Genomic DNA, 57,671 nt, shown 5'->3' with positions numbered 1-57,671 from the left:
GGCCGTCGGGGGCGAGCTCCGCCGCGTTCAGTTCACCAGCGATCTCCTGCCGAGCGACGTCCTCGGGGTGAGCGTGTTCGACCAGCGGATCGGGCAGTTCGTCTTCCGCCAGGGGCCGATCTTCGCGAACGTCCTGCTCGCCGACGAGATCAACCGGGCGAGCCCCCGGACGCAGTCGGCGCTGCTCGAGGCCATGAACGAGGGGCAGGTGTCCATCGAGGGGACCGCGACGCCGCTGCCGGAGCCGTTCTTCGTGCTCGCGACCCAGAACCCGCAGGACTTCGCCGGCACATTTCCGCTGCCGGAGTCGCAGCTCGACCGGTTCATGGTGCGGATCCGGATCGGATACCCGCCGCCCCAGGTGGAAATGCGCCTGTTCCTCCAGGGCGGCGAGCCGGATCGCGCGCGGAACGTGCCGCAGATCATCGATCCAGCCCAGCTCGTCGCGCTCCAGCGCGAGGTCGACCGGGTGGAGCTCGACTCGTCGCTCGCGACCTACCTCCAGGCGGTGCTCGCGGCGACGCGATCGAGCCCGACCCTCTCGCTCGGCGCGTCGCCGCGCGCCGGCATGAACCTGGCGCGCGCGGCCCGGGGGCGGGCGGTCCTCCACGGGCGCTCGTACTGTATCGCGGACGACATCCACGACCTCGCCGTCGCCGTGCTGGCGCACCGCGTCCGGCTCTCGGCCCACGCGGAGGGGTACATGCCGACCCGCGACGAATGCGAGGCGGCCGTGCGCGACCTCGTGGCGCGGGTGCCGGTCCCGCTCTGAACGGCAGGCGATGGGCGCAGACGACCGGGAGCGGGGATCTCTCAGCGGCAGCTCCCGCGGGGCCGAGCGCGAAGGCGCCGCCACGCGCAGCGCCGTCCGGCCGACGAGACCGCGGCGCGACAGGCCGCCGGTCGAGCAGCGGCCGCTCTTGCCCTCGCGCGGGGACAAGGCGCCGTCGTGGACGAGGTTCCTCCTCGCCCTGAGGCCTCCCCGGAAGCTCAAGTTCACCCGGGAGGGGAAGTACTACCTCGGCATCACGCTGGGCGTCGGCTTCGCGGCGATCAACACCGGCAACAACCTCCTCTACCTGCTGCTCGGGATGCTGCTGTCGCTGATCGTCGTCTCCGGCGTCATGAGCGACCTGTCGCTGCGGCACCTCACGGTGACCCGGCGGCTCCCGGCCCGCGCGCAGGTGGGCCGGGCGCACCTCGTCGAGATCGAGGTCTACAACCACAAGAAGCGCGTGCCGTCGTACGCGATCGAGGTCGAGGACCTGCGCGCCGGCCAGCCGGCCGACAAGCGCTGCTTCTTCTTGAAGATCAGCCCGTCGAGCGCGCAGGTCGCCGCCTACCGGCGGACGCCGGCCAAGCGCGGGCGCGACCGGCACACGGGCTTCCGCATCGCGACCCGGTTCCCGTTCGGGCTGTTCGAGAAGTCGCGCGAGGTCGAGGCCGAGGGCGATCTCATCATCTACCCCGCGGTCGACCCGGTCCGGCTCCCGGCCGAGGACGCGGGGCGGCGCGAGGGCGGCGCGAGCCTCAGCGGGCGCGGGGGCGGCGACGAGACCTTCGGGCTGAGGCCGATGCGCGAGGGGGACGATCCGCGCGACATCTACTGGAAGAAGAGCACGATGCGCGATCAGATGGTGCTGCGCGAGCGGACCCGCGAGACGCGGCCCGACGTGCAGATCGTCGTCGACACGGTGCGCCCCGCCGGCGAGGGCGACGGGTTCGCGCAGCTCTTCGAGCGCCGGATCCGCGAGGCGGCCTCGCGCGCCGTCGCCCACATCAAGCGCGGCGACGCGGTGGTCGTCGCGACGACGCTGGGCGAGCGGGTGCGCGGCGACCGCAATATCGGCTCCGACGCGATCCTCAGGTTCCTCGCGCTGCTCGAGGCGGTGGACGAGGGCCGCGTGGCGGAGATGAAGGCCGAGCGCGCCGCCCGGGCGTCCCTGCGCCAGGCGTCGAGCCCGGGCCCCACGAGCGGCGAGCGCCGCGCCAGCGCGCCGAGGACCGCATCATGAGATTCGGGGTGGTGCATCGGATCATGACCGACGCCCTCGCGGCGCTCGGCGTCATCGCGCTCGTCGCCAGCGGGCAGTTCAGCCGCTACGTGAGCTGGGCCATCCTCGTCGGCCTCGGGCTCGCCCTCGCGGTCGGCGCGCGCGAGTCCTGGCAGCGGCACCCGGCGCTCCGCTACCTCGACACGGGCGTCCTCCTGGCCGTCATCGCCGTCCAGGTGGTGCGCATCGTCTTCACCGACGCGAGCGTCCTCGACGTGCTCGTCGAGTTCGCCGCGGCGCTGCAGATCATCCGGCTCGCGACGCGCAAGGGGGCGGTGCACGACCAGCAGGTCATCGTGCTCGCGCTCTTGCACCTCATCGCCGGGACGGTCCTCGGCGGCGGCCTCGGCTACGGGCTGTGCTTTCTCGGCGTGCTCGTCGTCGCGCCGGGCGCGCTCGTGCTCAGCCACCTGCGGCGCGAGGTCGAGGGCAACTACCGGCAGGGGGCGCGCGACCGCACGGGGCTGCCCGTCGACGTGCCGCGCATCCTGCGCTCGAGGCGCGTCGTCGGGCGCTCGTTCCTCGCCGTCACCTGCCTTCTCTCGATCCCGATCTTCGTCTTCACCGCGGCGCTGTTCGTCGTCTTCCCGCGCGTCGGCCTGTCGCTGCTCCTGCTCAACCGCGGCCACACGGGGCGGATGATCGGCTTCTCGGGCAAGGTCGACCTGGGCGCCGTCGGCGTGCTGCGCAGCGACCCGAAGCTGGCGATGCGGGTCGAGATCCCCGAGCTGCCCGAGCCGCCGCCGCCGCGCCTGACCATGCACCTGCGCGGCACGGCGCTCGACGCGTACGACGGCCGCACCTGGACACAGAGCGAGAGCTTCAAACGCCCGACGGAGAGCGACGGGGGGCTCGTGCCGATCGAGCGGTACCCGGACCCGGCGGTCGATCCGGTGATGCGCATCGATCTGGAGCCGATCGATCCGCCGGTGATCTTCCTCCCGCCGAACGCGACGGGGCTCCGGTTCAAGAACCGCGGGCAGCTCGGGATCGACGCGAACACGCTGGCCCACCGCGGGCCGGAGGGGGAGTTCAGGTACCAGCCGCTGGATGACCGCGGGCTCGTCTACGACGTCTTCCTGTCGCGGAAGCGGTCGCCGACGTTCCAGCGCCTCTCGGCGACCGACAGGCGGCGCTACCTGGAGCTGCCGAAGGATCTGCCGTCGCGCGTCGTCGATCTCGCGCGGGCGTGGACGATCGGCGCCGAGCGCCCGGCCGACAAGGCGCGGGCCGTCCAGGATCGCCTGCGCGCGGAGTACCGGTACGACCTCGCGTCGCCCTCGGGGGCGGACCCGCACCCGCTCGACCACTTCCTGTTCGAGTCGAAGCGCGGGCACTGCGAGTTCTACTCGACGGCGATGGCGATCCTGCTGCGCGCGGTGGACGTGCCGACGCGCAACGTGACCGGCTTCGTCGGCGGCACCTACAACCGCTTCGGCCGGTTCTATGCGGTGCGCCAGGGCGACGCCCACTCGTGGGTCGAGGTGTACCTCGACGGCGAGGGGTGGGTGACGTTCGACCCGACGCCGCCGGCGGACGCGGCGCCGAAGAGCGAGCTCGTCGGCGTCTGGGCCTACCTGCGCGACTTCATCGAGGCGACGAGCCAGCGCTGGGACAGGCACATCGTCGGCTACGATCTGAACCAGCAGGTGAGCCTCCTCCAGACGCTCACGTCGCGCTACCGGCGGTCCGGGGCGAGCGGCGACGCCGCGCTGACGCGCCCGCGCGTGCTCGCGGTCGCCGCCGTCGCGCTCGTGCTGGGAGGCGGGCTGCTCTACTGGCGCTTCCGCCGCACGCGCCGCGGGCGCGACGAGAGCCGCGCGGACGGCGGGCGCACGCCGAGCGCGATCCTGGCGACCGCGCTGTACGAGAGCCTGGAGTCCGCCATGCTCGCGCAGGGCGTGCCGCGCCCACCGAGCATGCCGCCGCTGCGCCACGCCGAGGCGCTGGAGCACGCGTCGCACCCGCTGGGGCGCGAGATCCTGATGCTCACGCAGGTCTACCTGCGCGCGCGCTTCGGCGGGGCGAGGCTCACCGAGGACGACAGCCGCGACTTCGAGCGGCGGGTCAAGGCGCTGCGCTCGGCCGACCTCCGGGCGCTCGCGGCGGGCGAGATCGGGCTCCAGGCCTCGCCCTGAGCGCGCGCCGCGGCGTGCCCGGCGACGGCGCGCCACCTCGCCGGCGCACGGGGCGCCGCGCGGCTCAGCGCCGGCGCACGGGGCGCCGCGCGGCTCAGCGCCGGCGCACGGGGCGCCGCGCGATGAACGCCTGGCGAATGCCGGTGACGGCGCGGCGGCTCCCGTAGACGAACGGATCGTTGGCGGCGAGCTCGCCCAGCCGGTCCAGGTACGACTGCGCCACGACGCGCTCGCCGAGGAGGCTGACGATGTTGGACTGGCCCCGCATCGTCGACGCGAGGACGGCCGCCGTCGACGTGTCCGGGACCGCGGCGGCCGAGAGCGACTCCAAGACGCGCCGGATCGGCACGATCGACTGGGCGGTCGCCAGCTTTCGATCCGAGGCGCCGAGCGGCTGCGGCGCGTACTCGAGCCAGATCCCGGCGACGTTCAGGTGGCCCAGCAGCCGCTTGGACCAGCGCGGATCGAGCTCCACGTAGAGCGGCCGGACGTCGGCCAGCGTGGAGAGCGCGAACTCGCTGGGCTCGCCCGACAGCGCGAAATCGCGCAGGAGCGGCAGGAGCTTGCGCTCCTCATCGAGCAGGCTCGCCGCGACCTGGCCGCGATCGAGCAGCGGGATCGGGATCACGAGGACGTCGGGCCGCTCCCCGCGCGTGATCCGCGCCGCCCAGACCCGCCACGCGATCGCCGGGGAGCGCACGAGGATCGCGGATTGCGGGTCGAGGCTGCCGTAGGCCTCGTCCGTCCAGACCTCGGCGGCGGTCTGCTCGCTCCGGTCGGCGGCGAAGCCGGCCTCCTCGCTCGTCAGCGCGACCAGCGTGAGCTGAAAGACGACGAGCAGCGCCGCGCCGCTCCGCGAGAACGGCACGCGCGTGTCGAGCAGCGCCCGCACCGCCGCGTGCGCGCCGAGCGCCGAGCCGACGGCGATCGCCGCGACCGCGAGCGAGCGCAGCGGGGTGAGCGGATCGGCGGAGAGCACGCCGGCCGCCCGCGCCGGCAGGAGGGTATCGAGCGCGAGCAGCGCGAGGAACGGCGCGACGAGCCACCGCGCGCGCGGGCGCAGGAGCGCGAGCGCGAGCCCGGCGGCGGCGATGAGCAGCGAGACGAGGCCGATCTCGCGGCTCCACGCGGTGAGCGCGGTGGTGCGCGCGCTCGCGACGTCGAGGGCGGCGAGGCTCCCGGCCGTGAGCGCGCGGCCGATGTCGGCCCACGCGCGCGGCGCGAGCGGCCGCAGCGCGAGCGGCGCGAGCAGGAGCGCGGCCATGAGCGCGCCGGCGCCGGCGGCCGCGGCCAGCATGCGCCGGGGCGGGCCGGCGGCCGGGGCGTCGCCGGCGCGCGCGCCGAGGCCCCGGCGCGCGAGGAACACCGCGTACGACGCGGCCAGCGCGGCGAGGCCGGCCGGCGGGCTCTCGGCGAACGTGGCCCCGAGCAGCGCGCCGAGCGCGATCCACGCGCGGCCCGCGTGCCGCGCCTGCTCGGCGCACATCGACGCGAGCGCGATCGTGACGAGCGCGCAGCAGGTCGCGAGCATGGCGCCGCCGCCGACCGTCGCCTCCCGCTGCCAGGTCGGCGACAGCGCCGCCGTGAGGACGGCGATCGCCGCGAGCACCGAGGCGAGGCGCGGGCTCACGGCGCCCTGCGGCGCGCCCGGCGCGGCGCCCACCGCGGCCGGCGCGGCGCCCTGCGGCGCGCCCGGCGCTGCCGCTGCGTCGCCGCGGAGGCGCCGCAAGAGCGCGAGCCCGGGCAGGGGCGCCGGGCGCGCGGCCTCCAGCAGGAGCCGGCGGACCATCTCGTAGAGCAGGCGCGACGCGAGCGCGAGCGCGAGCGCCGATCCGAGCGCGGTGCGGAAGGTGCGCGGGCCGAGCGGGAGCAGGCTGAGCGCCTGCGAGAGCGCCGTCGAGAGGCCGCCGCCCACCCCGACCGCGACGAGGCCGAGGTCCCGGACGGCGGTGAGATCCTCGCGCCATTGCCCGGAAGAGGCCGCGCGGGCGAGCGAGAGCCCGAAGGGCAGCGCGGCCGACAGGAAGGCGAGCGACCGATCCAGCCAGCAGCGTTTCTCTCCGGAGCTCACCCCGCGGCCATGCCAGATCGGCCGTGGATGGGCCAAGTTCCGGCGCCCGACCGGCGCGGAGGCGCCGGGCGCGAGCGCGACGACGGGCGCGGAGGCGCCGGGCGCGAGCGCGATGACCGGCGCAGCGGCGCCGGGACGGAGCATACGGAGAGGCGGGCAACGGCGACCTGGGTTAGAGTCGCCGCCCCACGGAAATTTCGGAGGTCTGCTCGTGTCCCGTTTCATCGATGAGCTCAAGAGGACGCACCGCTGCGGCGATCTGCGCGAGGCGGACATTGGCAAGGAAGTCGTGCTGTTCGGCTGGGTCGCGCGGCGCCGCGATCACGGCGGCTGCATCTTCATCGACCTCCGCGACCGCACCGGCGTGACGCAGATCGTCTTCGATCGCAGCTACCTCGCGGCGATCACGAAGCTCGGCGTGAAGGCCGAGGAGAAGGAGCTCGTCGAGGCGCACGCCGCCGCGGAGAAGATCCGGTCCGAGTGGGTCATCGGCGTCCGCGGCGTCGTCGTCAGCCGCGAGGCCAACGTGAACGACAAGATCGACACGGGCGCCATCGAGGTCTGGGTCGCCGAGGCGACGGTCTTCAACCGGGCGGAGACGCCGCCGTTCGAGATCGCGGACGACATCGAGACGCGGGAGGAGATCCGCCTCCAGCACCGGTACCTCGACCTCCGCCGGAGCCCGCTCCAGCGGGCGCTGCGCATGCGCCACGAGATCAACCGGACGACCCGGAACTACCTGTCGGACCAGGGCTGCCTCGAGCTCGAGACGCCGTTCCTCGTGAAGTACACGCCCGGCGGCGCGCGCAACTTCCTCGTCCCGTCGCGGATCTCCGCCGGCAAGTTCTACGCGCTCGCCGAGAGCCCGCAGCTCTACAAGCAGCTCTTCATGGTCGCGGGCTTCGACCGCTACTTCCAGATCGTGAAGTGCTTCCGGGACGAGGACCTGCGCATCGACCGGCAGCCGGAGTTCACCCAGATCGACGTCGAGCTGTCGTTCGTGAACCAGGACGACGTCTTCGGGCTGATCGAGGGGCTCGTCTTCGCGGTCTTCAAGGCCGCCCTCGGCAAGGACCTCACGGAGCTCTACCCGACGGGCCGCTTCCCGCGCATGCCGTACGCCGAGTCGATGGCCCGCTTCGGCAACGACAAGCCCGATCTCCGCTTCGGCATCGAGCACACCGACCTGACGGACCTCATCATCGAGCACAACGGCGGCGGCGTGCCGTTCTGGGTGGAGCTCGCCGAGAAGTACCGGTCGGGCAAGCTGCGCCGCGATCTGCCGGCGGAGATCGTGAAGGGGCTCGTCATCCCGGCGAGCGCCAACCTGTCGCGCCAGCAGACCGAGGACCTCGAGCGCGGGCTCCGGGACGTGAAGGGCTTCCGGGGGCTCGCGCGGGCCAAGCTCGCCGAGGACGGCTCCTGGACGCAGTCGCCCCTCACGAAGTCGATCACGCCCGAGCTCCGGCAGAAGCTGAACGAGGCGCTCGGGGCCAAGCCGGGCGACATCCTCTGCTTCCAGTTCGGCAAGGAAGCGGTCGTGCACACCGTGATGGCGAAGCTCCGCGTCGACATCGCCAAGAAGATGGGGCTCATCCCGGAGTACGGGCATGGCGACCAGTGGCGGTTCCTCTGGGTGACGAACCCACCCCTGTTCGAGTACGACGAGGACACGGGGCGCTGGGCCGCCGCGCACCACGCGTTCACGCGGCCGATCGACGAGCACGTGCCGCTCCTCGAGAGCGATCCGGGGCGCGTCGAGTGTTACCGGTACGACCTCGTGCTCAACGGGTTCGAGATCGGCGGCGGATCGATCCGGCTGCACGACCCCGAGGTGCAGGCGCGCGTCTTCAAGACGCTGGGCATCGACGAGGGCGACGCGCGCGACAAGTTCGGGTTCCTCCTCGACGCGCTCCGGAGCGGCGCCCCGCCGCACGGCGGCATCGCGCTCGGCATGGACCGGCTCGCGATGCTGCTCAGCGGCGCGCCGACGCTGAGGGACGTCATCCCCTTCCCGAAGACGAACCAGGGCACCGACCAGATGACCGGCGCGCCCGTGGTCGTCGACGCCGCGCAGCTCGCCGAGCTGCACGTGAAATCGGTCGCCGCAGACGCCCGACCGGGCGCAACCGGCGCGACCAGCGCGACGGGCACCGGCAGCGCCGGCGCCTGATGCGCGCGCGAGGGGCCCGAGCGCGCGCGAGCTCGGGCCCCTTGGCCTTTATGTTTGCAGGCCGCGCACTTCTGATAGGGTAGGACCTGCAATCATCGCCATGGCCTCCCCGGCGCGCGTCCTCGTTGTCGACGACAGCCCGACCATCCTGAAGGTCGTCAGCGCCATCCTGGCCCGCCACGGCTTCGAGCCGGTCGTGGCGCGGGACGGGCTCGCGGGGATCGAGCTGATCAAGAAGGGGCCGAAGTACGACGTCGTGCTCCTCGACTTCGTGATGCCGAGGATGAACGGCTACGCCTTCTGCCGGGAGCTCCGGTCGAACCCGGCGCACCGCACCGTCCCCGTGGTCCTGATGAGCGCCAAGGGTGACAAGATCCGGGGCCAGTTCGTCCAGCAGACCGGCGCGGTCGACGCGATCACGAAGCCGTTCGACGCGCGCGCGCTGGTCGCCGTGATCGAGGGCGCGCTCTCGAAGGCGGCGGAGGGGCGCGCGCGGCCCGTGCCCGAGGGCGCGAAGATGCCGGACGAGGACACGATCGCCGAGAGCGTGCGGCCGAGCCTCCTCTCCCGGAACATGCTCCAGCGCGCCGGGGCCGACGTCGCGCAGCAGCTCGCGACGGTGATGGCGCCGGCGATCATGAGCCTCCCGCCCGAGGCGCGCGCGAGCGAGGCGGCCGTGATGCAGGCGGTCGCCCGCGTGATGACGAGCGAGGTGGTCTCGAAGCTGACCCTCCAGCTCCGCGACCTCGACACGCCCCCGGAGGCGAAGGAGGTGATGAGCGGCGACGTCTCCGCGATCCCGCTCGCCGAGATCCTCCAGCTCCTCCAGATGCAGCGGCAGACGGGCGTGCTCCGGGTGACGACGAACCGGGCGTCGGTCGCGATCTCGATCCGCCAGGGGCTCATCGATCTCGTGCAGGCGCGCAACTCGTCGGACGAGTTCAAGCTCGGGCGCTACTTCATCGAGCGCGGGGTGGTGACGCGCGAGCGGCTCGAGGCGCTGCTCCGCGAGAAGATGCCGGGCACGCTGCTCGGCCAGGTGCTCGTGGACGCGGGCGTCGCCACGAACGACGACCTCATCGCGGTGCTGGAGCGCCAGTCGAGCGAGCTGATCTACGAGGTGCTGCGCTGGCCTTACGGGCGCTTCTCGTTCACGCGCGAGCCGTTCCGGCCCGAGGTCGAGCAGGCGCGCCTCGGCCTCGCCGTGTCCGCGCTGGTGCTCGAGGGATTCCGGCGCGTGGACGAGTGGCGGCTCATGGAGGGGACGATCAACTTCGACCAGGTGGTCGTCGTCGACCAGGTCGCGCTCGACGGCGTGGGCTCGGGCAAGCTGACGCGCATCGAGGAGCTCGTGCTCGGGGCGGTCAACGGCTCGCGCACCGTGAACGAGGTGATCAAGGAGAGCGCGGTCGGCTCGTTCGACGCGATCAAGACGATCTACCAGTTCTTGCAGTCGCGCGTGCTGAGGACCAGGGCGGCCTGAGCGCCGCCGCGTCGGCGGAACGCGCCGCAGGCACGGGAGCGGCACGGCGCGCCGCAGGCACAGGAGCCACGCGTCGCGCCGCAGGCACAGGAGCCGCGCGTCGCGCCGCAGGCACAGGAGCCACGCGTCGCGCCGCCGCAGCGGAAACGGCGCGTCGCGCATCGCCCGAGCGCGCGTGAGGCACCGCCGCTGGCGAGCTTCGCGCTCGCGGCGTGGCGCGCGGGGTCGGCGCCGCGCGCGCGGCACGACCACGCGCCACCTGCGTGCTCGTGTGCGTTCGTCTGTGCGCCGCGTTCAGGCCGCCGCGCGGTGCGGCGTCGCGCTGAGCGCGGTCTTTGCGGAGAGGGCGGGATTCGAACCCGCGGATCAGTTTCCCGATCGCACGCTTAGCAAGCGTGTGCCTTCAGCCACTCGGCCACCTCTCCTGGTCTCCAGGAGGGTCCGCCCGACCCATGCCCAGGGCTGGGCCAGCGCGGACCTCGAAGCTTGACGATAGAAAGAGCGTCGACCCGACGACACGCGCCGCGGCCGTCGAGGGAGCGGCAACATACCAAAGAGCCTGCCGCCGTGCACAAAAGAATCGTGCGGGGATGCGCCGGCGGCGACGGAATTGTCCGACGGCGGAGCGGCGGGCGCCGGGGAGCAGCCAGACAGGCTCGACCGTGCGCCCTTCGGGTCGACCGCGGCGGCGCAGGTCATGGGGGTACTTCGTCCGAAGGTGGGGTCTTCTTGAACCGCCTAAGCGCCAAGGACGCCAAGAAAACACAAAGATCTTGGCGTCTTATGGCGTCTTGGCGGTTCCATCCTCCCGGCAGGGCTGGGGAATTCCCCCACCACCGCGCCGCACCGGACGGCGGTCACTGCGGGACCGCGTAGGCCAAGACGAACAGCACGGCGCTGAGCGCCGCGCAGACCCCCCACGCGCGGGCCGCGCTGCGGGCCAGGAACGCGACGCACATCGCCGCGATCCACAGCGGAACCACGAGCGAGAAGCCGAGGGTGCCCCGCGCGCCCTCGGAGAGCGGGGCGAACCGCGCCAGGCACACGCCCGACAGGACGGCGACCGGCAGCGTCCCGACCAGCGCCGCGACGACGCGCAGCGGGGCCTCGAGGCGCGCGAGCCGGTGGCCAGCACCTCGGGTCAGAGACCCTGCCAGGGCTCTGCCTCGCGAGCAGAGAGAGATTTCAACGCAAAGACGCCAAGAACGCAAAGGCGCAAAAATACACGGATTTGTTCTCTTCTTGCGCCTTTGCGCCTTTGCGCCTTTGCGTTGAAATCTCTCTCCGGATTCCTGGTGCGTGGAGCTAGCCATGGCGCGCCCCGAGGAGCGAGAGCGCGGCGATCGCCGGCGGGCACAGGAGGGCGAGGCCAAAGACGGCGCGCGGCCAGATCGGCGCGAGCAGGACGAGGAGGGTGGCCGCGACGAGGAGCGCCGCGAGCGCGACGAGGAACGCCGCCGGGCCGGCCTCGGCGAGGCTCCACAGCGCGACCGACAGCGAGAAGGAGGCGACCGCCAGGACCCGGGCCGCGACGCGCCACGCGCGCCTGCCGCGCAGCCGCGACGCGACGCCGAACGGGATGCGCTCGGGCCGCGCCGCGTGCAGCAACGCGAAGGCGAAGTACGCGGCAAGGACCGATGCGGCCTCAACCATGGGACGCCGTCTGCTTCCTCGCCATGAGCCCCGCCCCGCCGTGCGCCAGCGGCGCCGGCGCCGCGCCCGAGAGCGGCGCCGGCGCCTCGTCCTGCGTCGCGTGCGACGGCGCCGCGTGTCGCAGGGCTGCCCGGCGGAGCGCCCAGGCCGAGGCGCAGAGCGCCGCGGCGGCCACGAGGAGCGCGACGTCGACGGCCACCACGGCGCCGAGCTTCTGCCCCGCGCCGAGGAGCCCCGCGCCGGACCAGCGCGCCGCGAGCGCGGGGACCGGCAGCAGCAAGAGCCCCGCGAGCCCGAGCTGCTGCCACCAGAGCCGCCCGCCGTCGCGCGCGGCGAGCGCCCACGCGACGCAGAGCCCGAGCGCCACGACGAACGTGAGCTCCTCGGCCGCCGCGCGGGCGCCCCAGTCGAGCGGCAGCGCCCGGCTCGCCAGGAAGAGCGCCGCGATCGCGACGACGGTCCCCGCGCCGAAGCCCACGGTGAGCCGCGCGAGGAGGCGGTTGCCGAGGCTCTCTCGCCGCGCCTCCCGTCGAGCGAGCCAGATCAGGTTGCCGGTGAGGATCGTGGCGCACGTCGCCGCGGCGAGCACGAAGAACAGGATCCGGAGCGTGATGCCGCCGAAATCTGCGTAGTGGAGGCCGTAGATCCACCGGAACGCGCCGCTGCGCGCGCCCTCGGCGCCCGGCGCGTCGAGCGAGAGGACCGCGCCGTCGGTCGCCCGCAGGCGCACGACGCCGCGGGCGAACGGGACGCCCTCGATCGATCCGCGGATGTCGACGGTCCCGCTGTCGAGGCCGTGGTGCCGGACGCGGAGCCTCTCGGGCAGGAGCCGGGGCTCCGCCGCGCGCGCGCGCGCCATGAGCTCGTCCAGCGTCAGGCCGCGCGCGGGCGCCCCGCGCGCCGGCTCGTCCGCGAACGACGCCCCCCAGGCCGAGAGGTCCGCCCGCGCGGCGTCTCCACCGAACACGGGACCCGTGAACACCTGGACGAGCAGCCCCAGGAACACGAAGAACGCGCCGGTGTACGCGTACAGGACCTGGAACGGCAAGCCCATCACGCCGAGCACCTTGTGCATGTCCGACCACAGGACACGGCGCTTCTTGTCCGGCCGGAACTGATGAAACTGCCGGACGATGTCCTTCAGGTGGATGAGCACGCCTGTCGCCAGCGCGAGCAGCAGCGCGACGCACAGGAGGCCGCCGAGATAGAACAGCCAGTCGCCGGTCGCCCTGTGCCAGAGATAGTGCAGATCGTAGAGGAAGTCGGACAGCCGCTCGCGCTCGGGCACGACCTCCCCGTGGATCCACGACGAGACCGCCTCGCCCTGCACATGGTACTGGATCCGCGCGGCGCCCAGCCCGCCCTCCGGCAGATCGAGCCAGAGCTGCTCAGGCGTCGTCCCCGCGGCGGCGAGCCCCCGATCGAGCGTGGCCTCCAGCCCCGTCAGCTCGATCGAGGAGCGCTGCTGGGTGATGGGCTCCTCCCACACCGCGAGCTGCCTCCGGAAGAGCGTGATCCCCCCCGACAGGAACATCACGTGGAGCAAGAGCCCGCCGATCACGCCGGTCCAGGCGTGCACGTCCCAGAACGTCGTGAAGGCATGGCGGGAGAGCTTCCTGGACATCGCGGGTCACCCTGTCCCCTCGCGGAGCGCTGCGCGCCGCGCGGGCTATCGCACCTTCGCCAGGCCGTGCAGGTAGCCCGGCGTCGTCAGGCCGAGCTTCGGGCCGCCCTCGGCCGTGAGCTCGATCAGCGTGCTCTCCGTGGAGCCGCTCTCCTCGTCGATCGTGAAGACCCGGCCGTCGACCTCGAAGAAGGAGACGTTCGCGGGCGAGGGCGGAAGCTCCGGGATCGCCGCGGCCTCGTTCGTCGCGGTGTCCCACCGCCACCAGTGCCACGCCGGCTGGCCCGTGACTTCAGACATCTTTGTCTCCTCGGCGATCGTGGCGAGGCCCTCGTCGAACACCCGGAGAAAGAGGCTGTCCCCGCCCGCAGGGATGGGATCGCCCGCGATGGCCCCGTCCGTCAGCTCGCCGAGGAGCAGGGCGTAGTCCGGATCGAACGCGTCCGCGTCCTTCAGGATGCGCAGCGCGCAGGGCTCGGTGTCCAGGCGCTTCATGTGATAGGTCGCCCCCGCGAGCGCCGAGCTCACGAAGTAGGCGTCGCCCGAGGCCGTCTCGACGGGCTGCGTGATCCCGCCGCACCGGTCGTCGACCTCGAACCGCGCGACGGTGTCCGTCTCGGTGTCGATCGCGACGAGCCCTGTCTCCGGGAGGATGGTGTCCGTCGTGTTCCAGTCGACCCACCCCACCGAGACGAGCAGCGTCTTGCCGCGCAGGACAGCCCCGTATCCGTACAGCGCCAGATAGCCCTCGCGGTGCGTGTCCGGCAGCGGAATCGTCCCTTCTACCTCCATCGTCGTGGGGTTCCACACGACGATCTGCTCGCCCGCGCGATCCGGATGATAGACCTTCGTCGGCGAGATGACGTAATTCGTGGGCCAGAGGCTCTTCACGCCGAAGGGCTGGAGGCTGATCGCGTCTCCCTTGACGAGCGCGCCGCCTTCGAGCGTGTAACGCGCGATCGTCGGCGCCTGCGCCTCGCCGAGGCCGAACCAGCCAAGCCCCTCGAACGCGAACAGCCGTGCCGATCCGGGGATCTCGAGCGCCTGGGATGGGTCGACCGCCGTGCCTCGCTCGATCGACGGCAGCACGTGAAAGTAAGAGTTTGTCGCGGTGTCGTCCCAGACGCGCGTGGCGACGACGAACGCGTCGCCGCCGTCGCTGCCGCCACCGCCGCTTCCGCCGCTTCCGCTCGGGTCCGCGGGGTTCGACGGGTCGTCGTCCGCGCAGCCGCCGCCGAGCGCGCCGGTCAGGAGCGCGAGCGCGAAGGCCGTCGCGCTCGCTCGGTTCGATGATCGCTGCTTCCGCTGAACCACACCCATCGATGTCTCCATTCTGTCGTGCGAGCGAAAGGGCTCACATCGTCGTCATCACATCTCGAGCGTCGCCTTCGAGAACAACGTCCGCCCGGGCCGCCGGACACCGTAGAAATCGGAGGCCCGCTCGTCGGTGAGGTTGTGCGCCTCGATGGTGAAGCTCACCGTGCGCGGCTCGTCGCGCGCGACGTAGGTGAGCGCGATCGAGTGCAGGAGCTGCGAGGGCACCTTGGCCTTGGACTCGACACGCCCCCAGTTCTCGAAGCCGAGGTAGAACCCGTGCACGTAGCGCGTGTCCCAGGTGAGCGACAGCGTGTCGCGCGGCGCGACGACCTCCTTCAGCTGCGCGCGCGCCGAGCCGTTGGCGAAGAGCCACGGCCGGTTCGGCATCCGCTCGCCCTCGGAGCGGGAGAACAGCCCTTCGTCGGACGTCTTGCGAAAATCGTCGTAGGTGATGTTGCCGTCGAGGGCGACGTGCTCTCCCGGCGACGTCCAGCCGGCGGCGGCCTCGATGCCCAGCGACCGCGCCCCCGAGACGTGGATGTACTGGATCGATTCCGTGCGGTTGTTCAGCACGATGAGCCGCTCGACCGCGCGGACAAAGCCGTTCGCGTCGAGCCGCCACGCGCCCGACGCGGTGTCGCGCGCGTCGATCGTGAAGCCGAGGTTTCCGTTGTGGCTCGTCTCGGGCTTCAGATCGAGGTTGGCGACGATCATCGCCCCGTCGCCGAACACCTCGACGGGCCGCGGGAGCCGCGTCGCCCACTCGTACGACGCCTTGGCGTAGAGCCACTCGGAGAAGCGATAGCGGAGGCCGTCGCCGACGCCGAGGCGGTGGGTGTCGCGCTCCCGCTGGTCGAAGCGCCCGTGGAGCCCGGGCAGGCGCCCCTTCATGCGGAGCATCTGCACGTAGTCCTTCACGAAGAAGCGGTTCTCCAGGCGATCGTCGAGCAGGTTGAGCTGGTGCTCGACGCCGTACACCCAGGTGAACAGGCTGTGCGCGCCCCTGAGCTGCTCGTTGGCCCGAGAGTTCTCCGGGCTTCGCTCCTCCGCCGTGCGCCGGATGAACGTCGGGGACGCGGAGAGCTGCAGCGCGTGCTCCGGGTGGGGCCTGTAGCGGAGGCTCAGGCGGCCGAGCCCGCTGTGCTCCCGGAACACCCGATCCCGGGGGGGCGACTCGTCCTCACCTGGCGTGCGGCGCTTGCGGAAGCAGCGGCCGAACCAGTCGTAGATGCAGTCGCTGACATCGAGGAAGGTGGCGCGCCCGTACGTGTACCCGAGCAGCGCTTCGAGGGCGACGCCTCGGCCGAGCCCCTGCTCGTACTGGAGCGTCGCGCCCGGCACGGTCTCGCCGTTCGTGACCTCGCCATAGGGCTCCTTCATGACGCCGAACTTGTGCTGATGCTCCTTGTCGTAGTCGGTGACGAAGGCGCGCAGCAGCAGCCGCCGCGCCCAGGATCGGTTCACGAAGCCGAGCTCGGCGCTCCCGCCCGCCGCCCGGTAGGCGTCATGGAAGCGGTAGGCGCGGGCGTGTCCCTCGCGCCCGGTCGTGGGATCCGCCGTCACGACGTCCACGGGGTAGTCGTTCTTCGCGGAGTCGAAGAAGCCGCCCACGCGGGCGAAGAAGCCGCTCGGCTCGTGCAGGTGCCGCGCGGAGAGCGTGAGCCGGTGCGAGTCGTAGGAGCCGACCTCGTAGGACGCCGCGCCGTGGGTGCCGCGGACGTCCCTGTCCGTGACCAGGTTGACGGCCCCGCCCAGCGCGTCGGCGCCGAAGTCCACCGGGACGACGCCGCGGTAGATCTCGACGCGCTCGACGAGGTTCACCGGCACGTTCGTGACGCCGAACGGGTACCCCGCGAGATCGAGCGGCACGCCGTCGATGAAGAAGCGGATCTGCTCGTCCGTGAGGCCGTTCAGCGAGAACCGCGCCCACGACCCGAGCCCCGCGCTCCTGCGCACGCCGACGCCCTGGGTGCGGGCGAGCACCTCGCCCATGTCGGCGGTCCTGCGCTGCGCCTCCACGGTCTCGATGACGGTGATCGCCTGCGCGGACTGCCGGAGGCGCTCGGCCTCGGCGCCGCGCACGGTCACCGCGATGGGCGCGGGGACGGGCGCCTGGGCGGGCTGCGGCGCGGTCTCGGCCGCGCGCGCGGGCGCTGCCACCTGCGCGGGCGCTGCGACGGCGACGGGGGCGATCGCGGGCGATGACGCACGCGCGGCGGAGATCCCGGCCTGCTCGCGATCGCGCGCCGTCGAGGCGGGCGACGGCGGCTCCTCGGGCAGCCGGAAATCGTAACCGTAGAGGATGCGCGAGGCGACCGGCGTGCCGCCCCGGCGCGCCGGCGTGAAGCGGAACCGGAGCGCCGCCGCGCGCGCCGCCTCGTCGAAGCCGTGGCCCGCGCGGGCCGCGATCTCCGCCTCGGTCACGCGCCCCGACGCGTCGATCAGGAGCTTCAGCACGACCCTGCCCTCCTGTCGTGCCGCGCGAGCCTCCGGCGGATACTCGGCCTCCACGCCCTCGACGAGCTGCGGCGGCTCGACGCGCGCGCCCCCCACCCCGGGCGGAGCGCGCTCGCCGCCCGGGGCGCCGGCATCAGGCGCCCTCGCGGCCGCGGAAGGGCCGCGCGCGCTCGCGTCACGATCGCGCTCCCCGGGACCGCCGCGCTCGACGCCGCCCGGCGCGCTGCCGTCCTGAGCGTGCGCTGGCGCAGGCACGCCGGGCAGCAGAAAAGCCAGCGCCCCCGCAAGCAGGCCCCGGCGCGCGAGAGGACGTCGCGTCACGGCATCACCCCTCGGCGTGGAGCGCGCTTCGGCGCGTGAAGAGGCGGGTGAAGCGGGCGGGCGTCCATGTCCGGAAGCCTCCGGTACCCGACCTGAAAACCCAAATCAATTTCATCTTCGTTTCCTGAAAACGGTGTTCGGGACGCCTTTCTCCTGACTCGTCCTCCTGACCCGTCTCCTATGTGTGTTCCACATAACAAACACTGATCTCTTGCTCAGCCATCCACTTCTTCCGCTGTGAAAATCCTGGCGAGATCTTGACGCGTTCTCATGAAAATGAAAGTGATAGTCATTCTCAAAATTTGGACGCCAAACAGCCACGTCAGGATCTGCCTTATGCGGAACACATTTCTTTTCCGGACCACCGCTCTCCTCGCCTTTTCAGGCTTCGCCGCCCTATCGAGCGCCTGCTCCTCGGACGACCCGTCGGGCGCCAACGGCGGAGATGTGCCCGACTCGGCAACCAACCCTGCGGTCCTCGTCGCGGGCCAGGTGTACAACCCCGGTGACGAGTTCCTGACCTACATCGGCATCTTCCCGGAAGTGCCGCAAGGCGACGTGGGCTTCGGCGATTTCCGCGAGTTCGGCAATGCCACCGTCACCGTGTACGGCGGCCGCGTCTTCGTCGAGCAGGACGGCGTGATGCAACGCTTCTCCGTGAACGAGAAGCTCGAGCTCGTGGACGGGCCGCGCTTCACCTGGGCGGACCTCGGGATCTCCGGCGCCAACGCCACCTCCACGGTGTTCATCTCCGCCACGAGGGCGTACACGTTTGCGCCGCAGCTCGGGGTGATCGTCGTGTGGGATCCGGAGGCCATGGTGAGGACCGCCATCGTCGATCTCGACTTCCCGGAGCGCCCCGAGGGCATGGAGACCTGGGCGTACGATGGGCACGTCGTCGGTGACAACGTCATCTGGAACGTGTTCTCCGGCAATTTCGAGGCATCCGTGCCCCATCCTGCGTTGACGCTCGCCATTGCGCCGGCGCACAGCGAGGCGCCGCCGACGTTCGTCGAGGATGCGCGCTGCTTGCCAGGGGGGCCGTCTTTCCTCGACGAGAACGGCGACTACTACGTCCACGGGGGGGGCTATTACGGCTACTTCCACGCCTACGGCGGCATCCAGGACAGCCGCACGTGCGCCTTGCGGGTCAAGGCCGGTACGACCGAGTTCGACCCCGACTACCTGCTCGACTACGAGGCGGTCACCGGCAGTTATGTCAACACGCCCTGGATCGGCGTGACCGAGGGCCAGTACGTGACGCGCGCCTGGGATCCGAGCGTGCCCATTCCCGAGCTCGCCGACGATTTCTGGGCGGCAGAGACGAACCGCGCGATGCTCGTCGATCAGGCCTCCGGCACGGCTGCGCCCTACCCTGACCTGGATGGATTCTTCAGCATCGACGGAGAGACCCGTATCGTCGACGGGGTGAGCTACTTCCAGCTCAGCAAGACGGGCTACGACGTCGGTGGCAACGCCGAGGTCGTCGAGCTCCATCCCGACGGCATCCGCCAGAAGTTCCGCCTGAGCGGCGGCTTCTTGCTCGCGCTGGCGCGCGTGCGCTGAAGGCCCGATGGCTCCCCGCGGGGCACCGTCGTATCGGTGCCTCGCAGGAGGAGCAGCTTGTAGAGCCGTACGGCGGGAAGGTTCTTCGCGAGCTCATCGCGCCGTGCAGGTCTCGGCACCTGCGCGGGCGCCGGCGACGCACGTCACGGGGGCAGGACCTGGGACAGCACGCGCTGGACGTTCAGGCCCATGATCGCCCGGATCTGATCCTCGGAAAAGCCGGCGCCGAGCAACGCCTCGGTCAGCGACGCCATCTGCGAGGCGTCGATGGGGGTCTCGACGAAGCCGTCGAAATCGGAGCCCAGCGCGACGTGGTCGACGCCAATGCGATCGACGGTGTAGCGGATGGCCCGCACGATGGAGGCGAGATCGGCACCGCACGTCGCGCTCTCGAAGAAGCCGATGCCGACGACGCCGCCGGCGGCCGCGGTGCGGTCGAGCGCCGCGTCGCTGATGTTGCGCGGGCTGTCGCACGTGCCGAGCACTCCGGTGTGGGAAAAGACGACCGGCTTCGTGGCCACCGCGAGCACGTCGTCGATGGTCTGCGGGGAGGCGTGCGCCAGATCGACCAGCATGCCCAGCCGCTCCATCTCGGCGATGACCTGTCGCCCAAACGGCAGGAGGCCGTGCTTTTGCTCGCCGTGCGCCGAGCCCCCGACCTCCGTGTCGAAGAAATGGGACGGCGCCATCATGCGAAATCCGGCGTCGAACAGGCGCTGGACGTTCTCCAGCTTGCCTTCGAGCACCTGCGCCCCCTCGAGGCCGAGGAAGCCGGCCGTTTGCCTGGGGTCGCGGGCGCGAGCCTCGATGTAGCGCGTCAGCTCCCCGCGGGTGCGGATGACACGCAGCTTGCCCCCCGAGTCGAGCGCCGCTGCGTGCAGGCGCTCGGCCTGGTACAGCGCGCGCTCCAGCAGCGACGTCCAGGTGCGGAGGGGCCAGCGCTCGGCCACGAACAGGAGCGCCGTCAGGTCGCTCGTGCCCGAGTTGCTCTCCAGATTCATGTCCCAGGGCACCTGGCTGACGATCGTGAACGCCTGCAGCGCCACACCGCCCTCGATGAGCCGCGGCACGTCCACGTGCCCGCGCTCGTTGCGCTCGTTGAGGGAGCGATTCCACATCAGCGAGTCGGCGTGCAGATCCGCGACCCACAGGCCCTGGTGCAGCGCCAGAGCGCGCTGGTCCGGGGCCGCGGGAGGCGGCGCGTTCGTCGCGTTCGCGAGGTCGTCCACCACGGGCGGCAGGACGAAGTGGAACACCCCGAGCCCGGCGACCAGCGCGCCGAGCGCGTACAGCCACGCTTTCTTCTTCATGGGGCGTCCATCGATCCCCTCGTCTCCACGGCGGGCCGCGCCGGCAGCTCGTACGTGGCGAGGGGCTCGATCTGCTTGTTCTCCCAGGCCTTGCGGCAGGCCGATCGCATCAGCTTGCCGCTGGAGGTGAGCGGCACGGTCCCGGGCGCGAGCAACAGCACGAGCCGGGCGGGCTCGCCGTGGAGCATCGCCACGGTCTCGCTGATGCGCTGGCACAGCGCGTTCAAGTCGACGAGCTTCTGCATGCGCGGGCTCACCTCGGCCGCAACGGCGATCTGCTCTTCTCCGTCGATCTCCAGGCCGAACGCCACGGTGCGGCCGCGGCGCAACACCTCGGCGCGCTCCTCGACGCTGCGCTCGATGTCCTGCGGATACAGGTTGTACCCACGGACGATGATCAGGTCCTTCAGGCGTCCGGTGACGACCAGCTCGCCCTGCTGGAGAAAGCCCAGGTCCCCGGTGCGCAGCCAGGTGCGCGAGCCCCTGGTAACGAAGCTCGCGTTCGTCGCTTCCGGGTTGTTCCAGTAGCCACGCGCCACGCTCGGCCCCGCCACCCAGATCTCCCCGACCGCGCCCTCCGCGAGCGCCGCGCCGGTCTCCGGGTGCGCGATGATCACGTCGTGCTCGGGTTGCGCGCCGCCACAGCACACGAGCGCGCGACCAGCGTCAGACGGTTCCACGCGGTCCTCCGACAGCGCCGCGGCGTCCACCCGCACGCTCCGCACGCCGCTCCCACGCCGCCCGCCGGTCACCAGCAGCGTCGACTCTGCCAGCCCGTAGCACGGGTACAGGGCCTTCGCGTCGAAGCCGACCGCCGAAAACTTCTGCGCGAAATCGCTCAGGGTCTGCTCGTGGACGGGCTCGGCGCCGCAGAACGCGAGACGCCAGCTCGACAGGTCGAGCGAGAGCGCCGCCGGGTCGCCCACGCGCTGCGCGCACAGGCGGTAGGCGAAATCAGGACCGCCGCTGACCGTGCCGCCGTGCTTCGACACGGCGGCGAGCCAGCGCTCCGGGCGTTCCATGAAGTGCTGCGGCCCGAGCAGCACGCTCGGGATGCCATGGTAGAGCGGCTGAAGCAGCGTGCCGATCAGCCCCATGTCGTGAAACAGCGGCAGCCAGGTCACGACCACGTCGTCGGCGCTCATCGAGAACGCAGCGCTGATGGCGCGCTCGCCCGCCATCAAGCTGGCGTGGCTCAGCATCACGCCCTTGGGCGACGTCGTCGAGCCCGAGGTGTACTGCAACATGGCCAGGGCGTCGGGGCTCGGACGTGTCCAGCGCCACGCCTCGCCGTCCGTCGGGTTGGCGGCGTCTGTTGCGACGAGCTGTGCGGCGCCGAGCTCCGGCACCACCGCCCTGGCGGCGCCCAGCGGGACAGCGAGCGCGCTGTTCGTGAGCACGAGGCGCGGCGTCGCGTCCTTCAGGATGGAGACCAGACGCCCCGAGTGCCGCGGATCGGGCGACGCGGGCGGATACGCTGGCACGGCGATCAAGCCGGCATACAAGCAACCCAGGAACGCGACCACGTAGTCGGGGCCCGTCGGGTAGATCAACAGCGCGCGATCTCCGGGCGCCGCGCGCTCCGAGAGCAGGGCCGCGCAGGCGCGCGCGCGCGCGTGGAGCTCGCCATAGCCATAGACGTGAGTGGGCGTGTCGCCGTCCGTCAGAAACGTGAGCGCCGGCCGCTCCGGGTGGAGCGCTGCGCGCTCGATAAGCAGCTCCACGATGGTGGGGGATAACGCAGGATCAAGCGTCACGGCACTCCTCGCTGTGGGGGCCCGGGTGTCAACGCCGGAGCCCACCATTATTAGTTTTGATTTTCATTTGCAACAAAAATCGCCCTCGTTGCGAGCCAGGCGACATGACGTTCTATGTACAGAAGAAATTTTCAGTTACAGTGTGCGGCAGCGTATCATGAAAATCATTTTCATTTGCTCCTTGTGCGCTCTCCTCCGGCGTAGTAGAGGTTTCACGCATGGTCAGGGAAGTCCACTGTTACTCGGAAGCCCCTCACGTCCATGAGTCCTTGGCCCAACGTCACGCCGCGCTGGCAGGGCAATACTCGTTCTCCGAGAGCGCCATCCTGTCGCGGCAGGCGCGGCGAGAGTCGAATGCGCGCACCTATCCTCGCCGCATCCCGCTGGCCCTGAAGCGCGCCAAAGGCATCTACGTCGAGGACGTGGAAGGTCGGGTGTTCATCGATTGTCTCGCAGCGGCGGGCACGCTGCCGCTCGGCCACAATCACCCGGTGGTCGTGGAGGCGCTGGAGCAGGCGCTGCGCTCCGAGATCCCGATGCAGACGCTCGATTTGACGACGCCGGCCAAGGACGCCTTCGTCGAGGAGCTGTTCTCCCTCTTGCCGGGCGGGCTGTCGGCGCGCGCGCGCGTCCAGTTCTGCGGCCCTGCGGGCACCGACGCGATCGAGGCGGCGGTGAAGCTGGTGAAGAGCGCGACGCGGCGGCCCACGATGTTCGCGTTCCAGGGCGGCTACCACGGCATGTCGCAGGGCGCGCTCAGCATGATGGGGAACCTGGGCCCGAAGCGAGCGCTCGCGGGCAGCCTCGGAGGCGTGCAGTTCTTGCCGTACCCGTATGACTATCGCTGCCCCTTCGGTCTCGGCGGCGAGGCGGGCGAGGCGGCGGGAATCGCGTACATCCAGAGCCTGCTCGGCGACCCCGAGAGCGGCGTGATCACGCCCGCCGGCGTGCTCGTCGAGGCGGTGCAGGGGGAAGGCGGGGTGATCCCCTGCTCGCCGCGCTGGCTGTCTCGCTTGCGGGAGCTGTGCTCGCAATACGACGTGCCGCTGATCCTGGACGAAGTGCAGACAGGCTTCGGGCGCACGGGCAGAATGTTCGCGTTCGAGCACGCCGGCATCACGCCGGACGTGGTGGTGCTGTCCAAGGCCATCGGCGGCGGCTTGCCGCTGTCGGTCGTTGTGTACGATGAGTCGCTCGACACCTGGAAGCCTGGCGCACACGCCGGCACGTTCCGGGGCAATCAACTGGGCATCGTGGCCGGGCTGGCGACGCTGCGCTTCATCCGGCGCGAGCGCCTCGACGAGCACGCCGCTGCCATGGGGAAGCGGCTGGCGGCGCACCTGAGCGCGCTCTCGAGGCAGCATGCCTGCATCGGTGATGTGCGCGGGCGCGGCCTGATGCTCGGCGTCGAGATCGTGAAGCCCGGCGAGCGCGACGCGTTCGGGCGGCCGCTCGCTGGCGGCGAGCTGGCGTCGGCGCTGCAGCGGGCGTGCCTGCGGCGCGGCCTGATCCTCGAGCTCGGCGGGCGGCACAGCAGCACGGTGCGCCTGCTGCCGCCGTTGATCATCACCGAAACGGAGATCGATCGGGTCGCGGAGATCTTCGCGGGAGCGCTCGCCGACATCGAGAGCCCGGCGCGAGGCGCTGCCCAGGCCTGATTCGAGCGCTCGAGCTGGCTCCGCCGACGTCCGCCGTGGCGTGTCGGTACATCCCGGCACCGTCGCGCGCAGGCGCCCCACGAGCGAGCACGCGCGGGACGCGCGGGAGAACTGAGTTGGATCAGAAGCCGAAACCCAATACCTACGACGCCATCGTCGTCGGCACCGGCGTCAGCGGCGGCTGGGCCGCCAAGGAGCTGTGCGAGCGGGGCCTCGAGACGCTGGTGCTCGAGCGAGGGCGCGACGTGGCGCACCCGACGGACTACGTGACGGCGATGAAGGCGCCGTGGGAGCTGCCGCACGGCGATCGCCTGACCACGGCGGACCGCCGCCGCATGCCGGTCCAGAACCGGAGCGGCGTCGTGCGACAGTCGAACAAGCACTGGTTCGTGGACGACGAGCAGCACCCGTACGTCGAAGAGAAGCCGTTCGACTGGATCCGCGGCTACCACGTCGGGGGCCGCTCGCTCACCTGGGGACGCCAGAGCTACCGCTTCAGCGATCTCGATTTCGAGGCGAACGCCGCCGAGGGCGTCGGTGTGGATTGGCCGATCCGGTATCGCGATCTGGCGCCGTGGTACGACCATGTCGAGCGCTTCATCGGGGTCAGCGGCGCGCAGGATGGTCTGCCGCAGTTGCCCGACGGCAGCTTCTTGCCGCCCATGGAGATGAACTGCGTCGAGGGGCACATGGCGAGCGCGATCAACGCGCGCTTCCCCGAGCGGCGGGTGATCATCGGGCGCACCGCCAACTTGACGCGCGCCTTGAATGGCCGTGGCCCGTGCATGTACCGCGATCTGTGCGAGCGCGGCTGCCCGTTCGGGGCCTATTTCAGCAGCCCGTCCTCCACGCTGCCTGCCGCGGCGGCGACAGGGCGCATGACGCTCCGCCCGCACGCGATCGTCAGCGAGGTGATCTACGACGACGTCCAGGGCAGGGCCGTCGGCGTGCGGGTCATCGACGCGCTCAGCCTGCGGGTGGAGGAGTTCTTCGCGCGCGTGATCTTCCTGAACGCGTCGACGCTCGGCACCACGTTCATCCTGCTCAACTCGACGTCGCGCCGCTTCCCGAACGGCCTCGGCAACGACAGCGGGGAGCTCGGCTGCAACCTGATGGATCACCACTTCATGGCCGGCGCCTGGGGCGAGCATGACGGCTTCGCCGACCGCTACTACACAGGCCGGCGCCCGAACGGGATCTACATCCCGCGCTTCCGCAACCTCGACAGGAGCGGGAGGCGCGCGTACCTGCGCGGCTTCGGGTATCAAGGCGCCGCCACGCGCGGGGACTGGCGGCGGACGGTCGCCGAGATGACCGTCGGGCCGGCGCTCAAGCGCGCGCTCGCGGAGCCAGGCAAGTGGAATATCGGGATCACCGGCTTCGGCGAGTGCCTGCCGAACCACAAGAACCGGGTGAGGCTCGATCCGCAGCGGCGCGATTCCTTCGGGCTACCGCAGCTGTCGATCCGCTGCGAATTCGGACCGAACGAACAGGAGATGCGCAAGGACATGCAGACGGCGGCGGCGGAGATGCTCGAGGCCGCGGGCTTCCAGCGGGTCACGCCGTTCGATGACGGCAGCACACCGGGCTGCTCCATCCACGAGATGGGCACCGCGCGCATGGGACGCGATCCGAGGACCTCGGTGCTCAACGCGCACAACCAGGTGCACGGCGCAAAGAACGTCTTCGTGACCGACGGTGCATGCATGACCTCGTCGGCGTGTCAGAACCCGTCGCTCACGTACATGGCGTTGACGGCGCGCGCGGCGGCGTTCGCGGTCTCCGAGCTCGACAAGGGGCACCTGTGACGCGCGTCAAGAACGAGGGCGGCGCGCCGGAGGCCGCGGCGGGCAGCGCCGCGGGTGCAGCGCTCGATGCGGCAGCGGCGACGCGGGACGGCGAGCGCCCGGTGGTCAGCCGCCGTCGCTGGATCCTGGCGGCGTCCGCCGTGCTGGGCGGCTCCGTCGCTGCCGCGCTCGCCGGGCGCTCGGTGCTGTCCCAGCCGCCGCCAGCGGCGTCCGCGCCGTCGCCGCCGCCGGCCCCGGCGCGCGTCCCGCGCTTCCAGGCGAAGCTCTTCAGCCTGGAGCAGGCGTTGCTCGTCGAGGATCTGGCCGAGCATATCATCCCGGAGACCGACAGCCCTGGCGCCCTGAGCGCCGGCGTACCCGCCTATATCGAGGACATCGTCCTCGAGGTGTACGACGAGGCCGAGCGGCGGGCTTTCTTGCAAGCCCTCGACGCGACCGGCGCCGAGGCGCGGGCGGCCTACGGGCGCGCGTTTCACGAGTGCCGCGCCGAGGAGCGCGAGGCGCTCGTCGCGCGCGGGCTCGAGGGCTGCGCGCCGTCGTTCGATACAGGTGAGCCGTGGTGCTTCTTTCAAGCCTTCCGCGCGCTGTGCATCGAGGGCTTTTGCCAGTCACTGCCCGGCGCCACGCGCGCGCTGCAATACCAGAGCGTCCCCGGTGAATACCATGGCTGCGTCCCGCTCGCCGAGGTCGGGCGCGCGTGGGCCACATGACGTCGTCAGGGGGAGAGATGAAGACTCGATCAGCAACAGGAGGAACAGCATGAGCTTCGATGATGATGCCACCGTCTTCAACGTCGTCGTGAACCACGAGGAGCAGTACTCGATCTGGCCCGAATACAAGGAGATCCCGAACGGGTGGAGGGCGGTCGGCAAGAGCGGCAGCAAGAAAGAATGCCTCGCTTACATCGATGAGGTGTGGACCGACATGCGTCCGCTCAGCCTGCGCAGGCACATGGAAGCGATCGAGCGCGAGGCGTCCCGCTCGACGCGCTGATCTCCCGGCTCGGAGAGGCGCGCGCGCGTTCCATGGGCCCGTCGGTGGCGACGCCTGGCCGGGCCCATCCTTTCTTCGGCGCTGAAGACCGCCAACAGGACGACGATGAGCAATCTGGACAATCTGGTCAGCCTGGAGCCGGAGCTTCGGGCGCTCGAAGCACACATTGAAAGCGACCTCGACGTGCTCGGAGAAGGCAACGTCGCGGCGTTCAGGCTCGCTCCCGGACAGGTGGTCGTCGCCGTCGAGGTCGGTGACGCGCTCCGCGCCGTGCTGCAGCCGGACGCGCTCGCAGGAGCCGTGATCGAGGTGGCGGCGCGGCTCGGAGAGAGCGCGCGGCGGGTGGTGTTGCTCGCGGCGCGGGGGCTCCCGCGCACTTCCGCGGGCGCGCTCGATCGTGATGCCGTCCGCGCGCTCTGGCAGGCGGAGCGGCTGCACGGCTACGCCACGTACGACGCCGGCGGGCGTCAGGTGGCCGCCGCTGGGCCAGGCGTCGGTACCGAGCTCGACGAGCTCGAGCGGGCGCTCGCGCAGATCTGGTGCGAGGTGCTGGGCAGGACGTCGATCGACGCGTCGGCGAGCTTCTTCGCGCTCGGCGGGAGCTCGATCGACGTGGCTCGAGTGGCGGCGCGCGTGCAGGAGCGGCTCGGGCGCGCGCTGGATCTGAGCGCGTTCTTCGCGTCGCCGACCCTCGCCGGCGCCGCGCGCGCGCTGGCTCTCTCCACGGCGCCTTCGGGCGCGAAGCTCGCGCCGATCGCGGCCGTGTCGCGCGCCGGACGCTTGCCGCTCTCCGCCGCGCAGCAGCGGATGCGCTTCGCGTGGCAGCTCGACCCGGAGGGCGCGGCGTACAACATCTGCGGAGCGCTGGAGCTGCGCGGGGCGCTGGATCTCGGGGCGCTCCGGCGCGCGTTCGAGGCGCTCGAGGCGCGGCACGAGAGCTTGCGCACGCGCTTCCCGGAGGACGCGGCGGGGGCCTGGCAGCAGATCGATCCGGCGCGCGGCGTAGAAGAGCTCCTGGTCGATGATCTCGAGGGGCTGCCCGCCGAGCAGCGCGCCCAGGCCGCGCGCGCCAGGCTCGAGGCCGAGGCGCGCGCGCCGTTCGATCTGGAGCGCGGCCCGCTGTGGCGGGTGCGCGTGGTGCGGCTCGAGCCGGAGCTGCACGTGCTGTGCGTGTGCCTGCACCACGCCATCGCGGACGGCGCCTCGATGGACGTGCTCGTCGCGGAGCTGTGCGCGCTGTACGCCGCCGAGCGCGCGGCGCGCGCGCCCGAGCTCGCGGCGCGCGCTCCCGAGCTCGCGGCGCTGCCCGTCCAGTACGCGGACTACGCGCACTGGCAAGCCGAGCGCCTCGCGGCCGGGGAGGAGGCGCGACAGCTCGACTACTGGACGCGCGAGCTCGCGGACGACCCCGGGCCGCTCGCGCTGCCGAGCGATCGACCGCGGTCGCTCCGGCCCAGCCAGCGCGGGGGACGCGTGGAGCTCGAGCTCGGAGCGGCGCTCTGCGAGCGGGTGCGGGCCGCGGCGCGCGAGCGCGACGCCACCGTCTTCATGGTGTTGCTCGCGGCGTTCCAGGTGCTGCTCAGCCGCTACGCGCGGCGCACGGACGTGCGCGTCGGCGCGCCGGCGGCGAACCGGGTGTGCCGGGAGGCCGAGGCCGTGATCGGCCTTTGCGTGAACACGCTGGTCTTGCGCGGACAGGTCCGGGACGCCGACTGCTTCGCGGGGCTGCTCGCCCGGTGCCGGCGCACGGTGCTGGCCGCGCAGGCGCACCAGGAGCTGCCGTTCGACAGGCTGGTCGAGGTCCTGGACGGCGCGCGGGGCGCCGGCCAGACGCCGCTGTTCGACGTGATGTTCAATCATCAGCGCCGGCAGCTCGGCGCGCTCTCGATCTTGCCAGGACTCTCGGCCCGTGTCGTCCAGGCCGACTCGCCTGCGACCCGCTTCGAGCTGTCGCTGAACACCGAGGAGGACGAGCTGGGGCGCATCTCGGCGGCGCTGACCTACGCGGCGGATCTGTTCGACCGCGGGCGCATGGAGCGTTTCGGTCGCCATTTCGTCCAGCTGCTCGAGGCGCTGCTCGACGCGCCAACGACGCCGCTCGGGCAGCTCGCGTGGTTGTCGGCCGAGGAGCGGCGCGAGCTCGACGGGCTCGGGGTCGCTGCGCGCTTCACGCCGCGGCCCGGCTGCGTGGAGGACTGGATACGGCGCCAGGCGGAGGCCCGACCGGGCGCTGAAGCCGTGGTGTTCGGCGAGCAGCGCCTCGCCTACGGAGAGCTCGATCGCCGCGCGGACGCGCTCGCCCGGCGCCTCGCGTCGGTCGGCGCGGGGCCCGAGAGCATCGTCGGCGTGTTCCTCGAGCGCTGCCTGGAGCTGCCGGTGGCGCTGCTCGCGATCCTGAAGACGGGCGCGGCGTACTTGCCCCTCGATCCCGAGCACCCCGCGCCGCGGCTCGCGTTCCATCTGGAGGACGCAGCCGTGCGCCTGGTCGTGACGGACGGCGCGCTCGTCGGGCGCTTGCCGGGGCGTGACGGACTCGTCGTCGTGCGGCTCGACGAGGACGAGGCGGCGCCCGGGCGCGGCTCGCCGGAGAACGCGCGCGCCGCGGCGCCCCTCCTGCCGCCGAGCCACCCCGACAACCTCGCTTATGTGCTCTACACCTCCGGCAGCACCGGGCAGCCCAAGGCCGTGGCGAACACGCGGGGCGCGCTGGCCGAGCGCCTGGCCTGGATGCAGCACGAGTATGGCGTGTCGCCGGGCGAGACCCTGCTCCACAAGACGCCCCTCACGTTCGATGTGTCGGTCTGGGAAGTGTTCTTGCCGCTGCTCGCGGGGGCGCGCGTGGTCATCGCCGCGCCGGGCGATCACAAAGATCCGCGCGAGCTTGCGCGCCTGGTGCAGCGCCACGAGGTCAGCACCCTTCATTTCGTGCCATCGCTGCTCCGCGAGTTCCTCGCCGAGGAGACGGCGGCCGGCTGCGTCAGCCTGAAGCGCGTCTTCTCGGGCGGCGAGGCGCTGGGGCCCGAGCTGTCGCGCGCGCTGCTCGAGCGGCTGCCAGGGGTCCGACTCGACAACCGCTACGGGCCGACCGAGGCGCTGATCAACGCCAGTCGCTGGACGTGCCGACCCGATGACGAGGGCCTCGTCCCTATCGGAACGGCCATTCCGAACAGCGTGCTTCGCATCCTGGATCCCAGCCTGAGCGCGCTGCCCCGGGGCCTGCCAGGTGAGCTCTGCATCGCCGGCAGCGGCCTGGCCCGCGGCTACCTCGGCCGCGCCGCGCTGACGGCGGAGCGCTTCGTGCCGGATCCCTTCGGACCGCCGGGATCGCGCCTGTATCGCACGGGCGACCAGGCTCGCTTTCGCCCCGACGGCGCGATCGAGTTTCTCGGGCGTCAGGACGAGCAGGTGAAGATCCGCGGCGTTCGCGTCGAGCTCGGCGAGCTCGAAGGGGCGCTCGCCGCGATCCCGGGCGTCAGCGCGGCGGCTGCGCGCACGTGGCCGGGGCCATCGGGCGGCGCGCTGCTCGTGGGGTATGTCGCCGCGGCGCCGTCGCTGGAGACGTCGAGCTTGCAGGCCATGCTCGAGGCGCGCCTGCCAGGGCACTTGATCCCTTCGCAGATCGTGCGGCTAGAGGCCTTGCCCCGGCTGACGAGCGGCAAGCTGGACCGCAAGGCCTTGCCCGAGCCGGTCTGGGGCGCGAGCGGTCACGTGGCGCCGGAGGGGGAGGTCGCGCTGCGCGTGGCGGCGATCTGGCAGCAGGTGTTGAACGTACCTCGCGTCGGCCTGCGCGATGATTTCTTCGCGCTCGGCGGGCACTCGCTCCTGGCGACGCGCGTCGTCTCGCGCGTGCGGCGCGAGCTGGACGTCGAGCTTCCGCTGCGCGATCTGTTCGAGGCGCGCGATCTCGGCGCGTTCGTGGCCAGGGTCGAGGCGGCGCTCGCGGCCGGGCGGCGCGCGCGCCAGCCCGCGCCCGAGCCTGTCGACCGCACGCGGCCGCTGCCGCTGTCGCACGCGCAAGAGCGCATGTGGTTCCTCTGGAGCCTCGATCCGGAGAGCGCCGCGTACAACGTCGGCGGCGCGGTGCGCCTGCGTGGTCCGCTGAACGTCGGCGCCCTCGCCGCGGGCCTCGCGGCCCTCCAGGCGCGCCACGAGGCGCTGCGCACGACGTTTCCGCGCCGCGACGGCGTGCCGGTGCAGCGCATCGCCGAGCAAGGGATGGTGTCCATCGCGCACGAGGATCTGAGCGCGCTGCCGGCGTCCGAGCGTGAGGCCGAGCTCCGGCGGAGGGCGCAGCTCGACGCGGCGCGCCCCTTCGATCTGGAACGAGGGCCTCTGTTCCGCGTCACGCTGTTCCAGCTCTCGCAGAGCGATCATGCGCTGGTGGTGACGTTGCACCACATCATCGCCGAGGGCTGGGCCATGGACGTGTTCGCGCGCGAGTACGTCGCGCTGTATGAAGCGTTCTGCGCGGGGCAGCCCGACCCGCTGCCGCCGCTGCCGCTGCAATACGCCGAGTACGCCGTGTGGCAGCGTCGCTGGCTCGCGTCCGGCGAGGCGGAGCGGCAAATCGACCACTGGCGACGCACGCTGGGCGACGAGCATCCGGTGCTGGACCTGCCGGCGGATCGACCGCGTCCCGCGAGCCCGAGCTACCGGGGGGACTACCACCGCATCCGGCTGGGGCGGGCGCTCGGCGAGGCGGTCGAGCGCTGCGCGGTCCAGCGCGGCGTCACGGTGCCGATGCTGCTCAACGCCGCGATGCTCGCGCTCTTGCACCGCTACACGGGCGAGCGCCGGCTGCGCATCGGTTACCCGGTAGCCAACCGCGCACGGCCGGAGTTCGAAGGCCTGATCGGCGCGTTCCTGAACACGCAGGTGCTGGCCTGCGAGGTCGACGCGCGCCTGTCGCTCTCCGGGCTGGTCGAGCGCGTGAAAGTCGCGTCCATCGACGCTCAGTCCCATCAGGACGTGCCGTTTCATCAGATCGTCGACGCGCTGGCCCCCGAGCGCAGCGCCTCGCACACGCCGCTGTTCCAGGTGATGTGCAACGTGCAGAGCTGGGAATTTCAGCGCCAGCGCAGCGCGGCCGGGCTCTCGATCGAGTTCGTCGAGAACGACGCGCGCGCCGCCCAGTTCGACCTGGCGCTCGACGCCTCCCAGGTCGATGGCGACATCCATTGTGCGTTCAGCTACAGCTCGGATCGCTTCGAACCGGAGACGGTCGCGCGCCTCGCCCGACACTGGACGCGGATGCTCGAGGCGATCGTCTCCGGCGTGGACGCGAGCATCGGCGCAGTGCCATTGATGAGCGCTGACGAGCTCGCCCAGAGCATGCGTTGGGCGCGTGGCGCGGAGGCGCGCCTCGACGTCGCTGGCGCGCACGAGCTGTTCGAGGTCCAGGCCTCGCGCACGCCCGACGCGGTCGCCGTGATCTCGGAGCGCGGCGCCTGGACGTACGCAGAGCTCGAGGCGCGCGCGAACCAGCTCGCCCACGTCTTGCGCGCGCGCGGCGTCGGCCCCGGCGACATCGTCGGCGTCTCGGGCGAGCGCGCGCTCGAGTCGATCGTGGGGTTGCTCGGCGTGCTGAAGGCCGGCGCAGCGTACCTGCCGCTCGATCCCTGCTACCCCGCGGAGCGGCTGCGGCACATGATCGCGGACAGCGGCGCGCGGCTGATCCTCGCGCACGGCGCGAGCCGCAGCGCGGCGCTGGACACGGCCGGCGTCGTGACGTTGGCGTTCGACGCCGAGGCCGACGCGCTGCGCGCTGCGCCGAGCTCGCGCGTGGCCGTCGCCGCACACCCCGAGCAGCTCGCCTATTGCATCTACACGTCGGGCTCGACGGGCGTGCCCAAGGGGGTCGGGTGCACCCATCGGGGGCTCGTCAACCGCACGCGCTGGCTGCAAGCGGAGCTCGCGCTCGACGCGGACGACCGGGTGCTGGCGAGGACGTCGCTCAGCTTCGACGTGTCCGTGGGGGAGCTCTTGCTGCCGCTCGCGGCCGGGGCAGCGCTGGTCCTCGCGGCGCCGGCGGCCGAGCGCGATCCCGCCGCGCTGGGGCAGCTGATCCGCCGCCACGCGGTCACGGCCGTCGATTTCGTACCGGCCTTGCTGGCGGCGTTCGTGCAGGCCGGCGAGCTCGCCGCCTGTCCGTCCTTGCGCGCGGTGACCGTGGGGGGTGAGGTCTTGCCGCGCGAGCTCGCGCGCGCGTGCGCCGCCGCGCACCCGGCGCGGCTGTACAACATGTACGGCCCGACCGAGGCGGCCATCGACGTAGCGTACTGGCGTTGCCTGCCGGAGGCCGAGGGCAGCGGCGTGCCGATCGGCAGCCCCATGGCGAACGTGGAGCTGTTCGTGCTGGACCCGCAGCTCTGCCCCGTGCCGCCGCTCGTCACGGGTGAGCTCTTCATCGGCGGCGCCGCCCTGGCGCGCGGTTACCTGGGGCGACCCGCGGACACCGCGCAGCGGTTCGTGCCGCACCCCTGGGCGGCCGGCGAGCGATTGTATCGCACCGGCGATCTCGTGCGGCGAACCGCGGGCGGCGCGCTGGAGTTCGTGGGCCGCAGCGACGCGCAGGTCAAGGTGCGCGGCCACCGCATCGAGCTCGGCGAGATCGAGGCGCGGCTGCTCGACCTGCCCGCGGTGCGCGAGGCCGTGGTGTCGCTCGTGCCTGGCCCGAGCGGCGCGCGCCTCGTGGCCCACGTGGGCGTCGGCGGCGATGCAGCCCCGGCGTCCAGCGACGTGGGCCGGGCGCTGCGGTCCCAGCTCGGCGAGCGGCTGCCGGACTACATGGTCCCCGCCGCCATCGTCGTGCTCGAACGGCTGCCGCGCCTGTCGAACGGAAAGCTCGATCGCAAGCGCCTGCCAGCGCCCGACGCGCCCGACGCCGGTCGTCACGTCGCGCCGGAGACGGAGCTCGAGCAGCGGCTGGTCGCCATCTGGCGCGATGTGCTCGGCGTCGAGCGCGTGGGGGTGGAGGACAACTTCTTCGAGCTCGGCGGCGACTCGATCCTCTCGCTGTCCGTGGTGCACCGCGCTCGCGAGCACGGCTTGCCGCTCTCACCCAGGCACCTGTTCCAGCATCAGACGGTGCGCGCCCTGGCTGCGGCGCTGCCGCCGGCCGAGGCGGCGCGCGAGCCCGAGCCGCCCGTCGCGGGCCCCGCGCCGCTGACGCCGGTGCAGCGCCGCTTCTTCAGCGAGCCGATGCCGGAGCGCCACCACTACAACCAGGCGCTGCTGCTGCGCCCGAAGGGGCCGCTCGACGCCGGCCTGCTGCAGCGCGCCCTGGCGGAGATCTGCCGGCACCACGACGCGCTCCGCCTGCGCTACAGCGAAGATGCGGCCGGCTGGCGCCAGGTCCATGCCGAGCCGGGCGAGGTGCGCGGCGAGGACCTGGTCTGGGAGCTCACGGCGCGGGATGCGGAGGAGCTCGAGCGCGTGTGCGCGGACGTCCAGCGGCGCTTCGAGCTCGACCGCGGGCCGCTGCTGCGCGCGGCGCTCATCGACCTTGCCGGCGAGGCGCGGCTGCTCCTGGCGGCCCACCACCTCGTCGTCGACGGCGTCTCCTGGCGTGTGTTGCTCGAGGACCTGGGGGTCGCGCTCGCGAGGCTCGCGTCCGGCGAGGCGCCGTCTCTGGGCGTCAAGACCAGCAGCTTCAAGCGCTGGGGCGAGACGCTCGAGGCGCTCGCTCGAGAGCCGGAGCCGGCCGAGCTCGCGTACTGGCTCGCGCTCGCGGAGCAGCCCGCGCCGGCGGAGCTGCCGCGCGATCGCGCGGCCGGCGAGGCGCTCGTGAGACACCGCCGGACCGCGAGCTTTCGCCTCGACGCGGCGCGCACCGGGCAGCTGCTGCGCGCCGCGCCCGAAGCCTACCGGACGCAGGTCAACGACCTCTTGCTCGCGGCCCTCGGGCGCGCGCTGCGCCGCTTCACCGGCGAGCGCTCGGCGTGGATCGAGCTCGAGAGCCACGGACGACAGGACTGCTTCGACGGGGTCGACGCGAGCCGGACCGTCGGCTGGTTCACGAGCATGTTCCCGGTGCGCCTGGCGCCCGCGCTGGGCGACGACGACGCGAGCCTGAAGGAAGCGATCCTGTCCACCAAGCACACGCTGCGCAGCGTGCCGCGCGGTGGGCTGGGGTTCGGCGTGTACGCGGAGCTCGGCGCCGATGAGCTCCGCGAGCGGCTCGCGCGCATGCCGCGCGCGCGCGTCACCTTCAACTACCTCGGCCAGCTCGATCCGAGCTTCGGCCGTGGCGCCGCCTTCGAGCTCGCGCCCGAGAGCCCCGGCCCCATCCAGAGCGGCTCGGCGCCGCTCGGCAACTGGTTGAACGTGCACGGCCAGGTCTCAGGGGACGAGCTCGAGATCGGCGTGAGCTACAGCAGCGAGATGTATGACGCGGAGACGGTCGCGCGCCTGACCGCGTCCTACCAGCGCGAGCTGGATCTGTTGATCCGACACGCGATGAGCCCCGACGCGGGCTGCCTGACCCCGTCCGATTTCCCGCTCGCCGCGCTCGACGCCGCGGAGCTCGAGGCGCTGCCGCTCAGGCCCCGGGACGTCGCAGACGTCTACCCGCTCACGCCGATGCAACAGGGGCTCTTGTTCCACGCGGCATACAGCCCTGGAGAGGACCTGTACGTGTGCCAGCTCGCGGCTCACGTCCACGGCATCGATCCCGAGCGCTTCGCGCAGGCCTGGCAGCAGGTGATCGCGCGCCACGAGATCCTGCGCACCAGCTTCCACGCGCGCCGCGACGGCGGCTTCTTCCAGGTGGTCTCGCGGAGCGTCCGCGCCGAGCTGCGCGAGCTCGATCTGCGCGACGGCGACGCGAGCGACGCGGCGCTCGAGCGGCTTGCGCGCGAGGAGCGCGCCGCCGGCTTCGATCTCGAGCGACCGCCCCTGATGCGCCTGCTGCTGGCGCGGCTCGGTGAGCAGAGCTTTCGCTTCATCTGGACCCATCACCACGTGCTGATGGACGGCTGGAGCACCGCGCGCGTGCTGGAGGAGGTGGTCCGGATCTACACGGGCGAGTCGCTCGCCGCGAAGCCCGGGAGCTACCGCGAGTACGTCGAGTGGCTGGCGCGGCGCGATCTGGGGGCGGACGAGCGTTTCTGGAGGGGTCGGCTCGCGGCGTTCGCCGAGCCCACGTCGCTCGCTGGCAGCTCGCCGCGCGGGGGCGAGGCGCGTGGGCGCGGCGAGCACGTGGTGCACATGTCGGCAGAGGACACTGCCATGCTCGTGCGGTTCACGCGGCGCGAGCGCATCACGCTGAACACGCTGGTGCAGGGCGCATGGCTCTTGCTGCTGCAGCGAACCACCGGGCAAGACAGGCCGGTGTTCGGGGCCACGGTCGCCGGGCGCCCGGCTGGCCTGCGAGGAGCCGAGTCCCGCGTCGGCCTGTTCATCAACACCGTCCCGGTGATCGGCCGGCTCGATCCGGCGGCGCGCGTGGCCGACTTCCTGCGCGCGCTCGCGGCCGACGGCGTCGAGGCGCGCGAGCACGAGCACACGCCGCTGCACGAGATCCAGCGCTGGGCGGGCCAAGGTGGCCAGTCGCTGTTCGACACGATCGTGGTGTTCGAGAACTACCCGCTCGACGAGGCGCTCGGCGCCGGCAGGAAGGGCGATGTCGTCTTCGACCGCGTCGCGTCCGTCGATCTGACCAGCTACGCGCTCAGCGTGATGGTCAACGCGGGGAGCACGCTCCGCTTCAAGCTCGATTACGCGCGCGCGCTGTTCGACGCGCAGCGGGCGTCGGAGCTCGGCGCCGCGCTCGAGCGCATCGTGCTCGAGCTGGCGCGCGCGCCGGAGCAGCGGCTCGGCGCGCTGCCGTGGAGCACGGCCGCCGAGCGCTCGCGGCTGTCGCGCTGGAACGCGACGGCGCGCGAGCACGCCGTGCCCAGCACCGTTCACGCCTGGTTCGAGCAGCAGCGCCAGCGCACGCCGGACGCCGTGGCCGTTGTGTGCGGCGACGCGACGCTCTCGTACGCGGCCCTCGACGCGCGCGCCAACCGCCTGGCCCACCACCTGCGCGAGCTCGGGGTGGGCCCCGACGTGCTGGTCGGCCTGTGCCTCGATCGCTCGCTCGATCTGCCAGTGGCCCTGCTCGGTATCCTGAAAGCGGGCGGCGCCTACGTGCCGCTCGATCCCGAGTACCCGCTGGAGCGGCTGGCGTTCATGATGCAGGACAGCGGGCTCGCGCTCCTGGTGAGCGAGCGCCGCCTGCTCGAGGGGCGGCCGCCGACGCCGCTGCCCGTGCTCTGCATGGACGAGCACCTTGCGCGCGCCGAGCAGCACCCGGCGACGGCGCCCCGCGTGGCCTTGCGGCCCGAGCACCTGGCGTACTGCATCTACACGTCGGGCTCGACGGGTCAGCCCAAGGGCGTCGAGGTCTCTCACAGAAGCCTCGTCAACTTCCTGGCCAGCATGCGCGAGCAGCCCGGGGTGACGGCCGCGGACCGCGTGCTCGGCCTCACCTCGCTCTCGTTCGACATCTCGGCGCTCGAGATCTACCTGCCGTGGTGCGCCGGCGGCGCCGTGGTGCTCGCCCCGCGGGAGACCGCGCGCGACCCGGCGGCGCTGGCGAGCGCCATCGATCGACACGGCGTCACGATGATCCAGGCCACGCCGTCCACCTGGCGCATGCTCGACGAGAGCGGCGCGCTCGATCGGCTCAGCGGCCGGCGCGCGCTGTCCGGCGGTGAGGCGTTGCCGGGCGACCTGGCACGACGCCTGAGCGCCTGGAGCCCGGAGCTGTGGAACGTCTACGGCCCGACGGAGACCACGGTCTGGTCGAGCCTGCAGCGCATCGATCCCGCGTCGCCCGAGCCGCTCATCGGCCGCCCGCTCGCGAACACCTCGCTTCATGTGCTCGGGGCGACGCTCGATACGGTGCCAGGCGATGCGGCCGGCGAGCTCTACATCGGTGGTCAGGGCCTGGCCCGCGGCTACCACGGCCGCCCGTCGCTCACCGCCGAGCGCTTCGTGCCCGACCCGCTGTCGTCCGAGCCCGGCGCGCGCATGTACCGGACTGGCGATCTCGTGCGGCGCCACGCCGACGGCGCGCTCGAGCACCTGGGCCGCCTCGACCATCAGGTGAAGATCCGTGGTCACCGCATCGAGCTCGGCGAGATCGAGGCGCGCTTGCTGGAGGAGGAAGCGGTGCGCCAGGCCGTCGTCGTGGCGCAGCCCGGCGCGAGCGGACCCGAGCTCGTGGGCTACGTGGTGGCGAGCGCTGCAGGCGGCACACCTCATGATCCGCAGGCGCTCGCCGCGCGCTTGAGCCGGGCGCTGCGCGCCACGCTGCCAGCGCACATGGTGCCCGCGGAGCTGATGGTGCTCGACGCGCTGCCGCTGACGCAGAACGGCAAGATCGACCGGCGCGCGTTGCCCCGCCCCGGGCGCGCCGGCGGCGCCGAGTACGTCGCGCCGCGGACCGAGCTCGGCTCGAAGCTGGCCGAGATCTGGCGCGAGGTGCTGGACGTCGAGCGCGTCGGGCTGAGCGACAACTTCTTCGCGCTCGGCGGCCATTCCCTGCTCGCGACGCGCGTGATCTCCCGCATCCGCGCGGAGCTCTCGGCGGACGTGCCGCTGCGCCACCTCTTCGAGACCCAATCGCTCGAGCAATTCGAGCGTGTCGTGCAAGGAAGCTCGCGAGCGCTCGCCGCCGACGACTTGCTCTTCGTCGCAGAGCTGCTCGCGCAGGAGGAAACGCAGTGACCACCCAAGCAGATATGATGTTGGCCCTGTCGCGGCGCCTCTCGCGCGCGAGCGTGGAGGAGCGCCAGCGCCTCCTCGGACAGCTCAGGGCTCGCGGCATCGCCTTCGAGCTGTTGCCGATCCCCGCGCGCGCGGAGGGGACCCAGCGCCTGCCTGCTTCCTACGCCCAGAGCCGACTCTGGTTCCTGTGGCAGCTCGATCCGCTCAGCCCCGCATACAACATGTCGAGCGCGCTCGTGCTCGAGGGCCCGCTCGACGAGCGCGCGCTCGCGCGCACGTTCGACGCCCTGATCCAGCGCCACGAGGCGCTGCGCACGCTGTTCGTGCCCGGCGACGACGGGCAGCCGATGCAGTTCATCCACGCCCATCAGCCGCTCTCGCTGTCGGTCGAGGAGCTCTCGCACCTGCGCGGCCGCGAGCGGCAGGAGCGCGCCGCCGATCTGGTGCGCAAGACCGTCGAGCAACCGTTCGATCTGGCGCGCGGCCCGCTGCTTCGCGTGCGGCTGATCCGGCTCGAGGCCGAGCGGCACGTGCTCGCCGTGGCGATGCACCACGTCATCTCCGACGGCTGGTCGATGAACGTCATCATCGAGGACTTCGCCCGTCTTTATGCGCAGATCAGCGGCGGCGCGCCGCCGGACCTGCCCGCGCTGCCGGTGCAATACGCGGACTACGCCCTCTGGCAGCGGAGCTTCCTGGAGGCGGGCGAGGGCGAGCGTCAGCTCGCGTACTGGAAGCGCACGCTCGGCGAGACGCAGCCGTTGCTCGATCTGCCGAGCGATCGCGCGCGTCCGCTCGCGTCCAGCTACCGAGGCGGAGAGCACGAGGTGGCGCTCGACCCGGACCTTGTGCGTCAGCTGCAAGCGCTGGCGCAGCGCTGCCAGGCGACGCTGGCGACCGTGCTGCTGGCGAGCTACGAGGTGCTCTTGCATCGCCTCAGCGGGGCAAGCGATGTGCGGGTCGGCATCACGGTGGCGAACAGAAACCGCGCCGAGATCGAGGGCCTTGTCGGCTTCTTCGTCAACGCGCTGGTCATCCGCGGCGATCTGAGCGGGAATCCCTCGTTCGAGAGCTTCGTCGAGCAGCTGCGGCGCGCCACGCTGGAGGCGCAAGAGCACCAGGATCTTCCGTTCGAGCGCCTGGTCGAGGCGCTGGCGCCGCAGCGCAGCCTGAATCATCACCCGCTCTTCCAGGTCTCGTTCAACTATCAGTGGAGCCGGCGCGACGAGCTCGGCGAGGTCGGAGGCTTGCGCGTACGCCCGTTCGAGCGCGAGCTGTCGAGCACCCAGTTCGACCTCACGTTGAACGCCACCGAGAGCGCGCGCGGCCTGCGCGCGAGCTTCACGTACGCCAGGGACCTGTTCGAGCCGGAGACCATCGCGCGCTTCGCGAGCCACTGGGTCTGCCTGCTCTCGGCGATCGTGGCGGACCCGCGCGAGCGCGTCGATCGGCTGGCGATGTACGCGCCGGACGAGCCAGCGCGCTGGCACGCTGCGCTGAACCAGGGCTTCGCGCCGCACGCCGCCGGCGGGACGGTGCAAGAGCGCGTCGCCGCGCGCGCGCTGGAGCGGCCCGACGCCGTGGCCGTGCGCTCCGGGGACGCGACGCTGAGCTACGCGGAGCTCGTCGGCGCGGCGCGGCGCCTGGCGCGCGAGCTGCGCGCGGCCGGCGTCGGCCCCGACGTCGTCGTCGGCCTGTGCGCCGAGCGCTCGTTCGAGATGGTCGTTGGCTTGCTCGGCATCCTCGAGGCAGGCGGGGCGTACTTGCCGCTCGACCCGAGCTACCCGGACGCTCGCTTGCGCCACATGATCGAGGACGGCGCGGTCGGCCTCGTGTTGACCCAGGGCGCGCTCCGATCGCGGCTGGCCGGGTTCGGCGTCGCCTGCCGAGAGCTCCCGAGCCCGCTCGGAGCGTCGTGCGCGTCCGCCATGGCGGGCTTCGACGCCGCTCCCCTGCACCCGCAGAACCTGGCGTACTGCATCTACACGTCGGGCTCCACCGGCAAGCCGAAGGGCGCGCTGCTCACCCACGCTGCGCTGCTCGCGCACATGGACTGGATGATCGAGGAGTTCGGGTTCGACTCCAGCGCTCGCGTGCTGCAGAAGACGCCCGTCAGCTTCGACGCCTCGGTGTGGGAGTTCTGGCTGCCGCTCATGACCGGCGGCGAGCTGGTGCTCGGCGACCCGGGCGTGCTGCACGACCCCGCCGCGCTGCTCGCGCAGATCGAGCGCGACAGCGTGACGGTGCTGCAGGTGGTGCCCCAGCTGCTCCAGCTCTTGCTGGCCGAGTCGAACGCGCCGGACAGCCTGGGGCGGCTCGATCACCTGTTCTGCGGCGGCGAGGCCGTGCCGCTCGATCTGCTGCGTCAGGTCACGCGCGTGCGCCCGGCGGGTCTGTGCAACCTGTATGGGCCGACGGAGACGGCCATCGACGCCGTGTTCTGGCGGAGCCACGGTGAGCTGCCCGCGCGCGTCGTGCCGATCGGAACGCCGATCCGTCACGCCCGCGCCTCGTTGCTGGACGGCGCGCTCGGCTGGGTGCCGCCCGGCGTCACCGGCGAGCTCTACATCGGCGGCGCGACGCTGGCGCGCGGCTACGCCGGGCAGCCGGGCCTGACCGCCGAGCGCTTCTTGCCCGACCCGCTGTCGGCGGAGCCCGGCGCGCGCATGTACCGCACCGGCGATCGGGTGCGGCGCCGGGCCGACGGCGGCCTGGAGTTCGTCGGGCGCAGGGACCATCAGGTCAAGGTGCGCGGCCACCGCATCGAGCTCGGCGAGATCGAGGCGCGCCTCCTCGAGCACGAGGCCGTGGACAGCGCGATCGTGCTCGCTCAGCGCGGCAGCGAGTCGGACACGCGCCTCCTGGCGTACGTCGTCCCGGACGACGCGGCGCTGCGGGCGCTCGGGGCCGCCGAGGAGAGCCGCCTGACGAGCGAGGCCACCGAGGAGTGGCAAGCCGTCTTCGACGGCGCCTACGCCGTCGACACAACGACCACGGGCCCCACGTTCACGGGCTGGAACAGCAGCTACACCGGCGCCCCGATCGCGCAGGGCGAGATGCAACACTGGCTCGAGCACACCCTGTCGCGCCTGCGCGCGCTCGGCGCCGAGCGCGTGCTGGAGATCGGCTGCGGCATCGGGCTCTTGCTCGAGCACCTGGCGCCCGAGAGCCGGGAATACGTGGGCAGCGATTTCTCCGCCAAGGCGCTCCGCGACTTGCGCAGCTGGCTCGGCACGCGCTCGGGCTTCGATCACGTGGAGCTGCTCCAGCGCGAGGCCCTCGATTTCGGTGGCCTCGGCGCCCGTCGCTTCGACGCGGTCGTGCTCAACTCCGTCGTCCAGTACTTCGTGGACGTCGACTACTTGATCGGCGTGCTCGACGGCGCGCGCGCCGTGCTCGATCCGGGAGGGGCGCTGTTCGTCGGTGACGTGCGCTCCAGGCCGCTCCTCGGGTTCTTCCACGCCAGCGTCGAGCTGGCCAAGGCGGCAGACGGCTGCCACCTCGGCGAGCTCAGGCGGCGCGTCGAGCGAGCCATGGCGCACGACAAGGAGCTCGTGCTCGATCCCGGCCTGTTCGATGCCTGGGCGCGCGCGAACGGCGGGCGCGCCGAGGTGCTGCTCAAGCGCGGCCACGACGACAACGAGCTCTGCCGCTATCGCTACGACGTGGTGCTGCGCTTCGGGTCCGCGAGCACGGGCTGGGACGGCGCGCCCGCGTCGGGCGTGAACACCATCGCCGAGCTCGAGGCCCGGCTCGCGAGCCGCCCCGAGCGCGTGCTGCTAAGGGGGCTCCCGAATCGCCGGCTATCGCTCGATCGCGCCCTGTGGCGCGCGCTCGAGAGTGGCGATCCGCGCTCGAGCGTGACCGAGCTGCGCTCGACGCTGGCCACCGCGGCGCGCGACGGCGAGGAGCCGGAGGACTACTGGGCGCTCGGCGAGGCGCACGGCTATCGCGTCCAGGTGCGCTGGTCGCCGGACGGCGCGGAGGGCGCGTTCGACGTGCTGTTCGAGGACCCGCGCGCAGGAGCTGCCGTGGCGCATGGCGGTCCGGCGCGCGCTGAGGCGCCCGCTCGGCCCTGGGCGAGCTACGCCAACGATCCGCTGCTGGCGAAGCTGAAGCAGGGTCTGGGCCCTCGGCTCCGGCAGCACCTCGAGCGGCGCGTGCCCGACTACATGCTTCCCGCGCAGTTCACCGTGCTCAGTCAGCTCCCGCTGACGCCGAACGGCAAGGTCGACCGCGAGGCGCTCGCGGCCATGGACGCGCCCGAGTCGAGCGCGCCTTACGCCGCGCCGCGCACGCGACGCGAGGCCGAGCTGGCCGAGATCTGGCGTGACCTGCTCGGGGTGACGCGCGTGGGCGTGCGCGACAACTTCTTCGAGATCGGCGGCGACTCGATCATCGCAATCCAGGTGGTCAGCCGCGCCCGGCGGGCCGGCATCACGCTGCGCCCGAGCGACATCTTCCAGCACCAGACGCTGGAGGCCCTGGCGCTGCAGGCGGAGGCGGCCGAGGGCCAGGCCGCTCCGGGGGCCGCCGATGCGGCGGCGCCGGCGCTGCCGCCCGTCACGCTCAGCGACGCCGAGCTCGAGAGCCTCGGCGCGCGCCGCGAGCAGATCGCCGACGCGTACCCGCTGTCGCCCGTGCAGCAGGGCATGCTGTTCCACTCCCTCTACAGCCCCGATTCCGGCGTGTACGTGAACCAGGTTCGGGTGACCATCGACGGGCTCGACGTCGCTCGCTTCCGCGCCGCCTGGCAAGCGGTCTACGATCGCCACGACATCCTGCGCACCGGCTTCTTGCCCGAGCGCGCCCTGCAGGTGGTGTTCGCCAGGGTCGAGATCGCGTGTCGCGAGATCGACGTGCGCGGGCGCGAGCTCGGCCCGGACGCGCTCCGCGCGTTCGCCCGAGAGGAGCTCGCGGCGCCGTTCGATCTGCGCCGCCCGCCGCTGCAGAAGGTGCTCCTGCTCAGGCTGGGCGAGCGCCGTTACCACCTGATCTGGACGCACCATCACGTGCTGATCGACGGCTGGAGCTCGTCGCGGCAGATCGACGAGGTGCTGCGGCTCTACACCGGCCAGGCGCTGCCCCCGGTGCAGGCGCGCTACAAGGACTACATCGCCTGGCTCGCTCGCAAGGACTGGCGCGCCAGCGAGGCGTTCTGGAAGAAGCAGCTCGAGGGGCTGGGACAGCCGACGCTGCTCTGCCCCGATGGGCTTGGCGAGCCGCAACGCGAGAATGGCCATGGCGTGCTCGGCGGCGGGCTCGATCGCGAGCAGACGGCGCGGCTCGTGAAGTTCGCCAAGGAGCAGCGCGTGACGCTGAACACCGTCGTCCAGGCGGCGTGGGTGTTGCTGCTCCAGCGCTATACCCGCCAGCGCACGGTCGCCTTCGGCGCGGCGGTCTCGGGCCGGCCGGCGGCGCTGCCCGGCGTGGAGACGTTGCTCGGTCCGTTCATCCACACCCTGCCCGTGATCGCGGGGCCCGCGCCGAGCCAGACGCTGGGCGCGTTCTTGCGCCAGCTCCAGGAGAACAACTCCGAGTCGCGCGAGCACGATCACACGCCGCTGCACGAGATCCAGCGCTGGGGCGCAGGCAACGGCCAGGCCTTCTTCGATACGCTGCTGGCGTTCCAGAACTACCCGGTCGACCGCGCGCTGCGCGAGGCAGCTCGGGGCGAGGTGACGCTTTCCGACGTCGAGGGCGTGGGCCTGACGAACTACGCGCTGACGCTCCAGGTCACATTGGAAGGCCGCCTCGAGTACGCGCTCGGCTACTGGCGTCCCCATTTCGACCTGGCTCGAGTGGAGGCGCTCAGCCGGCGCTTCGAGCACCTGCTGCTGTCGCTGCCGGCGGCCGGCGAACGCCCGATAGGCGACTTGACGCTCGCGTCCGCCGCCGAGCTCGGCGAACAGGCTCTCTGGAACCAGACGCAGAGCGCGTTCCCGGAAGAGCTTTGCATCCATGAGCTCGTCGAGGCCACGAGCGCTCGGGCCCCGGACGCGAGCGCGGTGATCTTCGGAGACGAACGGCTCAGCTACGGCGAGCTAGAGGCGCGCGCCAACGCGCTCGCCCGCCGCTTGCGGCGGGCCGGCGTCGGCCCCGATCGCCTGGTCGGCGTGTGCATGGAGCGCTCCGTCGAGCTCGTCGTCGCGTTGCTCGCGGTGCTGAAGGCGGGCGGCGCCTACGTGCCCCTCGATCCGGACTACCCGAACGAGCGCCTGCATTTCATGGTGACCGACGGCGGGGTCGAGCTGTTGCTCACCCAGGGCCGCCTCGAGCAGCGGCTCGCGGGGCTCCCGGCGGAGCGCTGGTGCCTCGACGCGCCGGGTGCATCCGGGGTGTCGCCCGAGGACGCGCACGACCTGCCGAACCTCACGCACCCCGATCACCTCGCCTACTGCATCTACACCTCGGGCTCCACCGGGCAGCCCAAGGGCTGCGGCAACACGCACCGCGGGCTCCACAACCGCCTGCGCTGGATGCAGGACGCCTACCGCCTGACGCCTGCCGATCGCGTGCTGCAGAAGACGCCGTTCAGCTTCGACGTCTCCGTCTGGGAGTTCTTCTGGCCGCTGATCACCGGCGCCACGATCGTGATGGCGCCGCCCGGCGCGCAGCGCGACCCGGCGGAGCTCGCGCGCGTGATCGACGCCGCCCAGGTGACGACGCTGCACTTCGTGCCCTCCATGCTGCAGGCCTTCGTGGCCGCCGGAAAGCTCAGGGGGCGCACATCCATCCGCCGCATCCTGTGCAGCGGCGAGGCGCTGCCGCTCCCGCTCGCGCGGCAGGTGCTCGAGCAGCACCCGGCGGAGCTCTTCAACCTCTACGGTCCGACGGAGGCGGCGATCGACGTCAGCCACTGGCCGTGCCGCGGCGGCGTCGACGACGGCGTACCGATCGGGCGCCCCATCGCCAACATCACGTTGCACGTGCTCGACGCCGCGCTCCAGCCGTTGCCGGCGGGGGTCACCGGTGAGCTCTACATCGGCGGGGTGGGGCTCGCCCGCGGTTACCACCGCCGCCCGGGCTTGACCGCCGAGCGCTTCGTGCCGGACCCGCTCTCGAGCGAGCCCGGCGCGCGGCTGTACCGCACCGGCGACCTCTGCCGCTTCCGCGCGGACGGCGCCATCGAGTACCAGGGCCGCGTCGATCATCAGGTCAAGGTCCGCGGCCACCGCATCGAGCTCGGCGAGATCGAGCAGCGGCTCGGTGAGCTCGAGCTCGTGCGCCAGGCGGTGGCGCTTGTGCGCGACGACCCGTCCGGTCAGCGCGAGCTCGTCGCCTTCGTGGTGCCGGAGCTCGAGCGGTTCGAGCCGTCTCGAGCGAGCGACGGCGACCGCGCCCGCACCGCCGAGTGGGGCTCCGTCTTCGACAGCGCCTACGCGGAGGCCCCCGAGAGCCGCGCGCCGAGCTTCGTCGGCTGGAACGACAGTTACACCGGCGCGCCGATCCCCGAGGCCCACATGCAGCGCTGGCTTGCGGCGGCCGTCGCGCGGATGCTCGAGTCGGCGCCGCGGCGCGTGCTCGAGATCGGCTGCGGGGTGGGCCTCGTCGCGCAGCACGTGGCGCCGCGCGCCGACGTGTACGTCGGCACGGACGTCTCGAGGCGGGCGATAGAGAACCTCCGTGCCTGGGCCTCCGGGCAACAGGGCCTCGCGCACATCGAGCTGTTGCACCGGGACGCGAGCGACTGGTCCGGCCTCGATACCCGCCTCTTCGATCTCGTGGTGCTCAACTCCGTGGTGCAGTACTTCCCGAACGCCGAGTACCTGGCGCGGGCCCTCGAGGGCGCGCTCTCCGTGGTGCAGCCCGGCGGCCGCGTGTTCGTCGGCGACGTGCGCTCGCTCGACCTGGCGCGGGCGTTCCACGCCTCCGTACAGCTCGCGCGCGCGCCCGACGAGCTGCCGCTCGGCGAGCTCGGGCGTCGCATCGAGCGCGCGCTCGCCCAGGAGACGGAGCTCCTGGTCGCCCCCGACCTGTTCCGCGCGCTGGGCCGCTCGGCCGGCGTGCACGTCAGCCTCGAGTTGCAGCGCACCCCGCACGACAATGAGCTCAGCCGCTACCGCTACGACGCGATCTTGACGCGCGCCCGCCGTGGGGCGCCGCAGATCCCGCCGCGCGAGTGGCGCGCCGATCGCCCGCTCGCCGAGCTCGACGGCCTGCTCCGGAGCGAACGCCCGCGATCGCTCTCGGTCTCGCGCGTGGAGAACCGCCGCCTGTCCCGCGATCGGGCGCTGTTGCGCTGGCTCACCGAGCTCGGCGACGGCGCGACGGTGGCCGACCTGCGCGCGCGGTTCGAGGCGATCGAGCCGCGCGGCCTCGACCCCGAGAGCTTCTGGGCGCTGGGCGACGCGCACGGCTACGACGTGCGCGTGCGCTGGACCCCGGGAGACGCGGACGGGCGCTTCGATGTCGAGCTAGAGGAGCGCGAGCACCCCGCCCGCTTCGAGCCGAGCGCGGCGCCGATCGAGCTCTCTGCGCCCGACGGCGGCTGGCGCGGGCTCACCAACGATCCGGAGCTGGCGCGCACGCGGCAGCACCTGACGACCTCGCTGCGCGAGCAGCTCGAGCAGCGGCTGCCGAGCTACATGGTCCCGTCGCGCCTCGTGCTCGTCGACGCCGTGCCGATCACCGCGAACGGCAAGCTCGACCGCAAGGCGTTGCTCGCGGCGAGCGAGCGCGAGTCGACCCGGGCCTACGTGCGCCCCCGCAACGAGACCGAGCAGAGGCTCGCCCATATCTGGCAAGAGGTGCTCGGCGTCGACCAGCTCGGCGCGCGCGACGATTTCTTCGAGCTCGGTGGCCACTCGCTCCTGGCGACGCGCGTCGCGAGCCGCGTCGCCCACGAGTTCGGCGTCGAGCTGCCGCTGCGCGTGCTGTTCGAGCGTCGCCAGCTCGGCGATCTCGCGGCGGCGATCGATCGCGCCGCGCAGCGGGCCAGAGAGCACGGCGGCGTCCGGCGCCCGCCGCTCGTGCCGCAGCCGCGCAGCGGTCCCCTGCCCCTCTCGGCGGCGCAGCGCCGCCTGTGGTTCCTGTGGCAGCTCGAGCCGAACGGCTCCGCGTACAACATGCCCTGCGCCGTGCGCCTGAGAGGCCCGCTCGACGCCGCCGCGCTGTCCGGAGCGCTCGACGCGCTCGTGGTCCGCCACGAGTCGCTGCGCACCCGCTTCGTGCTCAGCGCCGACGGCGAGCCGCGGCAGGTGATCGACCCACCGCGCTCACTCCCGCTCGCGCACGCGCGCCTGGAGGGGTCTGCCGTGGAGCGCGAGGCCGCGCTGCGACGCGACCTGGACGCCGCGAGCCGCCGCCCCTTCGACCTGGAGAGAGGGCCGCTCGTGCGCGCCCACCTGTGGCGGCTCGGCGCCGACGAGCACGTGTTGCTCGTGACCATGCATCACGCCATCAGCGACGGCTGGTCCCTCGACGTGGTGATGGACGAGTTCACGCATCTCTACGCGAGCCTCGCGCGCGGCGCGCAGCCCTCGCTCTCGCCCCTGCCGATCCAGTACGCCGACTACGCCGTGTGGCAGAAGGCCTGGCTCGACGGTGGCGAAGAGGCGCGTCAGCTCGAGTACTGGAGGCAAGGGCTGCGCGGGGAGTGCCCGATCCTCGAGCTGCCGACCGATCGCGCGCGGCCCGCCCAGCCCAGCTTCCGCGGCCACAACCACCGCTTCGACCTGAGCCCCGAGCTCGTGGCCCGCCTGCGCGCCCTCGGCGCGCAGAGCCAGGTCACGCTGTTCCCCCTGCTGCTCGGCGCTTTCGCCGTCGTCGCCAGCCAGCGCTCGGGCCTCGAGCGCTTTCGCATCGGCACCGACTCCGCCGGCCGCGTCCAGCTCGAGATCGAAGGTGTCGTCGGCTTCTTCGTCAACCAGCTCGTCCTCGAGCTCAGGGTCGACAGAGGCGCCGCCGCGCAGGAGTGGCTGGCGAAGCTCCACGCCAGCGTGGTCGAGGCCCTCGAGCACCAGGACGTCCCCTTCGACGAGGTCGTCAAGGTCCTCGCCCCCACGCGCCGCCTTGGCCAGTCGCCGTTCTTCGGCATCAAGGTCATCTACCAGGAGCGCGCGCGACGCCTCGCCGGCCGCGGCAGCCTCAGCGACCTGAGCGTCGAGCCCGTCGAGCTCAGCGCCCAGGGCGCCGAGCTCGACCTCGTCCTCGGCTTCATCGTCGACGGGAACGACGTCCACGTCGACATGAACTACGCGACGGACCTCTTCGATCTCGAGACGCTCCAGGTGCTCGAACACTCCCTGCGCGCCGTGCTCGAGAACCTCGCGGAACAACCCACCACGCCTGTCGCCCGCTTGCTCGACCTGTCCCGCCAGAGCGAGCAGCACGCCCGCGCGGAGCGCGCTCTCCAGAGCAAGAACGCCGCCAGGGAAGCCGCCGAGAAGATCCACGCCACGCTTCCTATCCGCCGCCGGACCAGGTGAGGCGGGGCGCTGCGCCGAGGCAAGCGCACGAATCTCTCCTTCCGATGGCGACCGGCGCCGCCATCGGAAGGAGCCCCTCTCAGGTCCCGACCGCGGCGTCCCGTCGTGCGCGTGGCCTCCCGGGCCGCGTGGCGGCCCTGGAGCCTTGGCTCACTCATCCTCCAGGTCGATCCGCCCGAAGCGCGGGTTGACCACCGTGTTGTGCGCGCTGCCGAACGTGTACGTGATGGACAGGCTCGCGGTGCTCGTGAAGTCCGTGGGTTGCTGCGCCGTCTCCAGCAGCAGCTCATCGTCGGTGATCGTCCGCCCCCGCAGGTTGATCAGGTCGCGCACCCACGCGAACTGGCCCTCGATCGATGCGGTCAGGCCCTCGAACAAGCGCACGCTCAGCGTGAGCCCCGTGCTCATGCGATACAGCTCGGGGTCGTCGAGGAACTCGTTGACCTGGCCGATCCACTCGACGCTGCCCCAGGTGCGGTTCATGTCGATGATCATCGACAGGGCGTGGTAGGGCCGCTGCTCGTGTCGCAGCCCGGCCTCATTGGCCTCGATGTAGCCGTTCGCCCAGGCCCCGATCTGGTAGATGAAGCGCAGCTGCCGCGTCGCGCTCTGGTCATACGGGAAGACATTGACCTCGACGACCGGCCCTCCATGTAAGTGCCAGCGGTAGTTCTCGAACTCGTTGCCCACCGCGGTGAAGTTGGCGCCCAGGGCGAGGTGTCCTCCGATGGAGTGGGCGTACAGCGCGCGGCCGTCCCATTCGTACACGTCGCCGGAGATGCGGTTGCCGTCCTCGAGGCGGTAGCTGCTGAGGCTGCGCGTGTAGCCTCCCATCAGGCGCACCTTCGAGTGCTCCGTGATGCGTCGCACGGCGGCGCCGCCGCCAGCCTGGGCCCGGTAGTAGCCGCTGCCCGCCTCGGCGGATCCCCACGCGGCAGGCGCGAATACCCAGTAGTCCCACGGATCGTCCAGCGAGCTCAGCTCGAGCTGCTGGCGCTGCGGCAAGCCGATCTCGAACGCCTCGCCGTGCGGCGTGCTCACCAGCTCGGTGAAGAGCAGGCGGAGGACGAGCCGTAACAAGCGATCGCGCGCGGCGTGCGCCGGGGCGCCCGGGGGCGAGAGCACGGAGGCGGGGGGACGGGACTCGAACGCTCGCTCCGGAGTGCGCCGCGCGAGCGTCGCGGTCCACTGCTCGCCGCCGTTGCCTGCCGGTTGCCCCACGATCACGAGCGCGATGTCGGCGAGGTAGACGTCGCGCACGAAGTCGAAGTAGCTCAGTTGCTGGCGCAGGTAGGGATCGAAGCAATCCTCGCTGCAGCTCAGGAACAGGCGCGGGAGCGGGCGGGCGCAGGCAGGGCGCGGGGCGCACAGCCACGTCGCGAGCACCGCCAGCGCGGGCGCGAGAGCCCTGGAGAGCCGGACTCCACGCGACATGCAGGTGGGGAGGATCATGCCTGGGGAGAACCCTAACCTACCTCAAGTCGCGGCTGCAGCTGGCTTTACGCCGCGCTCCTCGATGCGCCCGGAGTCGAGCTTCAGCTGGCGGTCTGCCAGGTGGAAGTAGTGGTCATCGTGGGTGATGACGAGGACGGCTTTGCCGCGCGCTTTGAGGTCGGGCAAGAGCTCGGTATAGAAGACGTCCTTGAAGATGGGGTCCTGGTCGGCCGCCCACTCGTCGAAGACGTAGACGGGGCGGTCTTCGAGGTAGGCGACGAGCAACGCCAGGCGCTTCTGCTGGCCCCGCGAGAGCTCCGTGGTGGAGAAGACGCCTCGCTCGACGCTGACCTTGTGGGCGAGCTCGAGGCGAGCGAGCAGGGCGCGGGCGCGTCTGTCGAGGTCCTCGGAAGAGATGCCGAGCAGGTCCTCGAAGAGGTGGAACTCGGAGAAGACGGCGGCAAAGCGCTGGCGGTGGCGCTCGCGCAGCTCGCTGGAGACGACCTCGCCGTTGACGAGGATGTGCCCACCTTCCGGCTCGTAAAGCCCCACCAGCAGCTTGGCGAGGGTCGTCTTGCCTCCGCCGTTGCCGCCGACAAGGAACACGACCTCGCCGCGCCTGAGCTCGAGATCGATGGGGCCGAGCAGGAAGGGATCGTCCTCGCCGTCGCGACGGTAGCGATGGCTGACCTGGCGCAGGGTGAGCCGCTCGAACGCGCGCTCCGCAGCGAGCTCGCCTGCCTGCCCGCGCCCCTTCCGCTCCGCGTCCGCCGCGGCGGCTCGCGGCTCGGGCGGGAGCTCTTCGAGGCGCTCGAGGGCGATGCGGGCCTGCGAGAGCTCGGGCACCGCCTCCACGAGCACCTCCATGGGGTGCATCATGTACAGGAACATCAGCGCGTAGGCCGAGCGCACCGAGCCGTCGACGTCCATCCGCGGCGAGATCACGAACAGCACGACGCCGATCACCACGAAGAACAGGAAGCTGCCGATGCTGCCCGCGCCGACGAAGACCAGAAAGCCGCGCGTGCGCTGCTTTCGCACGGCGTCCACGGAGCGCTCCAGCACGTCGCGGAGGAACGCCTCGCGCCGCGCGCGGCTCAGGTTGAGCTCCTTGGCGCCGTCGATCAGCGCCCGGAAGTGCTCGTACAGCGCGTCCTCTTCGTCGCGGGCGCGCGACAGGTGCCGGTGCCCGCGCCCCACGAGCACCAGGTGGAGGCAGGCGCCGGCGAGCACCATGCCGATCGCGAACAGGAACAGCTGCCAGGACAGGATGGCGAGGTATCCCAGGCAGCCGAGGACGATGGCGCCGTGCACGAGGAGCTTCGGCACCGTGACGAAGAAATCCGCCACGCGCTGCACGTCCCCCACCAGCACCGCCAGCCAGCGCGCGCCACCCTGGGTCTCGAGCTCGCGAAAGGGCGCCGAGGCCATGCGGCGGCAGACCTGCTGGCGGAGCCGCGCGAGCGTGCCCTGGCTCAGCTCGACGAACTTCGCTTCGGACCAGATGCGAAAGACCAGCATGCCGGCGCAGGCGGCCGCGAACGTGAGCCCGAGCGACAGGAGCTCGCCAGGGCTCGCGTCGAGCGCCCGGTTGATCAGCGCGGTCAGGGCCGCGCCGAGCAGTCCGCTCAGGATGCTGGCGGCCAGCGCGGCGGCGAGCGTCGCGCGGGAGGCGTGTGCGAGAGAGAGCAGGAACCTCATGGCGTCCGGAGCGCGGGCTGCCCGTCTCGCCGCGGCGGGCCGAGGGCGAACACGCCCTCGCGCACGGCCTCGGGCGCGCCCTGGGGGGGAGGCGGTACGGGGATCTCGTCGAGCCGTCCGGCCGAGAGCCTCAGGCAGCGATCGGCCAGGTGAAAGAAGCGGTCATCGTGGCTTACCACCAGCACGGCCTTGCCGCGGGCCCGCAGGGCGGGCAGCACCTCGGCGTAGAAGACGCGTTTGTACGCGGGATCCTGGTCGGCGGCCCACTCGTCGAACACGAGCACCGGCCGGTCCTCGAGGTAGGCGATCAGCAGCGCCAGACGCCGGCGTTGCCCGCTCGACAGGCGCGTGGTGGAGAGCGCCCCGTCGCGCACCGTCACCTTGTGCGCGAGCCCCAGCGCGCCGAGCAGCGCGTTCGCGCGGTCGTCGATGTCGACGGCGTCGATGCCGAGCAGGGCCTCGAACAGGTGAAAGTCGGAGAATACGGCCGAGAAGCTCTCGCGGTAGGCGCTCCGGGTGCTCGCGTCGACCTGCCTCCCGTTGTGCACGATCGCGCCTGCCTCCGGCTCGTACAGGCCGACGATGAGCTTGGCGAGGGTGGTCTTCCCGCTGCCGTTGGCGCCGACGAGGAACACGAGCTCTCCGGGCCTCAGCTCCAGATCGACGGGCCCGAGGACGAAGACGCCGTCCTCCCCCTCCCGGCGGTAGCTGTGCTGCACGCCGGCCAGGCGCAGGCTGTGGAACGGCTCGGGCGCCGGCGGCGCCGCGCCCGGCGCGACCGCGGCGGTGTCGACCCCGAACGAGCGCAGGCGGTCGAGCGCGACGCGCGTGCGCTCGAAGGCGGGGCTCGCCTGCGCCAGCGCGAGCAGGGGCATCAGCATGTAGAGCACCATCAGGGCGTAGCCGGAGCGCGTGGGCTCGGGCAGCGGGGCCACGCTGCCGAGCCCGAAGAGCACGCTGCCGATCACGGCGAAGAACAGGGAGATCTGCCAGGTGACGGCCGCGACGTGCAGCGACAGCCCCCGCGTCCAGAGCTGCCGCGCCGCCTCGGTGCTGCGGCCCACCACGTCCACCAGGAACGCCTCGCGCCGGCGGGCGTTCAGGGTGAGCTCCTTGGCGCCGCTGAACAGCGCACGAAACGCCTGGTAGACCCGGTCCTCCGCGGCGCGCGCCTCACCGAGCAGCGTGTTGGCCCGGCGCTTCGGGCGGCGAACCAACAGCGCCCCGCCCAGCATCACGCCGACGCCGATCGCGAACGCCTGCCAGGACAGGACGAGCAGGTAGCCGAGACACCCGAGCAAGACGGCCCCGTGGACCACGAGCGCGGGCAGGGTCACGAAGAAGTCGGCGACGGTGCCGACGTCCTCGGTCAGCAGCGCGAGCAGCCGCGCCGATCCGCGCTCCTCGAGCTCGCGATAGCGCGTCTCGGCCAGCTGGCGGCTGGCGAGCACGCGAAGGCGCGCCAGGGTCCTCTCGCTCAGCTTGACCAGCTCGCCGTGCGCCCACCAGCGACAAGCCAGCATCGCGAGGCTGATCCCCGCGAAGGCCAGGCCGTGCGCGAGCGGGGGTCGCTCGCTCTCCAGCGCCCGGTTGATCAGCGCGATCACCGCGCTCACGCCCAGGCCGCTCAGCACGCTGCCCACCAGCGCGCTCGCCATCAGCGCTCGGGAGGACTTGACCAGTTGAAGCAAGAACCGTAGCAAGAGCCCGCCTCAGGTGATGAGCCCGCACGGCAGCGGCGCTTCGCCCCAGAAGCGCGGCGGCGGGAGGAAGCCCACCTCGATCGCGTGCGCGACGAAGCGCCCGAGCCACTCCCCTGACGACGCGTGGTCGAACCCGCAGCGCGCCAGCGCCGCCAGGCTGGCCTTCGCGTCGATCGGCACCTGGAGCGTCTCGGGGTCTGCGGCCTGGGGCAGCACCAGCCCGAGAGACTCCTTGTCGCTGGAGAGCCGCGCGGCGCACCCGATCAGGTCAGCGACCTCCATCAGCCGGAGCGGGTAACCCGCGGCCTGCAGCACGCGCATGACCTCGTAGTGCCTGACGGGGTTCAGCGTCTCGACGTAGTATGTTTGCCCAGCGCTCTCGCCGCTCGATCCGAGGGCGAGGATGGCGCGCGCGACGGCGTCGACGGGCGTGATCGGGATCTGGACCTTCGGCAAGTAGGGGGCGAAGCCGAGGCGCACGCAGGCGCGAACGTAGCGGCTCGTGTAGTTCTGTTCCGGGTTCTGCTGGAATTTTCCCGTCTGGCCGTGAGGACCGATGAAGCCCACGCGATATGCCGTGGCCGCGATGCCTTGCGCCATCGCCTGGCGCAAGAGCACCTCCGCGCGGTACTTGGATTCGCTGTAGGCGTCGAGGAACACCTGCCCTTCCTGGAGGTGCTGCTCGGCGAACGCCTCGATGGGGGGTCGCCCCCTGAAGTAACCGACGACGCCGACGGTCGAGACGTGGTGCAGGTGCTTGGGGCAGCCGTATCGGCTGAGCTCTATCAGCGACTCGACAAGGCCGACGTTGATCGGCAGCAGCTCGTGGAGCTCGTGGCCGTTCACGTTCCCCGCCACGTTGAACATCGCGCCATGCGTCTCGGCGAGCGCGTCATAAGCGCGCTCGTTCAGGCCGAAGTGCCGCGCCGTGACGTCGGCGACGATGACGCGGAGCCGCTCGCGGTGGGGCTCGATCTCGATGTCTGGAAAGAACCAGCGCCATCGGTCCTCGAGCGATCGCCGCGCCCCCTGCTCGCTCTCCCCTCGCAACAGGCAGCTGACGGTCGCGCCGCCGACCAGCAGATCATGCAGCAAGTGAATGCCGAGGAAGCCGCTGGCGCCGGTGAGCAACACGTCGCCCGGAAGGCCAGCGAAGCCCGCGGCGTGCCTCATTTCACTCGTCGTGTTCGTCATGGATCGTCTATGCCTTTCGCCGCTCGCCGACGTGCGGCTCGGCAGGCCACCCCTCCTGCGCGCGCTCCGCGAACCGGGCGAGCTCGCTGGCCTCGAAGAGCGCCCGCAGGGGCACGTCGCGCCCGGTGCGACGCCGCAGCCGCGCGATCACCTGCACGCCGAGCAGCGAGTGGCCGCCGAGCTCGAAGAAGTCATCGTGCCGCCCGACGCGCTCCAGCGTGAGCACCTCGCGCCAGATCTCCGCGATCGTCTGCTCGAACCGCGTGATCGGCGCCACGTAATCTTGCCGCGCCCCCTCCACGTCCAGCTCGGGGTCCGGCAGCGCCTTGCGGTCGAGCTTGCCGTTCGCGTTCAACGGCAGCTGCTCCAGCACCACGATGTGCGACGGCACCATGTAGCGCGGCAAGAGCCGCGAGAGGTGCTCCTTCAGCGCTGCGGCGCGCGCCTCGCGCCCGGCGGCGGCCACCACGTACGCGACGAGCAGCTTGCCCTGCGCGCCGTGCCTGGCGACGACCACCCCCTCCCTGACCGCCGGATGCTCGCGCAGCCGCGCCTCGATCTCGCCGAGCTCCACGCGGTAGCCGCGGATCTTGACCTGGTGGTCGGCGCGGCCGACGAACGCGAGGCTCCCGTCCGGCTCGAACCGCACCAGGTCTCCGGTGCGATACAGCCGCTCGCCGGGCTCTTCGGCGTAAGGATTCGGCACGAACGCGCGCGCCGTGTGCCCGGGCGCATCCATGTAGCCGCGCCCCGGACCTATCCCCGCGATGCACAGCTCCCCCGTCGCGCCGAAGGGCACGAGATCCAGGTTGGCGTCGAGCACGTAGAGCCGGTTGTTGTCCGTCGCGCGCCCGATCGACAGGTGCAGGCGCTCTTCGCTCGGCGCCTCGATCCGGCACAGCGCCACGTCGTCAGCGCACTCCGCCGGACCGTAGGCGTTCAAGAGCCCGATCTCCGGATAGCGCTCCCGCCAGCGACGCGCGAGCTCGGGCGACATCGCCTCCCCGGTCGTGATCATCCAGCGCAAGCTCGGCAGCGGCAGCGCCGGCTCCGACAGCATCGCCTCGATCAGGCTCGGCACGCTCTCCAGCACCGTGATCCCGGTCGCCTGCACGTGCCGCAAGAGCGCCACAGGATCGTGCGCTATCGCGTCGGGCACGATCTCCAGCCGCGCGCCGCACGCCGGCCCCGTCAACAGCTGCCACACCGAGATGTCGAACGCCGCCGACGCCGTCTGGGCGATCACGTCCTCTCCCGTCAGCCCGAGGTCCGTGATCTTGCCCAGCACGTTGTTCAACATCCCCGCGTACTCGACCATCGCGCCCTTCGGCTCGCCCGTCGAACCCGACGTGTGGATCACGTACGCAACGCTCCTCGGCCCGGCGTAGGGGGCGTCGGCGAGCGCCGCCACCTCGCCCTCGACCGCCGCAGGGGGCACCCACGTCGCCACCTCGGCGGCGACGCCGGCGTCCCCGAGCGCCGCCCGCAGCAGCCGTTCGGTCGCGGGCGAGCAGAGCACGACGCGGATCTTCGCGCGCACCAGCGTGCGCACCAGGCGCTCCGGCGGGTGCGACGGATCGAGCGGGACGTACACCCCGCCCGCGCGCAGCGCGCCGATCGCGAACGCCAGCAGGTCCAGCCCGCGCTCGACCAGCACGCCGACGCGCCCCTCGAGCGGCACACCCCGCGCGCGCAGGCCAGCGGCGACCTGCGCCGAGCGCGCCTCGAGATCGGCGTACGTCATGCTTTGCCCCTCGCAGCGGGCCACGACACGGTCGGGCGTGCGGCGGGCGCGTTCGATGACCAGCGCGGCATACCCGCGCTCGTCGCGCACGCGGCGCGCGGGCCCCCGCCCGTGCTCGAGCAGGGCGCGACGCTCGGCCTCGGACGCGCGCGCGAGCTCCGACAGCGGCCGCTCGAAGCCCGCGATCAGCGCGCGCAGCCAGCGCTCGAGCTCGGCGAGCAGGCGCGCCACCGTCGCGCGCTCGAAGAGCCGCTCGTCGAACGACAGATCGAGGCCCAGCTCGCGCCCGGGCAGGATCATCACCGTCAGCGGATAGTTCGTGTGCACGCGCGACGTACCGGCGCGCACCCGCAGGTTCTGGGCGTGCGGCAGCACGGAGCTGTCGAGCGGCACGTTCTCGTACACGAGCAGGCTATGAAAGAGCGGATCGCTCTTCGGGACCGCGCTCAGCGCCTGCACACGCACGAGCGGCAGGTGCTCGTGCTGGCGCATCTCGACGTTCTGCTCGAGCAGCGCCTGCAGGAGCTCCGAGACGCGCACGCGCTCGTCGGGCAAGCGCAGGCGCAAGGGGATCGTATTGATGAACAGCCCCACAGCGCGCTGCAGCTCCGGCAGCTCCGGCGGGCGGCCCGCGACGGTGACGCCGAACAGCACGTCGCGCCGGCCGCTGTAACGGCTCAGCGTCATCGCCCACGCCGCTTGCAAGAAGGTGTTGGTCGTGAGGCCGTGGCGCGTCGCCAGCTCGGTGAGCGCGCGCGTCTCCGCCTCGGACCACGTCGAGCGCACCGCGTCGATGCGCGAGACGCCCGCCTCCGGCGCCGGCGCGCGGTCGAAGGGCAGCGGCGTCGCTTCCTCGAAGCCCGCGAGCGCGGCGCGCCAGTAGCGGGCCGCGGCTTCCGGGTCTTTCCCCTCGAGCCAGGCGATGAACTCACCGTAGGACGGCGCCGCGGGCCGCCGCGCCGGTTTGCCGTCGAGCAGATCCTGGTAGACGGCGCACACGTCGAGCCAGACGAGGCCCCAGCTCCAGCCGTCCATGATGATGTGATGGTGGCTGATCACGAGCTCGTAGCGCGCCTCGCCGAGCCGCACGAGGCGCAGCGCCCAGAGCGGCGCGCGGCCCATGTCGAAGCCGCGCTCGCGCTCGGCGCGGAGGAGCGCCGCCAGCCGCCGGCGCTGCTCCGCCTCGTCCAGCCCGCGGTGGTCGAGCTGCTCGAGGGGCACCGGCAGGTCGCGCCGGATCACCTGCAGCATCCTGCGTTCTTGCCGCCACACGAACTGCGCGCGCAGCGAGGCGTGGCGGCGCGCCACCTCGGCCCAGGCGTCGGCCAGCTTGCTCGCGTCCACCTCGCTGTCGATGAGGTAGTGGT

General features: G+C 72.0%; 25 protein-coding genes and 1 tRNA gene (2 of these 26 running past the window's edge). 12 read left to right on the top strand and 14 right to left on the bottom strand.

Features of this window, described 5'->3' with window-relative positions; all coding sequences use genetic code 11:
• The 3 genes from WMF24_RS43375 to WMF24_RS43365 form a co-directional block, all read left to right on the top strand.
• A protein-coding gene (locus WMF24_RS43375; protein WP_437733346.1) for an AAA family ATPase crosses the window boundary here: on the top strand, positions 1-772 show its 3' portion. Its footprint begins 194 nt before the window's first position; 772 of the gene's 966 nt are visible here — the last part of the coding sequence; the start codon falls outside the window, past its left edge; it ends in the stop codon at positions 770-772.
• Positions 773-920: 148 nt separating this feature from the next.
• Entirely contained in the window at positions 921-2,015 is a 1,095-nt protein-coding gene (locus WMF24_RS43370) for a DUF58 domain-containing protein (protein ID WP_437733345.1), read from the top strand.
• Complete coding sequence (locus WMF24_RS43365) at positions 2,012-4,192, top strand: transglutaminase TgpA family protein (protein WP_437733344.1); 2,181 nt, start codon at positions 2,012-2,014, stop codon at positions 4,190-4,192. The genes WMF24_RS43370 and WMF24_RS43365 overlap by 4 nt, the downstream gene beginning before the upstream one ends.
• A gap of 94 nt (positions 4,193-4,286) precedes the next feature.
• Here WMF24_RS43365 and WMF24_RS43360 read toward each other — a convergent pair whose 3' ends face one another.
• Positions 4,287-6,407 carry a hypothetical protein gene (locus WMF24_RS43360; protein WP_437733343.1) on the bottom strand — a complete coding sequence of 707 codons (2,121 nt, stop codon included), beginning with the start codon at positions 6,405-6,407 and terminating at the stop codon, positions 4,287-4,289.
• Positions 6,408-6,474: 67 nt separating this feature from the next.
• Between WMF24_RS43360 and aspS the strand changes: the two genes are divergently transcribed.
• Positions 6,475-8,436: an aspartate--tRNA ligase gene (gene aspS, locus WMF24_RS43355; RefSeq protein WP_437733342.1), complete on the top strand. Its 1,962-nt coding sequence runs from the start codon at positions 6,475-6,477 to the stop codon at positions 8,434-8,436.
• Between the two features lie 100 nt (positions 8,437-8,536).
• Positions 8,537-9,919, top strand: a complete 1,383-nt coding sequence (locus tag WMF24_RS43350) for a DUF4388 domain-containing protein (RefSeq protein WP_437733341.1) — start codon at positions 8,537-8,539, stop codon at positions 9,917-9,919.
• A gap of 338 nt (positions 9,920-10,257) precedes the next feature.
• Here WMF24_RS43350 and WMF24_RS43345 read toward each other — a convergent pair.
• The 6 genes from WMF24_RS43345 to mxcH all read right to left on the bottom strand — a co-directional run bounded on the left by WMF24_RS43345 (position 10,258) and on the right by mxcH (position 17,291).
• Positions 10,258-10,344, bottom strand: a tRNA-Ser gene (locus WMF24_RS43345).
• Positions 10,345-10,776: 432 nt separating this feature from the next.
• Positions 10,777-11,232 (bottom strand): hypothetical protein, encoded by a 456-nt coding sequence (locus WMF24_RS43340; RefSeq protein WP_437733340.1) that lies wholly within the window; start codon positions 11,230-11,232, stop codon positions 10,777-10,779.
• Positions 11,225-11,572 (bottom strand): hypothetical protein, encoded by a 348-nt coding sequence (locus WMF24_RS43335; RefSeq protein ID WP_437733339.1) that lies wholly within the window; start codon positions 11,570-11,572, stop codon positions 11,225-11,227. The genes WMF24_RS43340 and WMF24_RS43335 overlap by 8 nt, the downstream gene beginning before the upstream one ends.
• A complete protein-coding gene (locus WMF24_RS43330; protein WP_437733338.1) occupies positions 11,565-13,196 on the bottom strand; it encodes a PepSY-associated TM helix domain-containing protein in 1,632 nt (543 codons plus the stop codon). Before WMF24_RS43330 ends, WMF24_RS43335 begins: the two co-directional genes overlap by 8 nt.
• Positions 13,197-13,241: 45 nt before the next feature.
• On the bottom strand, positions 13,242-14,516 hold the full coding sequence (locus WMF24_RS43325) for a hypothetical protein (protein WP_437733337.1): 1,275 nt from the start codon (positions 14,514-14,516) through the stop codon (positions 13,242-13,244).
• 48 nt (positions 14,517-14,564) lie between these two features.
• Positions 14,565-17,291 (bottom strand): TonB-dependent siderophore myxochelin receptor MxcH, encoded by a 2,727-nt coding sequence (gene mxcH, locus WMF24_RS43320; protein WP_437733336.1) that lies wholly within the window; start codon positions 17,289-17,291, stop codon positions 14,565-14,567.
• A gap of 336 nt (positions 17,292-17,627) precedes the next feature.
• Between mxcH and WMF24_RS43315 the strand changes: the two genes are divergently transcribed.
• Positions 17,628-18,857: a hypothetical protein gene (locus WMF24_RS43315; RefSeq protein WP_437733335.1), complete on the top strand. Its 1,230-nt coding sequence runs from the start codon at positions 17,628-17,630 to the stop codon at positions 18,855-18,857.
• Positions 18,858-19,000: 143 nt separating this feature from the next.
• Here the strand turns inward: WMF24_RS43315 and WMF24_RS43310 are convergent, their stop codons facing one another.
• Positions 19,001-20,167 (bottom strand): dipeptidase, encoded by a 1,167-nt coding sequence (locus WMF24_RS43310; RefSeq protein WP_437733334.1) that lies wholly within the window; start codon positions 20,165-20,167, stop codon positions 19,001-19,003.
• Entirely contained in the window at positions 20,164-21,924 is a 1,761-nt protein-coding gene (locus WMF24_RS43305; RefSeq protein ID WP_437733333.1) for an AMP-binding protein, read from the bottom strand. Before WMF24_RS43305 ends, WMF24_RS43310 begins: the two co-directional genes overlap by 4 nt.
• A 218-nt stretch (positions 21,925-22,142) precedes the next feature.
• Here WMF24_RS43305 and WMF24_RS43300 point away from each other — a divergent pair, with 218 nt between their 5' ends.
• The 6 genes from WMF24_RS43300 (at position 22,143) to WMF24_RS43275 (ending at position 48,528) form a co-directional block, all read left to right on the top strand.
• Positions 22,143-23,582, top strand: a complete 1,440-nt coding sequence (locus tag WMF24_RS43300; protein ID WP_437733332.1) for a diaminobutyrate--2-oxoglutarate transaminase — start codon at positions 22,143-22,145, stop codon at positions 23,580-23,582.
• A gap of 116 nt (positions 23,583-23,698) precedes the next feature.
• A complete protein-coding gene (locus WMF24_RS43295; protein ID WP_437733331.1) occupies positions 23,699-25,390 on the top strand; it encodes a GMC oxidoreductase in 1,692 nt (563 codons plus the stop codon).
• Positions 25,387-26,100 carry a gluconate 2-dehydrogenase subunit 3 family protein gene (locus tag WMF24_RS43290; protein ID WP_437733330.1) on the top strand — a complete coding sequence of 238 codons (714 nt, stop codon included), beginning with the start codon at positions 25,387-25,389 and terminating at the stop codon, positions 26,098-26,100. The genes WMF24_RS43295 and WMF24_RS43290 overlap by 4 nt, the downstream gene beginning before the upstream one ends.
• Before the next feature lie 49 nt (positions 26,101-26,149).
• On the top strand, positions 26,150-26,383 hold the full coding sequence (locus WMF24_RS43285; RefSeq protein WP_437733329.1) for an MbtH family protein: 234 nt from the start codon (positions 26,150-26,152) through the stop codon (positions 26,381-26,383).
• Between the two features lie 105 nt (positions 26,384-26,488).
• Positions 26,489-38,098 carry an amino acid adenylation domain-containing protein gene (locus tag WMF24_RS43280; RefSeq protein ID WP_437733328.1) on the top strand — a complete coding sequence of 3,870 codons (11,610 nt, stop codon included), beginning with the start codon at positions 26,489-26,491 and terminating at the stop codon, positions 38,096-38,098.
• Positions 38,095-48,528, top strand: a complete 10,434-nt coding sequence (locus WMF24_RS43275) for an amino acid adenylation domain-containing protein (RefSeq protein ID WP_437733327.1) — start codon at positions 38,095-38,097, stop codon at positions 48,526-48,528. Before WMF24_RS43280 ends, WMF24_RS43275 begins: the two co-directional genes overlap by 4 nt.
• A gap of 150 nt (positions 48,529-48,678) precedes the next feature.
• Here the strand turns inward: WMF24_RS43275 and WMF24_RS43270 are convergent, their stop codons facing one another.
• The 5 genes in view from WMF24_RS43270 to WMF24_RS43250 are tightly spaced (at most 24 nt apart) and all read right to left on the bottom strand, a layout consistent with a single transcriptional unit that may run on beyond the window.
• Positions 48,679-49,980, bottom strand: coding sequence for a hypothetical protein (locus tag WMF24_RS43270; RefSeq protein ID WP_437733326.1), 1,302 nt, complete (start codon positions 49,978-49,980; stop codon positions 48,679-48,681).
• A gap of 24 nt (positions 49,981-50,004) precedes the next feature.
• A complete protein-coding gene (locus WMF24_RS43265) occupies positions 50,005-51,663 on the bottom strand; it encodes a cyclic peptide export ABC transporter (RefSeq protein WP_437733325.1) in 1,659 nt (552 codons plus the stop codon).
• Positions 51,660-53,354, bottom strand: coding sequence for a cyclic peptide export ABC transporter (locus WMF24_RS43260; protein ID WP_437733324.1), 1,695 nt, complete (start codon positions 53,352-53,354; stop codon positions 51,660-51,662). The genes WMF24_RS43265 and WMF24_RS43260 overlap by 4 nt, the downstream gene beginning before the upstream one ends.
• Before the next feature lie 21 nt (positions 53,355-53,375).
• Positions 53,376-54,560, bottom strand: coding sequence for an SDR family oxidoreductase (locus tag WMF24_RS43255; protein WP_437733323.1), 1,185 nt, complete (start codon positions 54,558-54,560; stop codon positions 53,376-53,378).
• Between the two features lie 7 nt (positions 54,561-54,567).
• Positions 54,568-57,671: the 3' portion of an amino acid adenylation domain-containing protein gene (locus WMF24_RS43250; RefSeq protein ID WP_437733322.1), read on the bottom strand. 4,582 nt of this gene lie beyond the right edge of the window; only the last 3,104 of its 7,686 coding nucleotides appear in the window; its start codon lies beyond the right edge, outside the window; it ends in the stop codon at positions 54,568-54,570.

This window comes from Sorangium sp. So ce1335, from assembly GCF_051521615.1.
Taxonomy (GTDB): domain Bacteria; phylum Myxococcota_A; class Polyangia; order Polyangiales; family Polyangiaceae; genus Sorangium.
The sequence above is the reverse complement of the archived record's forward strand: the minus strand, read 5'-3'. Positions and strand labels throughout refer to the sequence as shown.

Excerpts from the sequence above, each read along its gene's own strand:
- WMF24_RS43365 (WP_437733344.1), top strand. The coding sequence starts at position 2,012 with ATGAGATTCGGGGTGGTGCATCGGATCATGACCGACGCCCTCGCGGCG.
- WMF24_RS43360 (WP_437733343.1), bottom strand. The coding sequence starts at position 6,407 with ATGCTCCGTCCCGGCGCCGCTGCGCCGGTCATCGCGCTCGCGCCCGGC.
- WMF24_RS43350 (WP_437733341.1), top strand. The coding sequence starts at position 8,537 with ATGGCCTCCCCGGCGCGCGTCCTCGTTGTCGACGACAGCCCGACCATC.
- WMF24_RS43340 (WP_437733340.1), bottom strand. The coding sequence starts at position 11,232 with ATGGCTAGCTCCACGCACCAGGAATCCGGAGAGAGATTTCAACGCAAA.
- WMF24_RS43335 (WP_437733339.1), bottom strand. The coding sequence starts at position 11,572 with ATGGTTGAGGCCGCATCGGTCCTTGCCGCGTACTTCGCCTTCGCGTTG.
- WMF24_RS43330 (WP_437733338.1), bottom strand. The coding sequence starts at position 13,196 with ATGTCCAGGAAGCTCTCCCGCCATGCCTTCACGACGTTCTGGGACGTG.
- WMF24_RS43325 (WP_437733337.1), bottom strand. The coding sequence starts at position 14,516 with ATGGGTGTGGTTCAGCGGAAGCAGCGATCATCGAACCGAGCGAGCGCG.
- WMF24_RS43315 (WP_437733335.1), top strand. The coding sequence starts at position 17,628 with ATGCGGAACACATTTCTTTTCCGGACCACCGCTCTCCTCGCCTTTTCA.
- WMF24_RS43310 (WP_437733334.1), bottom strand. The coding sequence starts at position 20,167 with ATGAAGAAGAAAGCGTGGCTGTACGCGCTCGGCGCGCTGGTCGCCGGG.
- WMF24_RS43300 (WP_437733332.1), top strand. The coding sequence starts at position 22,143 with ATGGTCAGGGAAGTCCACTGTTACTCGGAAGCCCCTCACGTCCATGAG.
- WMF24_RS43285 (WP_437733329.1), top strand. The coding sequence starts at position 26,150 with ATGAGCTTCGATGATGATGCCACCGTCTTCAACGTCGTCGTGAACCAC.
- WMF24_RS43280 (WP_437733328.1), top strand. The coding sequence starts at position 26,489 with ATGAGCAATCTGGACAATCTGGTCAGCCTGGAGCCGGAGCTTCGGGCG.
- WMF24_RS43270 (WP_437733326.1), bottom strand. The coding sequence starts at position 49,980 with ATGATCCTCCCCACCTGCATGTCGCGTGGAGTCCGGCTCTCCAGGGCT.
- WMF24_RS43265 (WP_437733325.1), bottom strand. The coding sequence starts at position 51,663 with ATGAGGTTCCTGCTCTCTCTCGCACACGCCTCCCGCGCGACGCTCGCC.
- WMF24_RS43255 (WP_437733323.1), bottom strand. The coding sequence starts at position 54,560 with ATGACGAACACGACGAGTGAAATGAGGCACGCCGCGGGCTTCGCTGGC.